Below are 55,316 nucleotides of genomic sequence, written 5' to 3'. Positions count from 1 at the left end.
TCGCAACGACGGCTTTGTGTGTGGCAACCGCCTGATCGCTGACACCATGGTTCATGAAGTAGGCTGTCAGTTTCGCGACACGATCCCGCGTGGCTTCCTCGAAGACCGAGACCGAGTTCGTCAGGATGTTCGAATGAAACTGCTCCCGCTTCGTCAGGAAGGTCTGCAGGCTTGCAATGCCGACAGCGCCGCCGAGATTGCGCATCATGTTGAACAGTGCGGACGCGGAACCCGCATTTTCCTGCTCGATACCCGCCGTTGCGATGGCCGAGAGCGGCACGAAGACAAGCGACTGTCCGATGGCGCGAATAACATTCGGCCAGAAGAGCTGATCGCTCCCATAGTCCCCGGTCATGTGGACGTTCATCAAGTTCGACGCTGCAAACAGAGCAAAACCGACGGCAATCAGCAACCGCACGTCAAAGCGCTTCATCAGGCGGGGCACCAGGGGAATCAACAGCAACTGCGGGATACCTGTCCATGCCAACACCATGCCAATCTGCTCCGAATTGTATCCTTGGATGCGCGACAGATAGATCGGCAAGACGAAAGCCGAGCCATAGAGCGCGATGCCGAGCAGGACATTCGCCACAATGCCGAAGCCGAAGTTGCGTCGCGCTAGCAGCCGGAGGTTCAATAGCGGATTCGCAGTTCTGAATTCGATGATGAGGAAGAGCGCCAACGAGACAGCAGCAACGACCGAGAGCCGGACGATGAAGTCCGATCCGAACCAATCCTCCTTGTTACCTTCCTCGAGAACGGTTTGAAGTGCGGCGAGGCCGATGGCCATCGTGATGATACCGGGCCAATCGCCCTTGGCGAGCAGGCCGAGTTTCATCGGAGCGCGATCGAGCGAGGCCCAAAGCAATCCCACCATCAACGCGCCGGGAACCAGGTTGACGTAGAAGATGAACTCCCAGCCGTAATTCTCAGTCAGGTATCCACCGATGGTCGGCCCGATCGCGGGAGCGAAAGTTGCCGAGAGTGCAAAGAGCGCCAGACCGATCGGCTGCTTGGGCTTGGGCAGCAACGTGATGATAATCGTAAACGCCATCGGGATCAGAACGCCGCCAGCAAAACCTTGGATAGCACGCAGCACGATCATCTGTTGCAGGTTTGTTGCAAGCGCGCAGGCGACCGAGAACAACAGAAACAGAATGGCATTGGTCAGAAGATACTTCCGAAGGGAAAAGACCTGGGCAAGCCAGCCGCTGAGCGGGATAACCACGATCTCCGCGATGAGGTAGGACGTCGAAATCCAGCCTCCATCGTCCTTGCCCGCGCCGATCGCGCCCTGAATATCCGCGAGCGAAGCGTTGACGATCTGGATATTGAGAACGGCCATGAACGCACCGAGCGTCGAGCCGACGACTGCGCTCCACATTCTCAATGTGCTCATTGCGGGCGCGGGATTCGAAACAGCAGCGGAGGGTGCGCTGTTGCTGGTGGCCTGAATAGTAGACATGACGCTTCTCCTTCCGGCTCTACGGAAGAGAATCTCGCGAACGAGATTCGACTGATAATTCGGAAACCGAGGCAGGACATCCAGTCAGCGTGGATAGTCCCTGACGCAGGCGACTTATTTGACAGCGGCTTTGGTGTCGATTTCCGGCTCCACGGACATTCCCGCACGCAGCAACCCGCTCATGCCCTCGTCGTCGATCACGATCTTGACCGGGATGCGCTGAACGATCTTGGTAAAGTTGCCGGTCGCATTGTCCGGAGGCAGGAGAGAAAATTCCAATCCGCTCGCCGGCGAGATGCTGTCAACATGGCCCTTGATTTCCTCGTCGGGAAAGCCGTCGACTTTGACCTCGACAGGCTGGCCGGCGCGGACATGGGTTAGTTGGGTTTCCTTGAAGTTCGCAACCACATAGACGGAATGCAGCGGCACAACCGCCATAAGCTGTGTGCCCGACGTCACGAACTGCCCGACCCGAATGGTGCGCGCGCCGACGGTGCCGTCAACGGGAGCGATGATCTGAGTGTAGGACAGGTTGAGCTCAGCCTGGTGCTGGGCGGCAGCAGCGCGATCGCGCTGAGCAGCGGCTTGGTCGCGCTGTGTCTCCAGCACGGGGACTTTCCTCTCCGCCGCGACCAATGCCGCCTGGTCTCGTTCGACCGCCGCTTGCGCCTGGTCATGAACCGCCCGACTCTGTTCCGCCCGCGATTGCGTGCCGGCGCCATTGGTGATCAACCGCTGCGAGCGAGCCGCGTCAGAACGGGCGAAATCCAGCGTTGCCTGCGATGCATCGATCGTGGCCTTCGCCTGGCCAATGATCGACTGCTGCAGTTCGATTTGCGCATCGAGATTGGTAATGGCTGCTGTGGCTGCCTTTACATCCGCCCTGGCTTGCGACAGCGCAGCCTGCTGATCGCGATCATCTATCTTGGCGAGAACCTGGCCAGCCTTCACCGTATCGTTGTCGTTGACGAGGACTTCGGCGACATACCCTGAGACCTTCGGCGCAACGGTCGTATAGTCGGCTTTCACATAGGCATCGTCGGTGGATTCGATGAAGCGACCGACGGTCCAATAGTGATGGCCGTAGTCAACCATCAGGGCGACGCCGGCCAGGAGCGCAGTGGCAATGATCGTCCGCTTGAATGCTTTGCGGCTTTTCTTGCCTGCAGGTGAGCCGGGGACGTCCGCCTTCGGGGCGAGTGGCGCTTCGGCGACCTTTGCGACGTCAGCGTCGCCGGTAACTTCGAACGCTACCTTGCGAGGTAATTCGACCATTGTCCTTCTCCAGTACTTTGCCTCGCTGGGCGAGGTTCAATTCGATGAGACGGATATGCGCTGTCGCGTGCGTTCTGATAATCTGCTTAAATCGGGAAGGATCATCAACTCAGAGCGGATAATCGGGGAGATGCAATGGACCGGCTGACAAGCCTTGCAGTGTTTGGTCGCGTGGTGGAATGCGGCGGCTTTTCCGCGGCGGCTCGTCGTCTCAATATGTCCGTCACTATGGTCGGGAATCACGTTCAGTCGCTGGAAGACAGGCTGGGTGTCAGGTTGCTGAATCGTACGACGCGCAAGGTCAGCCTCACGGAAACCGGCAAATATTACTATGAGCGCTCGGCCCAGATCCTCGCCGATCTCGAGGAAGCCGACGGCACCGCCGGTGCGATGAGTTCGACACCGCGCGGCACGCTCAAGGTCTATACCAGCGCCGCGATCGTCCGCTTTCTGCTGCCCGTTGTAAGCGAGTTTCTTGAGCTTTACCCTTCGGTCGCCCTCGACCTGAGTGTCGGGGAACGGATGATCGATATGGTCGAGGAAGGTTGCGATCTAGCGATCCGCACCGTGCCGCCGCCGGATTCGAGCCTCATTGTCAGGAAGCTGACACCGTGGAGGCACATCCTCGTATGCTCGCCAAGCTATCTTGAAAACCACCCGATGCCGCAGGTGCCGGCTGATTTGGCCAACCACAACTGCCTTCAGTATACCTACTACCCCTATGGAGACGAGTGGCGCTTTGAAGACACCGATGGCGCGCAGGTGAGCATGAGGATCGGCGGCAACATCGTATCGAACAGCGCCGAGACGCTTCGGCACCTCACGGCAACCGGCCAGGGCATTTTCCTGGCTCCGAGCTTCGTGGTGTTCGATGACATTGCCTCGGGAAGTTTCGTTCGAATGATGACCGACTATCGTGCCGTCGAATTCAGCATCAATGCCATCTATCCGAACCGCAATCACCTGCCAACGAAGGTCCGACTCTTCCTCGACCTGCTCGTTGAGCGTTTTGCAGAGCACCGGAAATGGATGACCTGAAGGGTTAGCTCAGTTCGTGTTTTGCGTCGGCGGTGGAGCAGCGCTGGGGCTGCTGGCTCCTGCCGGCGCTCTCGGCGCCGGGCTGGTGCCGCCGCCCGTCCAAACGCTGAATGCCACGACGATCACCGCGACCACGAAGACAACCGCGATTAGCAACGCCCAGGCAGAAAGACTGCGCCCTTCTCTCGACAGAGCCCTTTCCTGCGCTTCGTAGGCGGTGTGCCGTTCGGTGGAATGGTCGTCCGGCCTGTTGTCATTGGCGGTCATCGTCGCACCTCTGGCACCGAAACGCGGCCGGTGTTCGGCAAGTTCCCTGAGAGGTCAGATCAGATCAGGGGATCACGGCCCTCGGCTGCGCTGAGGTTCAGTTCACGGGCGATGTCCTCCGCATCCCTCTTGCTGAGGCCAACGAAGTCCCTGCCGTCCGTTGCCGCCGGCAAGGAGGTCAATGTGTCGACAATCGTCCACCCGCCACGTGGTTCCTGGCGAATCTCGTAGCGAGGCAGATCATCAGGGGCACAAGTTTCATCTGTCACGTTTCACCGCGGCCTCAGTGTTCTTCTCGATCATATCTGCCGCGACGAATGGCTTTTGCAAGGCGCGTTCGCCCTACCCTTTTATCTCAGGAACGTTGGCCTTCAATTCCTTCAGCCATATCCGTGCGTTGCCGTCGGACGGCGCGCGCCAATCGCCACGCGGCGACAGCGAACCGCCCGACGTCACTTTCGGGCCGTTTGGCGATGCCGACCGCTTGAACTGGCTGATCGTGAAGAACCGGAAAAGGAAAACCTCCATCCAGTGCTTGATGACAGGCAGATCAAAACTGCGGCGCTTGTCGGCGGGAAAGTGTGGCGGCCAGATTCCGGCCTCGGCATCGCGCCAGGCATTGTAGGCAAGGAAGGCGATCTTCGAAGGACGCAGGCCGAAACGCGTCGTGTAGTAAAGTGCAAAGTCATGCAGATCGTAGGGTCCGATTTTGTCCTCCGTGCTCTGCATGACGCCATTCTCATCGGCAGGGACCAGCTCCGGCGAAATCAGCGTGCCAAGGATGCTTTCCAATGTCGCGTTTGCTTCGGCGTCGAAATCTCCGGAGCGAATAACCCAGCGGATCAGATGCTGGATCAATGTCTTCGGCACCGATGCGTTGACGTTGTAATGGCTCATCTGGTCGCCAACGCCATAGGTGGACCAGCCGAGCCCGATTTCCGACAGGTCTCCGGTTCCGAGCACCAGTGCACTGCGCTGGTTCGCGGCACGGAACAGAAAGTCTGTCCGCAGACCAGCCTGAACGTTTTCGAACGTCGTATCGTAGACCGGCTTGCCGCCTGCAAACGGATGCTTCAGGTCCTTGAGCAATTGAAGGGCCAACGGCTTTATGTCCACTTCCTCCGCCGTGACGCCTATGCTGCGCATCAGCGCCCAGGCGTTCGACTTGGTGGCGTCACCTGTCGCAAATCCCGGCATGGTGAAGCAGAGAATGTCAGAGCGCGGCCAGCCAAGCTGATCGAAGGCACGGGCCGCCACGAGCAACGCATGCGTGGAATCGAGACCGCCCGAAATGCCGATGCAAAGCCGCTTGACGCCGGTAGAACGCAGCCGCTTCATCAGCCCCTGAACCTGGATGTTGAAGGTTTCATAGCAATCCTGGTCAAGACGGCTTTCATCCGCCGGCACGAACGGGAAGCGGGCAACGTCGCGCTTCAGGCCGATATCGCCCTTCGGCTTCTTGAACTGGAAAGCCACACGCCGGAACGCTCGTTCGGCGGTCAGATTGAGCGTCGCCGCATCATTGAAGGTCCCGGTCCGCAGCCGCTCCAGCCGCAATCTCTCGACATCGATATCCGCCACGCACATCTGCGATGACATCGGGAAACGATCGGTTTCAGCAAGCATAGTACCGAGTTCGTAGATGCAGGCCTGACCATCCCATGCGAGGTCCGTCGTCGATTCGCCGGGGCCCGCTGCCGAATAGACATAGGCAGACAGGCTGCGCGCCGACTGCGCCGAGCACAGGAGCTTACGTGTATCGGCCTTTCCCACGGTGATGTTGCTGGCCGAAAGGTTGGCGAGAATCGTCGCACCTGCCAGTGCGCCAAAATCGCTCGGAGGCGCCGGTGCCCAAAGATCTTCGCAGATCTCGATATGGAGAACGAAATCATCCATATCCTCGGCTGCAAAGATCAGATCGGTTCCGAAAGGTACAGTCTCGCCGGCGACGCGAATGCTGTCGCCGCGGACGCCCCGCCCGGACGCAAACCAGCGTTTTTCGTAGAACTCGCGATAGTTCGGCAGGTGCATTTTCGGGACGACGCCAAGAATACGACCGGCGTGAATGGCGACGGCGCAGTTGTAGAGCCGACCGCCAGTCTGCAGCGGAGCGCCAACGAGAAGAACAGGTGTAAGATCGCGGCTTGACCGGGCGATCTCGGCTATTGCCGCGTCCACGCCCTTGAGCAGGGCATCCTGCCCCAGCAGGTCATCGATCGAGTAGCTGGAGATTCCAAGTTCGGGAAACACCATGAGGCCAACGCCCGCGGCATGTCCCTGACGGGCCAGTTCCAATGTTGCTTGCGCGTTAAAGTCTGGATCGCCGATTTCGCAGTTCGGCGTGCAGGCGGCCACGCGGACAAAACCCTGATCATAAACCGAATAGAAATTCACCAATGCCTCCAGCATCCACGCGCCCAATGACTGACCATTACATCCAAATGCTTCCGGGCAAAACCTGCGCTCGCACCGCGAGCAACCTTATTCGAAGTTACTCATGCAAGCTGCACACAGTATGCAATAAAATGAAAGACTTATCAGTAGTTGCGCGCGGGGAAAAATGATCGAAACTGCCCAAAATAAAATTACGAAACTGTCATAAAACTATGGAATAGACAGACTATATCGCTCGCGCGCCCACAGTCCCTGTTTACCCTTCTTTCAGAGCGATGAATGTCTAAGCTTATCCGAGTCCGTGCCGGGTTGCTTCGGGAAACACATCCCGGTGAGCGCCGCGTTGCGTTGACGCCGGATGACGTTGGGCGCCTTTCCGAGCGCATATCATTTCGTTTCGAGCCCGGCTGCGGCGTTGGCGCCGGCCATTCAGACGACGGCTACATTGCTGCCGGCGCAGAGCCCGCCGATTTTGCCGAGATGGCGTCCTCTTCGGATCTATTCGTGAGCGTGCGGCAGCCAATCGCCGCGCGAGTTTTCCCAGCGGCAGCGGTTCTGCTTTTCCTTGGCTCGAAACCGGGCCAGGTCGCCGTCCCGCTAGCCAGGCAACAGCCGCTCCATCTCGACATCGCCCGGCTTTCCGGGATGTCGGGCCAGAAGGGTGCCGATATTTCTTCGAGGCAGGCCGCCATCACGGGCCACGCGGCTGTCCTGGAGGCGGCGAGGCAGTTCGGCATTTCGCATCCGATGCTGTTGGCTGACGGAAGCTTCGTGCGGCCGGTTAAAATGGCCGCCTTGGGCAGCGACCCAGCAAGCCTGCAGGCACTGGCGACTGCACGTCGCCTCGGCGCCCTAACCTATGGCTTTGGCCTCGCGAAGGATTCGCAGGCAAAGATCGAGCGGCTTGGCGCTAAATTTCTCGGCACCTCTTCAGAGCAAGAACTTGCGCGGCTTCGTCAAGACCTCTCCGGTGCCTTGTCGAAGATGCAACTGATCACCACCAACATAATGTATCCCGGTCGCTCTGCCCCCGTGCTGCTTAACGAAGAGATGCTCTCACAGTTGAGCCCTGGAACGGTCATTGTGGATCTCGCCGCCGAAATTGGCGGGAATTGCGCGCTGACCAGAGCCGACGAGACGACCGACATCTTCGGCATTCGAATCATAGGTTCCACGACGCTTGCGAGCCAGGAAGCTGCCGAGGCGAGCCGCCACTTCAGTGACGGGCTGAGCAATCTGCTGGAACACTTGATCGACGCGCACGGCGCGTTGAGGCTCGACGGCGGCGATTCCGTCACGGCCGCCCTTCTCGATGAGAGGAGTCCAGCGAGGCACGCTTCGTTGTGATTCGGGGAGGGTTGAAGAAAGGATGGACGCAATCCCGTGGCGAAATGCTGCGACGCAGCATTATTGCCCAGATAACATCCATTACAAAAACGTGTTGAGTAACAACTGGTTATAGCCTGCGGTAGTAAATATGCTTTTGCGCGAGAGCCGATCGTTGCGTTTGCGCAACACCCAATTTCCGCCTTGCAGCAAAACTCAATTTTGACTGTATCTATTATTGATACATTTAATCGGAAATGTAATTTGGCGCCGCGGACGTACCGCGTTTCCCGCGAGGGCTTGTACGAAACAATTTGGGGTAGGTAGAGGCCGGTTTTCGGCAGTGATGACCTGTGCCCAATCGACAGAAGATTGGACTGAGAATGAACATTAAGATGATCCTTATGAGCTCGGCGGCGGCTTTGGCTGCCTTCTCGAGCGCCCAGGCCGCTGACGCCATCGTTGCTGCCGAGCCGGAGCCGGTTGAATACGTTCGCGTGTGCGACGCTTACGGCAGCGGTTACTTCTACATCCCCGGCACCGAAACCTGCCTGAAGATCAGCGGTTACATCCGTTTCCAGGTTAACGCCGGCCCGGACGCCGTCAACGGCAGTGTAAGCGGCAACCGGGGCGGTACGTCCGACTGGGATGCAGTGACCCGCGGCCAGGTTCAGTTTACCGCCAAGAGCGACACTGAATACGGCCCGCTCACAGGCGTGATCGTTCTGCAGCACAATGCTGACAACGCTCGTGATCAGAACGCGATCCTGGACTCCGCTTACATCGACATCGCCGGCTTCCGCGCCGGTCTGTTCTACAGCTGGTGGGACGATGGTCTCTCGGGCGAAACGGACGACATCGGCAGCAAGGTTACGCTGCACAACTCGATCCGTTATCAGTATGAAGCCACGGATTTCTACGCCGGCATCAGCGTCGACGAGCTGGAAGACAGCCCGTTCTACAACGGCGAAGTTCCGAACAACGTCGGCGTAGCAATCGGCATCGGCGGCAAGGCAGGCATCTTCTCCTACCAGGTAACCGCTGGTTACGACACCGACAACGAAGCCGGCGCTGTCCGCGCCATGGGCACCGTTGCCGTTGGTCCGGGCACCCTCGGTCTCGCAGCCGTCTGGGCGTCCGCTCCGGGCGCGTATTACTCTGCTTCCGAGTGGGCGATTGCCGCAGAATACGCTATCAAGGCCACCGACAAGCTGAAGATCACCCCGGCCGCTCAGTATTACGGCAGCTACGGCGTAGTTAACGCCGCTACCGACGCTGACTTCTCGGACAACGACGCTTGGAAGGTCGGTCTGACGGTTGACTATCAGATCGTCGACAACTTCTACGCCAAGGCAACCGTCAACTACCTCGACGGCGACAACATCGACGACGTGACGACGGGCTTCTTCCGCCTCCAGCGCGCATTCTAATCAAAAGCGGCGCCGCGTTTCCGCCTCTCTCTGTGGTTAAGGTCACAGGGAGTGGCAGCGCGGCGCCGCGCTTGAAAGTTTCTGATCAGATTGACCTCCGATCAGTTAGGAGGGGTGGCTCGGGTTCCCTGCCCGGCCGCCCCTTTCACTCTGTGAAACTATTCGGCGGCGTGACGATCGGGGGCAAGGCTCGCATCCGCCGGCTGCTCGTGGTCGACAGATTTCTTCGCCTCGAGGCGACGCAGCTCCGCGACGCTATCATCGATGGTCACTGAACCCAGCATGTCGACGACGGCCTGTTCTGCCCGATCGCAAAGAAACTCCGAGAGGTCGCCGATATTCTCCCCTACGAGCCCCTCGTGCGGAATATCGTGGCGGGTTGCCCAGATTTTCTTGTCGCCGGTCACGGCAGCATAGATCTCGCTGAGCAATATCTGGTCGCGCGGTCGCGCTAGGTTGATACCGCCCTTGCCGCCTTGGGCAGTGGCGAGAATGCCGCTTTCATTGAGCGGCTGCAACAGCTTGCGGACGAAGCTCGCGCTTGTATCAAGGCCCTGCGCAAGTGATTGGCTTGTGGTCCGGAGGTTTGCCTCTTCGTTGACGGCCACACTGATGACAATCTGTAGAGCAGTCGAAAAGCGGGTGTCGATCATGCTGTGCTGAGGCCTTGCGTCTGAAGCCGGTCACCACAGATATTTGCCGGGCAAATCCATTGTCAAGAACGAGAAATTGAAATCACGGCGACTTGACTGAAACGAAAGGCTAGCTCGATCAGCGTTTCGTCGATTGTGTGCGGCTTTGCGCAGCGGCGAACGAGATTTCGCCTTTGATCTCGCGCATTGCCATTGACGTGATCGTGCGCCTCACTCCCGGCAGGCGGCTCAATTCTTCCCGAAGCATCCTGTCCAGGGCCGCCATGTCGACCGCGACGATATGCAGGAGATAGTCGGCTTCACCGGTCGTTGCGTGGCAACGCCAGATGAGCGGGTGCCGGCGGACCGCGGCCTCAAACTCCTCCGACACTTCGAAATCGATCGAGACCTGAATGAAGGCTTCGATGCCGAACCCAAGCTTTGCGGGATCAAGCCGGGCCGCATATCCGCGAATGATGCCCGCATCTTCCAACGCTTTCACACGTTTCCAGCAGGGCGTTTTGCTGAGACCGACATGATCCGCCAGCGCGGCAAAAGAAATCCTGGCATCGGCCTCCAGCGCACCGATGATCTTTCGATCAAGCGCATCGAGTGTCATTTGTTCCATGAATCGCCTTCTATGTTGGCAGTCGTTCTGCACATCTCTGCATTTTGATAACAGAAAGGACCAATGTTCAAGTCAAAGCGCCTAGACTGGATAGTTGTAGGCCAACGACACTCCGGAGCAGCATTCATGAACAAGGAAGATTACTACGCCCGCATCGAAGCGCCCGACATGCGCGACTACGGCGTCTACCTGCAGTGCGACAGGCTGCTCAGCTGTCAGAAGCCCCTGGCGGAGATGGCGAATGCGGATGAGCTGCAATTCCAGATTGTCCACCAGGTTGAAGAACTTTGGATGAAGCTGATTGCCTATTCACTGGTCGACGTCATCGATTATCTGGAGAAGGAAAACACGCATCGCGTCGTGACGCTGATGGGCCGCGTCCACCGCCTGATGCGGATGATGACGGCGCAACTCGACCTTCTCGAAACGATGTCGCCCAAGGAATACCAGCAAGTCCGGCTTCAGCTCGGCAACGGCAGCGGTCAGGAGTCGCCTGGCTTCAAGCTCCTGCTACGAATGCCACCCGATCTCTGGCGAGCTTTCCAGGCCGCCTATCTCGACGGCCGGAATCTGACGATCGACGATATCTATGATGGCAAATACGACCACGGGGACAGCTATGTCGTCGCGGAGGCCCTGGTTGAATTCGACGAGCTGTTCCAGAAATTCCGCGCAAACCACCTTTACCTGATCCACCGCTCGATCGGCCTTGGCTCCAAATCGCTCAAGGGTCGCCCCGTCGAAATGCTGGAAGGCGGCGCTCGGCACCGGTTCTTTCCCGAGCTATGGGATATCCGCTGCACGATGACCGATCGCTGGGGTAGCCAGTATGGTGTCGTTCGTGGCTCGATCAGCCACCCGGAAGAGGCCGCGGAATAGACTGCGCTGACAGTACCAAAACCAGCCCACCGCGCCTGCCCCTCCCCTTGACCCTACCAAGGGGGATCGCCCTATCACGCGATTTCGATTTTACGCCGAGGTTTACCTGCAATACCCTTCGTCCCGGTAGAAATTCAACCAGGGAGAGACGCCATGAAACGCAGGTTTGCCTATATCGCGGCCCTTTTGGCCCTTTCGGCCGGCGCAGTCTACGCTCAGGACAACGCCATGAGTTTCTTCGTGACCAGTGTAAATCCGGGCAAGGGCGGCGATCTCGGCGGCCTCGCCGGCGCGGACGCATATTGCAACACGCTTGCCACAGCCGCCGGTTCGACCGGCAAGACCTGGAAGGCCTATCTGTCTACCGACGCTGAAAACGCCAAGGATCGCATCGGTTCCGGGCCATGGTATAACGCCAAAGGCGAAAAAATCGCCGACGACGTGGCCTCCCTGCACAGCGACAAGAACAACCTGACCAAACAGACCGCGCTTAGCGAGAAAGGTGCGGTCATCAACGGCCGTGGGGACACGCCGAACCGCCACGACATGCTGACCGGTTCAAAGGCTGATGGTACTGCGGCGCCTGAGACCTGCGGAAATTGGACGATGGGCGGCGAAGACGGTGTCGCGATCGTGGGCCATAGCGACCGGACGGGACTGAACGACTCGGCGGAAGCCAAATCGTGGAACTCGTCGCATCCGACACGCGGCGGCTGCACGGTGAAAGCCTTCAACGGGACCGGAGGCGACGGCCTGTTCTACTGCTTTGCATCGAATTGATCGGCGCGGCATTGCGGGTGGCGCATGCTCACAACCCGCAATGCCATTCGCACCTGACGCGACCACTGCCTAAAGCCAACCGATCCGTCGAAGCACCCAAAGCGTTGCAATGGAGGTGATCGTCACAAACGCCACGATGATGACGAATGCCCAGGTGTCATTGACCCCCGGAATACCTCCGACATTCATCCCGAACAGGCCGGCGACGACGCTAGGCGGCAGCAGCAGGGCGGCCAGCGCCGCCAGCCGATTGGAATTTCGCGCGATACGCTCACTGATCACTGTCGAGAGGTCGTCGTGGAGGATCCCCGTGCGGTCCCGGATCGCATCGAGGTACTCAATGAACCGCATCAGCTTGTCGATCACCTCACGCATCCGCAGCTTGTCACGCTCGAGCAGCCACGGCGCGTCGTCGTGTTCGATGCGGTTTAGTGCGTCGCGCTGCGGTGCCAGATAGCGGCGCAGCTGCACGGAACGCCGGCGCAGTAGCTTGAGACGCTCGCGCACCTCGCCAGCCTCACCGTGAAAGATCATGTCGTCGAGCTCATCCACTTCCTCGTCCATCGAGTCGAGCACCGGCTCCAAGTCACGGACAAGCTTGTCGCCGATCAGCGCCAACAGGTCTCCGGTGCGCTGTGGACCCTTGCCCTTCTCGAGGGCGAGGCGGATGTCGCGAAGTGCCGTGATATAATGTCCGCTGTCTCGAAGTGAGATGACCTTGTTGACGTCGACCCACAGGTGAAGCGGCACGAGATCGATGTCGGTCCTCTCCTCCGGTTCCTCGTCGGGGGCGGTCGCACATACGCCCCGAAGGATGATCAACAGGCCGTCATCGACAGGCTCGACACGCGGTCGCGTCTCCTCTTCGAGCAGGGCTTCCGTCACGAAGCTATCGAGGCCGCTTTCCTTCTTGACCCAATCGGCAGCTGCCGCATGGTCACGCTCGAGATGCAGCCAGATGATCCCGTCTTCCGGTTTCCATCGCCGCGCCTCAGCAATGTCCAACTGCGTGCAACCGCCACAGCCGTTCAAAAGCAGGGCGAAACGCAATCCGGGTTCCGCGCCGTAGCTCAGTTTTGGGATAACTGGCGTTTCCATCGCGCGCCCTACATGGCCAGAGGGAACAAAAAATGCAGCCAACACAAAAGCTTGCCGCAACAGATTCTAGCAGGTCGCAATCAAGGCGCAAGACCGCCGGAATTGGCGTCGCGACCGGTCTCGGCACTGGCTTTGGCGCTTAAAATAGATCGCCTTTGGGCGCCAAGACGATTTCAACACCGATCAGATTGGCGTATTGTTCCAGGGGTAGATTTTTCAGGCCGATCCACGAAGGAGGGCCACAGTGATCACGACAACGACCGACGGCAACTGGTCAAAAGGCTTCAACCCGCCTGATCCAGCCGCCGTGCCGCGCAACGTTCGTGATCTCACCGAACATGCCGATATCGTTGTGCTATTGCCCGATCCCGCCTCGGCACAGTCCTGCCTCGATCTGGCCGACGATGCGGCTGATGCGGTGCAGGACAGCATCGCCGCCGTCCATATCGGCGCCGATCCGCTGGCGATGCTGGTCTCAGCCGAGGAAATCGAATTGCAGATGCTGCGGGACCTGGACGAAGGCTCGCCGCACGAGCGGTTCGAGCGCGTCAAACAGCTGTTCGACGAATGGAAACTGAGCGCGCCGCACCGGCAAAGCCTGGTGCTTGGCGACTACCAGGGCGACCTCCGCCGCTGCGTGGGCAGCGTCTGCCGGAACGCATCACTTGTCGTCACTCCCTATCGGGGCAATCTCGATGCCCGTGATGTTTTCCATAACGTCCTCTTCCATGAGGGTAAGCTCGTGCTCATCCCGCCGGCCAATGGTTATCGCGGACGTCTGCTTGACCACGTGCTGATCGGCTGGAAGCCGCACGACCACGCACGGCGCACGATCGTCGCCGCCAGGCGCTGGCTTGCCGCTGCCGACCGCATTACGGTGCTCTGCGTCGACGACAAGCCGAACAGGCACTACGAAACCACCGCCAGGGAAATCTGCCGCCAGATGGGGCTCGATGCGGAGATCGTCGTGACCTCCTCAACAGGCCGCTCGGTCGGCAACACCATCCTCGACTTTGGTGCATCGGTGAATGCCACCTGCATTCTGACCGGAGCCTTCAAGCACGGCTATCTGCTCGAACTGCTTCTCGGCCGCGTCACCTATCGGCTGCTCTCCCACGCTACAGTTCCCCTGCTGATGAGCCACTAGCGCCAGCGTCGTGCCGTCCGCGATCGCTCCTCCGCCCTCGCGGCTGAAGTCAAGCTCCTTGTGAAAGCAAGACAATAGGCGCAAATAATCGCCGGACCGGCAGCCTGCGGCATTCCTCAGGCCTGTCCGGACAGCATAACCTGCCAAACCGACGAATTCCCCAGTGCTGGACAAGGAGATCGGACGTGCCAACAGAAGTCGACAGCGAACCCCTTCGCCAGCTCGGATTGAAATATCCCCTTATTGTCGCGCCAATGGCTGGCGGCCCCTCAACGCCGGAACTGGTGGTAGCAGCATCGGTTGCCGGCGCGCTGGGCTCCGTCGGCGCCGCCTACTCCAATCCCGCCACGATCGTCGAATTTGCCGACAAGGTCCGACAGCGCACAAACAAGCCCTTCGCGATCAACCTCTTCATTCCCCACCCCGCTCCAACGGTCGATCCGGCTGCGGTGAAGCGAGCGATTGCCGCCACTGCCGGCTATCGCTCAGAACTCGGGCTAGCGTCCCCACAGTTCTCCGCACCGTTCGAGGAGGATTTCGACGCCCAGTTCGAAGCCGTCCTAAAGATCCGGCCAGCTGTATTCAGCTTCGTCTTCGGCGTATTGGCAGCCGAACATACGAAAGCCGCACGAGAAGCCGGCATTCTGCTGATCGGGACCGCGACCTCACTCCAGGAAGCGCGGGCCCTCGAAGACAGCAATGTTGACGCGATCACGTTGCAAGGCTTCGAGGCCGGCGGCCATCGCGGCATCTTCGAGCCCGACGCCGCCGATCCGGAAGTCCGACTTCACGACCTTCTCGCTCAATGTAGGGGAAAGGTGCACGTGCCGTTGATTGCAGCAGGCGGCATCATGACCGCTGCGGACGTTCGCGCCGCCCTCGTCGCAGGCGCTCAGGCGGTTCAGATGGGAACGGCTTTTCTGGCAGCGCACGAGGCGGGAACGTCGGCCCCTTACAGGTCGGCACTCAGTGCGCCAAAGCGACAGACCCGAACGACGCGTGTCTTCTCCGGTCGATTCGCTCGAGGCATCGAGAACCGTTTCATGGAGGAGATGACGCCGAAGATGGACGCTGTCATGCCGTTTCCCGCCCAGAACAAGTTTACGCGCGACCTGCGTGGCGCGTCAGCAGCAAGGGGCTCGGCAGATTTCCTGTCGCTGTGGGCAGGAACCGGAGAAGGCGAGCTTTGGCAAGGCTCGACCACCGAACTGATCGACAGCCTGTTTGCCAAGTAGCTGCCAGCCAAGCATATCAGCAATGGCGACGTGAGCGATTTCCATTACTTACCAGGCGAAATGAACGTGCGGACATCGTATCAAAATGTATCTCAAGGTTGGCTGGATACAGCGCCATGCAAGCCATGAGGCGATAAACACACGGCGGACACATCAACGGCGTCACTAGCAGAAAAATCACGGAGATCGCGCGATGGAGCACATCGACCACATCCTGATCGTCGATGACGATCGCGAAATAAGGGAGCTCGTATCGAGCTACCTGAAGAAGAATGGCCTGCGCGTAACCGCAGTCGCTGACGGGCGGCACATGCGCTCCTTTCTCGAAGCAAACTCCGTCGATCTGATCATCCTCGATGTCATGATGCCGGGCGACGACGGCCTCGTGCTTAGCCGCGAGTTGCGTGCCGGACGACACAAGGCTGTTCCCATCGTCATGCTGACAGCACGCACAGACGAGATGGACCGCATCATCGGTCTGGAGATGGGTGCGGACGACTACCTCGCCAAGCCGTTCTCGGCGCGGGAGTTGTTGGCCCGCGTCAAGGCTGTCCTTCGACGCACGCGCATGCTACCGCCGAACCTGCAGGTGTCGGAAGCCGGCCAACTGCTGAGTTTCGGCCAATGGAAGCTCGACACGACGGCACGCCACCTCATCGATTCAGACGGGACGGTGATCGGCCTCAGCGGTGCCGAATACCGGCTGCTTCGCGTCTTCATCGACCACCCCCAGCGCGTGCTCAACCGCGATCAGCTGCTTAACCTGACACAGGGCCGCGACGCCGAGCTCTTTGACCGTTCGATCGATCTTCTCGTCAGCCGCGTCCGCCAGCGTCTTGGCGACGATGCCCGGGAACCGACCTATATCAAGACTGTCCGCAGCGAAGGCTATGTCTTCTCCATGCCGATCGAGATCACCGAGGCCCGCTGATGGCGACACACGCCTTTCTGAATGGATTTCGCCTATGGCCGCGCACCTTGGGGGCGCGGCTATTTCTTATCCTGCTTGCCGGGGTAGCGATCGCGCATACCATGTCGTTCACGGTGCTGTTTTATGAACGATACGCGGCCGCCAAGTCCGTCATGTTCAACACGCTCGAAAACGACGTTGCAACGTCGATCGCCATTCTCGATCGGCTGCCGGCCGACGAACGAGCCGATTGGCTCGATCGTCTTGATCGAGGCAGTTATAGTTTCGTGCTGGGAGCGGGCCTGCCCGGCAATCCGGCGCTCGACGCACGCACCACCGAGATCGCTTCCATGGTTCGGGCGGCGATCGGTGCAAAATATCCCATCGAGGTGGAGACCGTTCCCGGCAACACCCTGAGGCTCCAGGCACATCTGACCCTGAGCGATGGCGCGCCGTTGACGATAGACATCAACCCGCATGGCGTCATGCCGTTGGCCGATTGGCTGCCCTACGTGTTGGCCGCGCAGTTGGCTTTGCTGGTGCTTTGCAGCTGGTTTGCGGTCCATCAGGCAATTCGTCCTCTCGTCAACCTCGCAAAAGCAGCCGATACGCTCGATCCGAATGTGAAAGCCCCTCGCCTCAGCGAAACGGGACCGAGGGAAGTCGCCTATGCCGCAACCGCCTTCAACGCAATGCGCGAGCGCATTGCCCAATATCTGGAGGAACGTGTGCAGATCCTCGCGGCAATATCGCACGATCTGCAAACGCCGATCACGCGCATGAAGCTGAGGGCGGAGATGGCCGAGGATTTCGGCGACAGGGACAAGCTGATGCAGGATCTCAGCGAGATCGAACGTCTCGTCAAGGAAGGCGTCGCCTATGCTCGCAGCGCCCATGGCAATGTCGAAAAAGCCTCGCGCATTGACCTTTCTTCGTTCATCGAGAGCCTCGTCTACGATTACCAGGATACCGGCAAGGACGTGACGATCACAGAGATGAGCGGCGGCGCGATCATGACCCGACCGCACGCCTTGAGACGAGTTCTGACCAATCTCATCGACAACGCGCTTAAGTTTGGTGGCAGCGCCGAGATCGAGGTACTGCGCCGTACCGATAGCGACGTGGTCGTTAGAGTGCTCGATCGCGGTCCCGGCATCCCCGAAGATCAATTGGAAGCTGTCCTCAAGCCCTTCTTCCGTCTCGAGCAATCGCGCAACCGCGACACTGGCGGGACTGGCCTCGGCCTCGCCATTGCCGTCCAACTGGTCACAGCGATCGGCGGATCGCTGACGTTGCGTAATCGCGACGGCGGCGGCCTCGTCGCCGAAATCGCCATCGGCTGAACGGCGGTTGAACCGCCTCGCACATCGGTGACATGCTGCTCGACCAGAAAAAAGCGGCAGCCCTTTGCGGCTGCCGCTTCTCAACATCACGTCCCGCCTGACGGGGGCATCGTTTTTCTTATCTCGTCAGACGAGGTTTATGGTGACGTTGATATTGCCGCGCGTGGCCTTGGAATACGGGCAGGTTTGATGCGCCGCATCGACAATCGCGCGAGCAGTTTCGTGATCGACGCCGGGCAGGCTGACGTTTAGGCGCGCCTGAAGTGCGTAACCGCCTGTATTGCTGCAGAGATCAACTTCGGTGTCGACCGCGAGATCGGTCGGAAGCGCAACGGCAAGGCTCTTCGCAGCAAAGCCCATCGCGCCGATGAAGCAGGCGGACCAACCGGCGGCGAACAGTTGCTCGGGGTTCGTTCCTTGTCCCGCGCTACCTGGTGAGGAAAGCTTGACATCGAGGCGGCCGTCGGAGCTACGCGATGCGCCATCGCGGCCGCCGGTCGTATGCGTCTTTCCGGTGTAGAGTACTTTCTGATTGTCGCTCATGATATTCTTCCTTTCGATAGAATGAACGGCTCGCTGCCGAGACGCAGATGGCGTCCCGCACGTGTCTGGAATGTTTCGTCGCGGTGCTAAAATGTAGCCAACTGCCGCGGAAACCTGATCCCGATACAATGTGATACGAACGGCCCGGCCGCTTCTTGGCGAGGCAATGGGCGCTCGAAACCAGACCTGGCGAAAGTGCATTGAAACGCCAACGCCGAGTGCAATGTCTGGAATGGAGGGATGTGGGGAGCCGCTTGCCGCGACCACCCCAAGGTGACCGGTTAGAGCCGGTCGACGTCGACCACGGCCTGTGCAAAGGCCTGCGGCGCTTCCTGTGGCAGATTGTGACCAATGCCGCCGGTAATCAGCCGATGCTCGTACTTGCCGGAGAACTTCTTGGCATAGGCAGCCGGCTCGGGATGGGGGGCACCGTTGGCATCGCCCTCCAGCGTAATAGTCGGTACGCCGATGACAGGGAACTTCGCGAGCCGCGCTTCGAGCTCATCGTACTTCTTCTCACCCTCGGCCGCGCTGATGCGCCAACGGTAGTTGTGAATGGTAATGTCGACGTGATCGGGGTTTTCGAATGCGGCAGCGCTGCGATTGAAGGTCGCATCATCGAAGTTCCATTTCGGCGATGCAAGCTGCCAGATCAACTTGGCGAACTCGCTGCGGTACTTCTCATAGCCCGCGCGGCCACGATCCGTGGCGAAGTAGAATTGATACCACCAGGCAAGCTCCGCCTTCGGCGGCAAGGGTGCCTTGTTTGCTTCCTGGCTACCGATGAGATAGCCGCTGACGGAAACCAGGGCCTTGCAGCGCTCGGGCCAGAGGGCGGCGATAATGCAGGCCGTGCGGGCTCCCCAATCGCAACCGGCAATCAGCGCCTTTTCGATCTTCAGCGCATCCATGAGCGCAACGATATCGGCGGCAATCGCCGACTGCTGGCCGTTGCGCATCGTCTTGTCCGAGAGGAACCGTGTTGCGCCGTAGCCGCGCAGATAAGGCACGATGACGCGATAGCCTGCGGCGGCAATCAGCGGTGCAACATCGACATAGGTATGGATATCGTAGGGCCAACCATGCAGGAGAATGACAGGAGGCGCGTCGCTCGCGCCCAGCTCGGCGTAGCCGACATTGAGCAGACCTGCGTCGATCTGCTTGATCGAGCCAAATGAGGTATTGGTGCCTGGCGCGATGGTGGGGATTCGAGCAGCCGCCGGCGCCGCGGCCTGAGCAACGCTCGTGCCGATTGCGCCAAATTGCGCGGCGGCAACGGTCAGCGCTGCCACGCCCACGAACCGCCGTCTTTGTTGATTGATTTCCTCTGCCATCACTGCTCTCCGATCTGTGTTAAAGACATCTGCATAAATCACTACCTGTGTGTATCAAATGTGTGTCCTATACCTGGAATTGAAAGCCAATGTAGGTATCGGTCTAGCGATACATTGGTATACATTCGCGCACTTTCGTGAGCAGTTCGCGACAACCCAGGCTTGCTGAAACAAGATTGGCCGGGCCAACGACATGACCCGACCTCAAATATCGCTGCGACCGGCATTGCCGGCGCATTTTGTCAGCGGATGACTTCAGGCACTGGCGGACGGAATGTTGTAAACACCCCGCGCGAACGCGCCGATACCCTTGGCGTCCAGCAAGTTGAGCGGTGCCCGGAACGTCACCCTGGCCACGCCGGGGTGACGGCCGATTTCGATGGCGCCGGCCAATGTGGCACGGTTCATCACTTCGGGGACGGTGATCCCCAGGAGTTCGGCGGCCCGTTCAAGGCCATTCGTGGTGGCATCGTTCAGGTTTGGACCGGTGCCGATGAAGCAGACGGGCGCATCGTCCTCGACCTTTCGCACCCCGTGCTTGCGGGCAAGCGCCTGGACCCTTGTCCGCTCGGCTTCGTCGAGCGGGCGCGCCAGAAACGGCACGTCATCGAGAACCGGAAAAAGGATGGGCCCATCGATGTCGAGCCCCTTGATGACATGCACCTCAAGGGTGACCGTTCCAGCCACGTCACACGTATGACCAGCGATCTCGCCGTCTCCCTGCAGCGCGTGCATATCGCCCAGATAGATGCCACCACCGGGAACCTTGACCGGGCAGATCAGAACGGCTCCTTCGCGGACCGTGTTCACGTCGAGGTGGCCGTCCGTCTTGTGCTCGGCGATCTCCTCTGCGGTCAGCGCGTAGATGTGGGGCGCATGATCCAGGAACGCGCCGAAATCGCCGGCATTGTGCGAGTCCGGCATGGCCTTCGACGGCGTGGTCCCCAACTGCCCGAGAAAAGGCCGCAAGCGCGTGGCGATACCAATGAGATCAGCCGGCGCGAAAGTCAGGATAGGATGCTGGATGGACGCATCCGGTAGCGCCATCAGGCGATCGGCATCTTCCGCGAAGGCTTCCGCCTCGGCCTTGCCCACCGTCAGACCGACCTGTCGCTCGTCGTCGAACGCGATCGTATAGCCATTGGTAAAGGTAAACGGTGACGCATCCGCCCCACATGCTTCGCAACGGATCGCCGTCGGCCCGATGCCTTCGACACGCGTGCGCGGCCACTCCACTCCGCAACCGGGGCACACGGCCGCACAGAACGGATCGCCGTTGAACCGGCCCACCATTGGCTCGTCGTTGCCGGATGCCGTGGCCGACGAGGTCACGACAATCGAGCGGATGCGGATGGCAATCGCGTCACCTACCTCCGCACCTGCCACCGCGACCGGGCGCGTCACCTCATGTCCTCCGCGAATTTCCGGCGTGATCATCGGACCCCAGCACCCGGGAGCGGTGTTGGCAATGATCGTGCCGCCATCGGCGACCGGCCCGAGCATCGGTGCCGCTGGGTCCAGAATGCCGTTGGTCAACTCGTTGACGAAAATCGTCTGCGATCCGATTTTTGGATACTGTTTTGCTTTATCAAGCATTTAGATTCCTCCTGTTGAATCTATCAGTGAGCGACTTGCGAGGGACGTTTAAATTCGGCGAATGCTCATGTTCGCGGCACGGGGCCGTTGTCGACAAAGGCCGGGATCTCGCGAAGGCTGGCGACAATAGTCGCTATGCGCGGCCATTGATCGAGGGAGAGGCTGTTCCTCTCAGCGTTCACGGCTTGCGGGAACAGGCAGATATCGGCCACCGTTGGAATATCGCCAACCGCGTATTTGCCGGTTGGTCTCCGCCGAAGAAGTTCTTCGACCGCCGTCAAGCCGACGCCGATCCAGTGGCGGCTCCAGTCCGCGACATCCGCCGACCCAACGCCAATCGCACTCAAGTGCGCGGTCACCCGGGGCGGAAGAAGTGGATGGATGTCGGCGGCGATCGCCAAGGCGACGGCCCGCGCAAAGGCGCGATCCTCAAGCCTGCCCGGCAGCAGCGGTGGCTCTGGGTAGCGTTCGTCCAGATATTCGATGATTGCCAGGGACTGTGTCAGCAGCACGCCCTCGTCGGTCAGCAGGGCGGGAACGAGTCCCTGCGGATTGACCTGCAGATATTCGGGCTTCCGATTGACGGCATCGGCACCAAGGATGCCGATTGTCTCGCGCTCAACGTCGAGCCCCTTCACCGCCAGCGCGATCCTGACGCGCGACGCCGCCGACGAGATCTTGTCCTCGAACAATTTCATTGCCGATCTCCTCGGTCGTTCAAGCTTTCGGGCGTCGCCTTGGCCAAGACAGTATCCGCGCTCTGCGCGAATTGCTTTGCGCCCGCATCGGCTGAAGGCGACAGTAGCGAGAAGAGCGCTGCAATCGGAGGCGGCTCGCCTGGAGCGCTGTCCCAGGCGCATGGTACGGCTGCCAGCGCAAGCATGGCGAAGGAAGTGACTAGAAGGCGCATTGCTTTCTCCTCAATTGCTTGACCCATCTGGGCCAACTCCCGGAAAATTCTGATCTTCCGGCGAGAACTCGAGCGTGACGACCGCGCGTATCCCGCATGTGTTCGAATCCCCGAAGAACTGTATCGTTGTGTAGGTGCGGCCTGGTCGCGGCCGGTCCAGGCCGCAATGTCGCGGGAGAAATATCCCGCGACATTGCCGCGGCAAAATCAGCCCGCCTGTTCTGCGGCAAGAACGGGACGCTCCCGATACTCTTCCGGGAAAAGCCGCTTCAGCGCCTCAATCTTTGGCTGCTCATAGACGTACACATAGGGCTGGTTGGGATTGTTGTAGACATAGTCCTGATGATAGGCCTCGGCACGATAGAACGTCTTCCCGACCTCGATCGAGGTCGCGATCGGGCGAACAAAAGCACCCTCGCCGCGGAGCTGAGCGATGTAGTCGGAGGCGACCTTCTCCTGTTCGTCGTTCAGCGGAAAGATTGCCGAGCGGTACTGCTTTCCGGCGTCGGGACCTTGCTGGTCGACCTGTGTCGGATCGTGAACCACGGAGAAGAAGATCTGCAGCAACTGACCGTAGCTGACCTGCTGCGGATTGAAGACGATCTCCACTGCTTCCGCATGACCGGTCTGCCCGGTCTCGGTCATCTCGTAGGTGGCTGTCGCGGCACTCCCGCCTGCGTAGCCTGCCGTCGCGCTGACAACCCCGGCGACATGTTGGAAAGCGCCTTGGACACCCCAGAAGCACCCGCCGGCAAGGACCAGCGATTGTGTAGCTGGGGTCGCGGCGACATCGTGGAGGACCGGAGGAACGCGCCTGGCCTCTTCCGCTGCCGCTCCGCCACTTAGCTTGAGCACAAGACCGCCGCCTCCGATCACGGCAAGGGTCACAATGCCTAGCTTTCCGATGGAGCCAAGCAACGACGAACGAGTTTTTTCTCGATGTTTCATGATCTTATCCTTTCATCCGAAGGTGAATACGAAGGCTTCGACACCGGGATCGAGGAAATGGATCTCGAACGTCCGCTCCCGCACCTCTCCCGACTGGCGCACCAGCTGGTAGAGCCGCGTTTCGGAAACCGTGCCATTGCCGTCTGCATCGATATCCGAGCCATGATCGGCTCCCGGTGCGGCCCCATCGACCTTCACCTGAAAGCGGACCTTCTTGCCGTCCGCCCCGGGTCCGAGGACCAGATGGAGATCTCGGGCACTGAACCGATATGTGATGCCGCCGCCAGCCTGATCGAGTGAGGCCTGCTCTCCGCCGACGGTCCACTTTCCGGTAAGCCCCCATTCGTTGAGGCCCGGCTCACCGACGGTGTAGTCGCGAGCGGCATCTGCCTTGACTCCTTCCGGCGAGATGAAGTTGGCAGCTCGGAGATAGCCGATGTAGGATTCTCCCGACTGCAGTCGGGCAAGGTCGGGCGCCGCCTCGGCACCCTTGGCGTCAGGCGCGACGGTGGCCGCATCTGCCTTCTTGCTACCTGCTGCTTCGGCCAGCAGATCCTGGATGACCCGTTCGGACTGCTCGTAGTCTCCTTCACCGAACTGGGTGTGCCTGATCTGGCCCTTCGCGTCGATGAAGTAGTGGGCCGGCCAGTAGTTGTTGGCGAACGACCTCCAGATCTTGAAGTTGTTGTCGATCGCGACAGGGTAGCCGATCTGGAACTTGTCGATTGCCTGACGGACATTGTCGATCCGCTTCTCGAAGGCGAACTCGGGCGAATGGACCCCGATCACGACCAGTCCCTGGTCCCGATACTTCTCCGCCCAGGCCCGAACGTAGGGGATTGTCCGAATGCAGTTGATGCAGGAGTAGGTCCAGAAGTCGACGAGAACGACCTTGCCGCGCAATTCTTCCGCGGTGAGCGGCTTGGAATTCAACCATTCTACGGCACCGTCGAGCGACTGCAGGCGTCCGAGGACGGGCAAATCGCTCTGGTATCCCTTCCGCGCATCGTTCGCGGCAAGTTGCATGGCATTGCCGCCCGGCTCTGCAACACCGCTCGAACCATGCAGTTTGTCCAGCAGCGACTGTTCGATGCCGGCACTGCTGGCATAGGAGAGACGCGACAGCAGTCCGGTATCAAGCCCAAGGGCAATGGCGGTAACGCCGGCCAGCACGGCTATACCAAGACCCTGGCGCAGACGCTCGCCAACGCCGAGCGATCGCTTCATCGCCGCAAACACCTTCTCCCCGGCAAGAACAGCCATCGCCAGCGAGGTCGCGGCACCTGCCGCGTAAGCGGTCAGCAAGAGCGTTGTCTGAACGTTCGCCCCCTGGAGGGCGGCACCGGTCAGGACCAGTCCAAGGATCGGGCCGGCGCAGGGCGCCCAGAGAAGGCCCGTTGCAACGCCGAGAAGGAAGGAGGTGCTGACGCCACCCTTGCCGCTCGCCTGCTGCGACAGGCGGCTGCCAAGGGCGACGGCTGGCCGCGTCACGACTGCCGCGATGCGCGGCGAGAGCAGCGTCACGCCGAAGCCGGCGATCAGCGCGATGGCGGCATATCGACCGATTTCGTTGGCGTGCACCGCCCAGCTGCCGCCGACGGCAGCAAGCGTTGCCACGCCCGCGAAAGTCACGATCATGCCGACCAGCATCGGCAGGATGCTTCTCGCAAAGGGCTGGCCTGCCCGCGACAGAACGAAGGGTAGGACCGGAAGGATGCAGGGGCTGACGATCGTCAGGGCCCCTGCAAGGTAGGCAATAAGGAACAGCAGCATAGTCATCCCCTGCAGTTGACCGATGCTTACGCATTGGTCGTTGATGGTGGCTGCAAGGGACCAGCCCGAAGTATCTCCGTTGTGTCGCTTTCCGCCCGATTTGTATCAGAATGCAAGCGGCCGGGCGGTTCAGGAGTTCAGGAGCTTCAGCAGTTTCTTCGCGGCCGAGCCTGATGAAGCCGGGTTCTGCCCCGTGATCAGCCGCCCATCGACAATCGTAAAATCGACCCAATCGGCGGCCTTCTCGTAATGCCCGCCCAGACGCTTCAATTCATCTTCGACGAGAAAGGGCACGACTTCGGTGAGATGGACAGCCTCTTCCTCGCTGTTTGCAAAACCGGTGACACGCTTGCCCTTGACCAACGGCTGCCCCTGGTAGGTTACCTTTTTCAGAACCCCGGGTGCGTGGCAGACCAAGGCGATCGGCTTGCCTGCAGTGTAGAAGCTTTCGATAAGGGCAATCGAGTCCTCGTCATTGGCGAGATCCCACATCGGGCCGTGTCCGCCGGGATAGAAGACTGTATCGAAACCATCTGTCTTGACCCCGCTGAGCCGCACCGTGTTTGCAAGCGCCCTTTGCGCCGCTGGATCGCCCTTGAAGCGCGCCATCGCCTCTGTCTGATTGGCTGGTTCGTCACTCTTCGGATCGATGGGAGGCTGCCCGCCTTTCGGAGATGCAAGGGTTACCTCGGCGCCGGCATCCTTGAACACGTAGTAGGGTGCGGCAAATTCCTCCAGCCAGAAGCCGGTCGGCTTGCCGGTGTTTCCGAGCTTATCATGCGAAGTCAAAACCATCAGGATCTTCATCGTCAGTTTCCCTTTGTTGAGCAACCATAAGACGTGGCTGGCATCTCACTTTGCCCGAACGTGAGCATGGCGCGTTGCAAGGCTTTGCCCCCTGAAAACCCGATCCTTCGAACCACCGCCGGGCCCATCCACAGATAGCGCACTGGCTCAGGCTTTCCTGGTTTCATCCCCGATATTTACTTCCGTCCAATTTCGGGTGAATACTCGCCGCCGGGCAATCACTATTCCGCGAGGCGGCACAATGGATCGCATCGACGCAATGAAGGTGTTTGTGACGGCAATTGACGAGGGCAGCCTCGCCGGCGCCGCCCGCAATCTGAAGCGATCGCCAACAGCGGTCAGCCGGGCGCTAAGCTTTTTGGAGGCGCATGTTGGTGTCGAGTTGCTGCATCGGACCACTCGAACGCTGAAGCTGAGCGAGGCGGGCCAACGCTATGCAGCAGCCTGCCGGCGCGTACTGGTCGATCTTGAAGAAGCCGACATGCTGGCGGGCGGCGAGCGCGCGGCTCCGCGCGGAACTCTGACCATCTCCGCACCACCGATCCTCGGCGAAGAGGTCCTGCGCCCTATACTGGACGACTTCCTCAACCTTCACCCGACCGTCTCTGTCCGCTTTCTCATGCTGGATCGCTTCGTCAACCTGGTCGATGAGGGCGTCGACCTCGCGGTGCGTATCGGCCACCTGTCGGACTCTTCGCACGTCTCCACCCGTCTCGGTGGCGATGTGCGACGCGTCGTGGTCGCCTCCCCCCGCTATCTGGCAGCTCATCCGCGCATCGACGAGCCGGGCGACGTGGCAAAACATCAGATCATCGCGTTCAGCAACTTCGGGCTGGATTCCTGGAGTTTCATACCGGCGAAGGGGACCACCATCCCCAGGGTCGTGCATTTCACGCCGCGCTGTATCTTCAACAGCGTTCGCGCTGCCGCGGCATCGGCGGCTGCAGGCGGCGGCCTGACGAGACTCTATTCCTACCATGTCGCATCCTACGTGCGCGACGGTCAGCTGAAGATCGTGCTCGCGGACGCGGAACACCCGCCCTTGCCTGTGCATCTGCTCGCACCACAAGGCCGCATGTCCGTGCCCAAGGTCCGCGCCTTTGTGGACTTCGCAACGCCGCGGCTGCGTTCCGAGTTCGCGCGCATGGCAACAGCGGCTGGTATGCTCGCCTGATTGTGCCGAAATACGGTTGATTGTTGATCAATCAACGTCAATTCTCTCAATGATCGGATGGATCTAAATCAAATGCACCAACGCCGAGGGCGTAGGGCGGCCAGCAACTGAAAGGCCGCTGCACTTGAAAGGATCCCATCATGAGCACGGAACAGAAGGTCGCCATTATCACCGGCGCATCACAAGGCATCGGCGCAGCATTGGTTCGAGCCTACCGCGACCGCAACTACCGCGTCGTCGCCACCTCACGCTCGATCGAGCCTAGCTCCGACACCGGCATCATCGCCGTACCCGGGGATATCAGCAAACCGGAAACTGCCGAACGCGTCGTCCGCGAAGCACGCGAGCGTTTCGGTCGCATCGACACATTGGTGAACAATGCCGGTGTCTTTCTTGCCAAGCCGTTCACTGAATTCACCGAAGACGACTACAACCACAACATGGGCGTCAACGTCGCCGGTTTCTTCCACATCACGCAGCGCGCGGCGACCGAAATGCTGAAGCAGGGCTCCGGTCATATCGTCAGCATCACGACGAGCCTAGTGAACCAGCCTATCGCAGGGGTCCCGGCCGCCCTCGCCTCTCTGACGAAGGGAGGGTTGAACGCCGTTACCCAGTCGCTGGCTATCGAATACGCAAAGAGCGGCGTTCGCGTTAACGCAGTCTCGCCGGGCATCATCAAGACGCCGATGCATCCGCAGGAAACGCATGCAGCACTCTCCACGCTGCATCCGGTAGGCCGGATGGGCGAGATTCGCGATATCGTCGATGCCGTCCTTTATCTCGAGGGTGCGAGCTTCGTTACTGGCGAGATCCTCCACGTCGATGGCGGCCAGAACGCCGGTCGCTGGTAGACCGGGCGGCCCGGCTCGACCGGACCAATTTTATCCCGCGACTGCGAGCCCGGACGGCCGCAGTCGCCGTCGAGACAAAGCTCAATAGGTGAAAAATGAAACTGGTGTTGGTCGCCGATCCAATGTGCTCTTGGTGCTACGGCTTCGGAAAGGAAATGACGGCCCTGCAGGAGCGTCATCCCGACATGTCGCTTGAGATCGTCGTCGGAGGCTTGCGCGCCGGTGCGACCGACGTGCTTGATGATGCCGGCAAGCGTTTTCGCTTGGAACACTGGGCAAGGGTGGAACAGGCGAGCGGCCTGCCGTTCAATCGGGACGGATTGATGGCCCGTCAGGGCTTCGTCTATGACACCGAGCCCGTTTGCCGGGCGGTCGTGGCGGCGCGTATTCTCAAGCCGGAAGCCGATCTATTGCCGGTCTTCCGCGCCATCCAGCGCGCATTCTACGTCGATGCCCTCGATACGACCGATGGTGCGGTCCTCGCGCAAGTCGGTGCCGAGGCTCTGAGCGCTGCCGGTTATCCCATCACACAGGACGAGTTCCTCACGGTGTGGCAAGCCAAGAGCACGATCGATGCTACTGCTTCCGATTTCGTCAGGGCACGATCTATGGGAGTATCGAGTTTTCCGACTTTGTTTCTTTCTGACCAAGGCAAACTGCACCGGATTGGCAACGGATATGCCCATGTCGACACATTGGAGCAGGAGATCGGCGCCCTGCTCGCAGCATAGCCACCCTCAAGTTCAACCTCCAGAAAGGAGACTGCAATGCCCATTGTTACCGTACAAGTGACCCGCGAAGGAACGACGCCCGACCGCACTTCGGTCACCGCCGAGGAAAAGGCCGCGATCATCAAGGGCGTCAGCCAGGTATTGCTCGACGTCCTCAACAAGCCTCTTGAATCGACCTATGTAGTCATCGAGGAAGTCGATCTCGACAATTGGGGCTGGGGTGGACTGCCGACCGCGCAGTATCGAAAACAGCGAGCTGCAAAGTCTTGAAAAGCGAGACCCGCTGTCGGATACCGGCGGCGGGTTCGTTTGGCCTCCTCCTTCGACCACCGCAAAATCTTGCAGCTTGACGTTTGCCCGCACCGGTAGGCCCTCTCAGTCAACGCGCCGGCTGACTCTGCTGAAGATCTTGAAATCCGACCTCGGGGCACCCGCGCACATTGGCGAAAGTGATCTCGCGGCGATCACCCCACCCTGTCAGCCCTCGCAGCGTCAGAACATTCTCGTCGCGATAGACGAGATCCGTGCGGTAGATGCCGGCGCGTCGGGCCCTGTTGGTCGCTTGACTGACGTTACAGGTGCCCTCTGATGGCTCCACGTGCCAAGTGCTCGTACCCCTGCCATCGGGATTCCAGCCGTCCGCGGCACCTGCCACAACCGGTAGCAAGGCTGCGAAAGTCAACAAGGTTACACGGAACGCGGCTTTCATGATCCCTACCCGGTTGCGCTACACTGGAACGCTCCGCGCCAAGATAGACGGACTGTGGCGCAGCGCAATCGCGTCGGGGCGACCCACACGCCATCTACAGACAAAAGGTACCGGACTCGTGCGGCAGCGTTGATGATCGGTTAACGTCGCCGCACAGTCGTCTGGCTGATCACCTCATCGCTTCGCCCGAGCAAGCACGAAGTCGTGCTTCACCTCCCAGAAGTCGCCGGCAAACTGATACTGTTTCGAGCGTTCGGCATCGGTTGTTCGGCGAAATTCGGCGAGCAGGCTTTCCTTAACGCCAAACACCGCATCGGAGTCGATGTAGGGATCGTCGGGATCGAAGATGTGCGTGATCAGTGTTTCGAAGCCGTCTGCCTTGATGATGTAGTGCAGATGCGCGGGTCGATTGGGGTGGCGCCCTAGCGCCTTCAGCATCTGCCCCACCGGACCATCGTAGGGGATCGGATAGTATTTTGGCTTCACCGCCCGGAACCAATAGTGCCCGTCCGGCCCGGTCCGGAACACGCCGCGCAGATTGAAATCCGGCTGAATGCCCTTCTGCTGGACATCGTAGAAGCCCTCGTCGTTGGCCTGCCATACATCAAGGACCGCGTTGGCGATCGGCCGTCCATCGGTATCCAGTATCCTGCCTTCGATGACCATGTCCTCGCCCTTCTGGTCGAGGCAGATGTTCGCACCCATCGGCAGTTCCGGTGCGTCGGCAACATGAAACGGGCCGAGTACCGTGCTTTCCGAGGCACCCGACGGTTTGCGGTTGTTGATCGCATCGACCAGCATCGACACCCCGAGCGTGTCGGAAAGCAGGATGAATTCCTGCCGCCACTCGTTGCACATCTGCCCGGTGCGCGTGAGGAAGAGAATGGCTTGCATCCACTCGTCCTGCGTCGGCTCGATCTCCTTCACTGCTTCGTGGAGTTTTCGGGTGATGACCTCCATCACCTGTTTCAGGCGTTCGTCCTTGGCGTTCTTGTTGCGGCCGGTCACGACGGCGACCGAATCTTCTTCCGTGAAGAAGCCCTTTTCATGCGCTTCCATGTTGCTCTCACTTATCAAGAATGGATTTCAGGACGCGGCGCAATTCGGCTTCCGGATTGGAAACCATCTCGTCCGCGCGCCAGGCGACGTGGTGGTCGGGACGTACCAGAATGGCGCCGGAATCTCGCACCTCTCGCGCGTTGGCCCAATCGCCAACAAGGTCCTGCCATTGCTGGCGCGGCCCGATGACGTGCGTGGTGATCCGGATGTTGAACTCCTTCGCGAGCGCCTTAGCGGCCGCAGCCCAGCCGTCGCCGCCAATGCCGGTCAGAATGGTGAAGGTGCCATGGCCGGCCAGATCGAGGGTCGAAGCTTTCTCGCCGCTCTGATTGAACAACCAGGCGTGCGGCAATCGAGCGCCGGGCCATGTTGTTGGCTGATAGTGCAGCTCCGGATCCTTCGCAAAGGCGGGTTCGGGTCGGCCGTCCGCTACAATGCCGGCCGACTTGTAGCGCTGGTTCATCTCGACGCCATGCGCATCGAATTCATAGACCTTGTAGGCAATCGCATCGCGGATCGCCTTACGCTGCTTTTCCGCGTCTGGCGTGTCCTGGCAGCGCGCATCCATATTCTCTTGCATCTTAACGGGATCGACCGAGTCCAATAGGCCAAGCGCCTTGAAGATTGGGCCGAACTCTTCAATCGACTTGTTCGCCCGCGTCACGATCTGCTTGGCGACAGGCGCACGTTCGGCATTGTAGCTATCAAGCAGTCCCGACCCGGCCTGTCCCTTCAGGACCATCGACAGCTTCCATGCGAGGTTGAAGGCATCCTGAATTGACGTATTGGAGCCCAGCCCGTTCGACGGGGGGTGGCGATGCGTCGCGTCGCCCATGCAGAAAACGCGTCCGTTCGACATCGTCGTCGCGTACATGTTGTTGACGGTCCAGGTCGACACCGACTTGATCTTTGGCTGAAGCTCCTGATCGCCGACGAGTTCGCGCACAACCTTGATGGCGAAATCCTCGGTCACCTCAGGCGCCGGCTGGTTGATGTCGTAACCCCAGACAATCAGCCATTCGTTCCACGGCCGCACCATGCGCACGAGCCCCATGCCGATGCCGCCGACATCAGCGCCCGGCTGCAGCACCCAATAGAGCACGGAGGGCCGATGCGCGACATGGCGCGACAGATCAGCCTCGAACAATATGTTCATCGAGCCGCCGACGCCCATCTTGCCTTCGAAGGCAAGGCCCGCATGTTCCGCCACCTTCGAATTGCCGCCATCGGCGCCAACCAGGAACTTGGATCGGACGGTAAATTCCTTACCGGTCAGCCGATCAAGACAGGTGGTCGTGACACCATCGGCATCCTGCTCATGGCTGATATATTCGCACGACATGCGCGCCTGCGTGCCGCGCGAGCAGGCGGTCTTGAAGAGCAGCGGCTCCATGAAGGTTTGCGGCAGATCGTTCATCAGGCTCGGCGAAGAGAGCTGATGCTCGGCACGAGACAGCGGATGCTTACCCCAGCTCTTCATGCGGCCGATTTCCTCACCGGTCAGCGAGGTGCAGAAGACGTTCTCGCCCATCAGGTCCTGCTCTGCGGCAAACATGTAGGCTTCATCCTCGACGTCCCGACCGAGGTCGCGCAGAACCTCCATCGTACGCTGATTGGTGATGTGGGCGCGCGGCGTGGTCGCAAGCCAGCGATAGCGATTGATCACCATGTTCTCGACGCCGTAGGTCGACAGCAGCGCCGCGGTTGCCGAGCCTGCCGGGCCCGTTCCGATGATGAGTACGTCCGTTGTGATATCAGCCATTTGGCCCTCCTATCTTCTTGTGTCCGAGAGGTCCGCCTTTGAGGATGCGGCGAACCGGAAACAGCTGGATGCCGGTGCGATCGGAGAACAGCCCCCACAACCCGCGCGGGGCGAGCAGCATCGTGACGATCGCAACCAGGCCGAGGATCAGGAGATACCAGGAGCCATAGCCGGCAAGCAGGTTTTGCAGCAGGAAAAAGACGATGACGCCGACGATCGGGCCTTCGACTGTGCCGATGCCGCCGATGACGACGATAAAGATCACGTAGGCGGTCCAGTCGATCACCGAGAAGGCGGCGTCCGGGGAGATGCGCTGCTTCTGGACATAGATCAGCGCTCCACAGCAGCCGGTCAGAAATGCCGCCGTCAGGTAAACCATGGTCTTCATCCGACGGGCATCGACGCCAACGGCTCGGGCCGCTTGCTCATTGTCGCGAACTGCGGCAAGGCCCAGCCCATGTCGTGAGCGCAGCAGCCAGTAGATGGCTCCAATCGTCAGCAACGCGAGCACCAGCGCAAGCCAGTAGGTCAGCGCATCGCCGGCCTCCGCCGACTTCATGCGGAACAAGGATTTCAACAAATCGATGCCGATCATCTCGCGCGTCGCATCACGGGGGAGCGAGGTGCCGGTGCCGCCGCCAAGCGCCTTCCATTGCGCAAAGAGCAGACGCCCCACCTCGGCGATGACCCATGTGCCAATGGCAAAATAGGGACCGTAGAGGCGAAAGGTGAAGAAGGCCGTCGGTGCCGCAACGATTGCCGCGAAGAACCCGGCGACGATGACCGCCGCCACCGGGTCGAGCCCGAGCAGGCTGACCAGCGCAAACATCGCGTAAGCGCCGCATCCGACGAAGAGCTGCTGGCCGACCGAAATCAGACCAGCATATCCGGCAAGCAGATTCCAGCATTGTGCCAACACGAGCATCGTAAGGATGAAGAACAGATCCTGAACAGCGCCCCGCGACACCAGCAGTGGCGCAAGAAAGGCGAGGATCACGACCACTGTGGCGATAACCGCGAATGCCACCGAGGCGCCGGTGCGGGTCTCGACTTTGAAGGTTGGTGCGAGCAACTGTTCCATGACGCTCAATCCACTGCGCGCGGGAAGAGGCCGCGCGGCTTGAAGAGGAGGACGAGAAGAAAGGCGAGATGCCCGGCGAGAATCTGCCATTCCGGATTGACGGCAGCACCGATCGTCTGCGCGACACCAAGGATGATACCGCCGGCGAGCGTCCCCCAGAGGGAACCCAAGCCACCGATGATCACGGCCTCGAAGGCGTAGATCAGCCGCGCCGGTCCGGACGTGGGATCAAAATTGGCGCGCGTTCCCAGGAAGAGTGCAGCAATCGTCACCACCACCATGGCAAGACCGGTCGCCATGGCGAAAATCCGTTGCGGCCGGATGCCCATCAGGCCCGCCGTGGTGACGTCGTCGGATGTGGCACGAAAGGCCCGGCCGACGGAGGTCCGGTAGATCAGTTGGTTCAGCGCAACGATGGCGAGGACCGCCGAGCCAAAGGTGAGCAGCGGCATGACACCGACATTGATCGGCCCTAGTGAAACGGAGGCAGTCTCGAGCGTGCCGGCCGAAATCCGCCGGCTGTCAGCCGTAAATCCTTCCAACAAGCCGTTCTGGATCACGATGGAAAGACCGAACGTCACCAGCAGCGGCGGCAGGATATCCTTTCCGAGCGTGCGGTTGAGCAGGTGGTATTGCAGCACCCAACCGGCCGCGAACATGAGAGGCACCGCAACCAGCGCGGCAACAAAAGGATGAAGCCCCAGCAGGGAAACAAGCAGCAGGATCAGAAAGGCCGCGAAGACAATCAGGTCGCCATGAGCCAGATTGACCAGCCGCATGATGCCGAAGACGAGGCTGAGCCCCGCCGCAAAAAGCGCATAGAGCCCACCGAGCAGGATGCCCTGTGCTATCGTATCAAGCCAGTTCATGACCATCCGCTCCGAAGTAAGCCTTGTGAATAGCCTCTTGATCGAGGTCGCATGGCTTGCCGGAGAGCGTGATGCGACCCTCCATCATGCAATAGACCCGATTGGACACCTTGAGCGCCTGGGCGATATCCTGCTCGACGATGATGATGGCCGCGCCGGTTTCGCGGATCCGTGGAAAGGCGGCGTAGATGTCGCGCACCACGACCGGCGCCAATCCGAGGCTGATCTCATCGCAAAGCAGTACATCCGGATTGGACATCAATGCCCTGCCGATCGCCACCATCTGCTGCTGGCCGCCGGAGAGCGCGGTTGCGGGGCTGCGCCGTCGCTCCTTGAGGATCGGGAACAGTGCATAAATGCTGTCGAGCGTCCAGGGACCTGAGGTCTTGCGGCCGTAGGTCCCGACCAGCAGGTTCTCCTCGACGGTCAAGGACGGAAACAAACGCCGGCCTTCGGGTACCATGGCGATCCCGCGTGCCATAACGTCGGGAGCTCCGAGGGCGCCGATCGCTTCTCCGCGATAACGGATGGAGTCCGGCTCGTTCTTCAGGACGCCGGAAAGCGAGCGCATGAGCGTAGTCTTGCCGGCGCCGTTTGCGCCGATGATTGCCAGCGTTTCGCCCTCATCAAGGCCGATTTCGACGCCGAACAGCGCCTGGAAATCGCCGTAGGAAGCCGTCAGGGCGTGGGTTTCAAGCAGAGCCATCAGACCTCGATCCCTAGGTAGATTTCACGCACTTCCATCGAATTCATGATCTCGTCTGGTTTTCCGATGCCGATCACTCGGCCGAAATGCAACACGAGCAGGCGTCCGACCACGGCGTTCAGCGCATGCAGGACATGCTCGATCCAGATCACCGCAATGCCTTTGTTATGCAGGCCACGGATGGTGGCGACCAGCGCCCGGCATTCGCCCTCCGTCAGTCCGCCAGCGATCTCGTCGAGCAGCAAGAGTTTCGGATTGGTTGCCATCGCGCGGGCGAGTTCCAGCCGCTTACGCTGCAGCAGCGTCAGGCTTCCAGCCGTGGCATTGGCCTTGTCGATCAGGCCAGTGTCGATGAGGATTTCCGCGCAGCGATCCGTGACCTCCCCTTCCCGTTTTTGCGCGCCGAAGGACCCTGCCACCAGCAGATTCTCGAACACGGTCAGCTGATCGAAGGGTTGCGGGATCTGGAACGTGCGGCCCATACCCGCAAAGCACCGTGCCATCGGCGGGGTCTTGGTTACGTCGGAGCCTATGAAACGGATTGTCCCTTTGTCTGCCGCAATATTCCCGGTGATCAGGTTGAAGAGGGTCGACTTTCCGGCGCCGTTGGGGCCGATGATTCCAAGCGCCTCCCCTTCCTCCACGGCAAAGGAAATCTGCTCGGCGACCGTCAACGCGCCAAACTTCTTCGAGACACCTTCCAGTTCCAGTATTGGCATCCATCTCTCTCCCATTAGGGAGCCGCCTCCACGGCTCCCTCGATCCGCAAGCGCCGATGCGCTCAGGCGATCGGCTCCATCTTTCCGCCAGTCGGAATGTTCGGGGCGGTAGCGTTCTCGACAATGATCAGATCATAACCCTTGCCACCCTGCTTCAGTCGCCACTGGCCTCCGACGAGCGGTGTCTTCGCAACGTTCTTCTGGGCGAACGGCGGCAGCTTGTCGTTGCCCCAGGCGACCGGCCCAACGAGCGTATCGAGCTTCGTTTCGCCGATGACCTTGGCAACCGCCTCGCCGTCGCCGGGTTCGTCGGCGCGCTTCATGACATCGACCGCGAGCTCGAACAGGGCGTGGGCAAAGCCGATCGGCTGCGTCCAGGGACGGCCCGTCGCCTTGGTGAAGGCGTCGGCGACCTGCGCTGCGGTCTCGCCCGTCAACGACGACTTGAAGGGATGGCTTGGCGTCCACCACACTTCGGTCGAAAGATTGTGGCCGGCATCGCCGAGCGATTCCACTGTTTGCGGGAAAAGCAGTGCCTTGCCGACCGAGGCGACCTTCGGCTTGAAGCCCTGCTGCTTCGCCTGGTTCCAGAAGGTTGTAAGGTCTGGCGGGATGACGACGCCGGTAACGATCTCGGCGTTCGCCTGCTTGAAGGCGTTGATCTGCGCGGAAAAATCGTCCGAAAGGTTCTGGAAACGGCCGGGATCGGTCAGCGTATAGCCAAGCTTTTCGAGTACCGGCGGGAAGCCGACGACCTTGTCCCCCCAGGCATTGCCATCGCCATCGTTGGGGAAGAGCCCACCGACCTTCTTGTTGGTCTCGACCTGGCCCCACATGCCGGTGAAGACGGCAATGATATCCTCGAGTCCCCAGAAGAAGTGATAGGCGAAGTTGAACGGTTTCCAGGAATTCGGGTCGCCGGGATTGGCCTGCTGGCCAATGAACCATGGCTGCCACGGTGCCACCGTCGAAATGCACGGCATTTCTTCCGCTTCACAGGTGGTCGACACCGGATTGGTCGTCTCCGGCGTCGAGGAAACGAGCACCAGGTTCACCTCGTCGGTGACGATCAGCTCCTTGGTCACCTCGGCGGCGCGATTGGGATTGGACTGGCTATCCTTGACGACAACCTGATAGTCGAGACCCATCTTCTTTGTCGTCGCGAGAAAGTTCTCGATGACGAACTTGTCGGCCTCGCCGAACGCGGCGAGCGGCCCCGTTTGCGGGCTGACGTAGCCGAGCTTGATGGAGCTCTTCTGCGCAAGCGCAGGCAAGGCCAGCCCGGACGTGGCGGCGAGTACGCCGGTGGCCGCCGTCTGTTTCAGGAAATCGCGTCTGGTTGTCATTTCATTCTCCTCCCATTCCCCCTTGTGTAATGTCAGTTCTCCGGCCTGCGGCCCTCCCAGGCCTGCTGCAGCAGCGCGCGGATCGACGACCGATCAATCGGTCGCGGATTCCAATAAGGATTCTCGACAGCGATCTGGCTTGCCTTGTCGAGATCGGCCTCGGTCAGGCCGAGATCACGGAGAGCCAGCGGCGCGCCGATCGACTTTGCGAAATCCCAGAGCCCCCCACCGACCGAGCCGCCGAAAATCTCCGCGACAGGCTGAAGAAGCTCCGGCAGTGCAACGCCATTGAAGCCCGCGGTATGCGGCAGCATGATCGCATGCGTTTCCGCATGCGGCGTGTCGAAGGTGCCGCCAAGCGTGTGGCAAATCTTGTGGTGCAGCGCCATGCCGACCGTGCCGAGGACCGTGCCGCAAAGCCAGGCGCCATAGAGCCCCTCCGCGCGTGCCTCGATATCGTTTGGCACCGTCGCGATCTTCGGAAGTGCTGACCGGAAGGCACGCAAGCCTTCGACGGCCATGAGCGTCGAGATCGGGTTGCGGTCCTGCGCGTAGAGCGCTTCGACGGCATGGGCCATGGCGTTCAGACCGGAGGTCATCGACATACCGACCGGTAGGCCGGTTGTCAGCGTGGCATCGTAGATCACCACCTCAGGCAGGATCTTCGCCCCCTTCACTGTCGTCTTGCGACCGCCCTCGGTCTGACCAAGGATCGGGGTGACCTCTGACCCTGCGTAGGTCGTTGGAATGACAACCTGCGGCAGGTCGGTGCGGTAGGCGATGGCCTTTCCCAGGCCTGTCGTCGAGCCGCCGCCGAGCGACACGACGCAGTCGGCGCGGCTTTCCTCAACCACTCTCATGGCCGTTTCGGTTACATCGACAGGCGTATGCATCACCGCACCGCTGAACACGCCGACGGCCAGCGGCCCGATCCTTGCGGCCAGCGCCTCGGCATCGCCCTTCTGTTGCGGCGTGGAGAGGACTAGTGCCCTCCGGCAGCCAATCTTCTCGATCCAGCTTCCCACCTCTTGGCTCGCGCCTTCGCCGAAGACGATGTGGGCCGGGCTGCCAGCATAGTGGAATGACAGGCTCATCGTGTTTTCTCCGGTCTTGCGCGCACCATCACGAAGGTGAAATCGACCTGCTTCATCTGCGACACATCTCCGTTGGCCGGGCGAAAGTCGCGGACGAGCTCAGGCTTGACGCCAAACAGCGCATCCTCATGGAGATGCGGATCATTGCGATCGTAGACATGCGTGGTGATCGTCTCGAACCCTGCCGCCCGCACGACAAAATGAAGGTGCGCTGGCCGATGCAGGGGATAGCCCGCCGCCGCCAACAAATGCCCGACAGGGCCATCGTCCGGAACGCTGTACCCCTTCGGCATGACCGTCCGGTAGTTGACGCATCCATTGGCATCGGCACGGAAAAGGCCACGCAGGTTATGCTCAGGCTGCAGGTCCGGCTGCTGGTTCTCGTAGAGACCCTGGGCATTGGCCTGCCAGGTAATAAGTTCGACCGAGGGAACGGGCTGTCCATCGAGATCGACGATCCGGGCAGAGATGCAAAGCGGCTCTCCCACCCCATCGAGCGAAATCGAACTCCCCAGCGGGCGCTCCGGCACATCGCTACGAAAGAACGGGCCTCGGATCGTGTTGGGCGTGGCGCCCTTCGGTCGTCTCGAATTGATCTCCTCCACGAGAGCGGAGGCTCCGATCAGATCGGCGAGCAGCACCCATTCCTGACGGCGTTCATCGGAGGCATGCCCGACTTCCGTCAGAAACGCGATGACGTTGCGCCACTCGTCCTGGGTGGGTCGGAATTCCTTGATCAGTTCATGAGCGTGCTTGACGATCGCAGCCATGAGACGTGGCAGCTGGCCACCTTTTCCCGAAGGCATGCGCTCGGCAAACACGTCCGAAGACGTCGCCTCACTGAAAATAAGCGCATCGGCTGCCGTCGGCATGCGTCTCTCCCAAAACCGCATCGTTGGTGAGAATAAGCTAGCAGTCCTGCAGCGGCCGATTGATGATTTGATTCAGCTTTAATATAACGGATCGTTATGAAGATAGACGAACGACACTTGATCCAGCTTGCCGCCGTGGTCAAGACCGGTGGCGTGACCGAGGGAGCAGCCCTTCTCGGGCTCGCGCAACCGGCTGTATCACGCACGCTGTCGATGCTTGAAATGCGTCTCGGCGAACCACTGTTCATCAAAGGCCGCAGGCCGCTGCAGCCGACACCCCTTTGCCTCTCGCTGTCGGAGCAAGGGCTGGTAATGCTGGCGGCGTCTCGCAAGGCGTCCGACCTCGTGGAAAGCTTTCGCGTCGGCAAAAGCGGCGTCGTGCGCGTCGGAGGCACGCCCTTCTTCATGGATGCGCTGATCGCCGGGCTCTGCGCCGAGTTTCAGGTTACTCGCCCTGATGTTCGGATCGATCAAACCTACGGCTACTTTCCGGATCTCCGTGCCGCACTGAAGGCCGACCAGATCGATCTTGCCATCTGCCCGATCGACATTCTCGACGAAGGATCCGGCCTGGAGTTCCAACAGATCCTGCCGGGGCGCAATGTGATCGCCTGCCGCGTCACACATCCCCTCTTGCTCAAGCGCCGCCTGCAACCCAGTCAGCTTCTCGATTATCCCTGGGTCGCTCCGCCGCCCGGCAGCCCCCTCCTGGCCGATCTCAGAGCCCTGCTGCTTTCCTTTGGGGGAACCGAGATCAAGGTCCGCTATTCCGGCGGTTCATTGATGAGTGTGCTCAACTATCTCAAGGCGGCGGACGCGCTCACTGTGATGCCACACAGCGTCGTCTTCGCATTGCGCAAGGAAAAATCCATCACCGCCCTACCGTTGACGATCCCGCATCCGGAGAGGGCGCTGGCAATCCTCACGCGTGCGGATTCGGTGCGGTCACCAGCAGTCGACCAATTCGTGCAACATATCCGCTCAGGCTTCGAAAGCCTGCGCCACCTCATCAAACGGCATGAGGAAGCGGTGGTCTGGGGGCGGTAGCGGCTTACCGCTACCGCCGTGGTGGCAATCAACTACCGCGCAGGTTTGCCTTCTGGACCGCCGCGGCCAAGCTTGTCAGGAAGCGGCTCGCCCTTCGGTGTGAATTCGAGCGATCCTGAATTGATGCAGAAACGCTCGCCCGTCGGAGGCGGGCCATCCGGGAAGACGTGCCCCTGATGCGCACCGCACCGTGCGCAAACGATCTCGGTCCTGACGATGCCGTAGCGCGTGTCGCGAATACGCCGCAGATGATCGCTTTCGACAGGGGCGGTGAAACTCGGCCAGCCGGTGCCACTCTCGAATTTCTCGACGGCCTTGAACAGGGGAAGGCCGCAAAGGCGACACGTATAAAGCCCTTCGCGGTGCTCATGCAGAAACACCCCACAGAACGGCGCCTCCTCCCCATGCTCGAGCAGCAAATGGCGGTCCTCCTCGCTGAGCTCCGCCACAAGCTCCTGCATCTGGTCTCGCGTTGGAGGAGTAAGATCGAATCCAAAATCGACGACATCACGCATCTTGGTCTCCTGGGTGTTCCGGCGATTTCCGGAACACAGTTTAATGTTACGAGAGGACGGATGACGCCATCCGGGTGTGGCTATGACCGCAACGTCCGGAAGGCGGTCCTAACCTCCTCGGAGAAGGCCTCTGGCTGTTCCCAGGCGGCAAAATGACCGCCCTTGTCGAGCTTGTTGAAGTGGATGAGCTTGGGATAGGCCCGCTCCACCCAGCTGCGCGGAGCCGCATAGATCTCGTCCGGGAAGACGCTGACAGCGACCGGTATCTGGAGATTCTTGACTGCGAAGAAGGCGAGCTTGTTTTCCCAATAGAGTCGCGCCGACGAGACGGCGGTATTCGTCAACCAGTAGAGCGTGACGTTGTCGAGGATGTCGTCTCGCGTCAGGCCTTCCGCTTTCCCGTCGAAGACACGGGCGATCATTTCGTAACTGCGGATATCGTGATCGAGCATCCATGCGGCGAGACCAACAGGCGAATCCGCGATTCCATAAAGCGTCTGCGGGCGGTTCGCCATTTCGAGCGCATAGCCAAGGCCATGCTTGTAGAAATCGTCGAGCTGCGCGTAGGCGTGCTGTTCATCCGCCGAGAGACCTGCCGGCGGTTTGCCGCCGAGCTGCAATGCCGCGGCAACGTCATCGGGAACGGTGGCCGGCATATTCACGTGAATGCCGATCAATTGCGGCGGTGCAATCACCGCCATCTGTTCCGAAACGGCATCGCCCCAATCACCGCCCTGGGCGACATAGCGCGTGTATCCAAGCCGATCCATCAGCTCGATCCAGGCATGCGCAATGCGAATGGGGTCCCAACCCGTCTTCGTCGGCTTGCCCGAGAAGCCGTGACCGGGCAGCGACGGGATGACCAAGTGGAACGCGTCCGAGGCCTGGCCGCCGTGCGCCGTCGGGTCGGTTAGCGGTTCGATGATCTTCAACTGCTCGATGATCGAGCCGGGCCAGCCATGTGTGACGATCAGGGGCAAAGCGTCTTCGTGCTTGGAGCGAACATGGATGAAGTGAATATCCAGCCCGTCGATCGTGGTCATGAACTGCGGCAGGGCGTTCAGCCGGGCCTCGACCTTGCGCCAGTCGTAGTCGTTTGCCCAGTATTCCGCCAGCTTTCGCGTCGTTGCGTACTGGACGCCCTGTGAACTGTCGTTGACGGTTTCCTGTTCCGGCCATCGGGTGGCGTTGATGCGCTGGCGCAGGTCTGCGAGCTGCGCGTCGGTTGCCTTGAACTGGAAGGGCCGGATTGCGTTGCCGTTGCCGGCCGCAGCAACGAACGAAGCCGGCAAGAGACTGACTGCACCCGCAACCGCCGCAGAAGCGAGCAGGCTCCGTCGAGTGACCGATGATAATAGAGCTGACATGACGTCCTCCTAAGTGTTCAGGTTCATTCGGGTGCCTGGCGCATTCTTCGCAAAGGCCGGGCGCTTCCATGCACGATGGTTAAGATCGGCGATGCCTTGATATCGGCGTCGCTACGAGCCTCGCTCAGACGAGGGTCAGCGACACGTCGATGTTGCCGCGGGTTGCCTTGGAGTACGGGCAGATCTCGTGCGCTGCATGCATCAGCTCCTCTGCGACACCGCGCTCGATGCCTGGCACGCTCACATTGAGGCGCGCCCGCAGAAAGAAGGAACCTCCGTCGACGTTCAGATCGATTTCCGTATCGATCTCAGGATCGACGGGCAGCTTGATCTTCCTCTGTGACGCCGCGAGCTCGATCGCGCCAATGAAGCAGGCCGACCATGCTGCACCAAAGAGATGCTCGGCGGCCGGATGCGGCTGCGAAAGCTGAAGATTCAGCTCGCCATCGCCGCTGCGGGTGAAACCGTCGCGACCGCCCTTGTTGTGAGTCTTGCCGGAAAAAAGAAGCTTCTCAGTCATCACAAAATCCTTCGCTTTACTCTTTTGATCGCATCCGCCTAGATCGGATGCGATTGAAATAGTTAAGCAGAAAGTCGATATCAATAGCATTGCGATTTAATCGGATGCGATTTATATATAGAACAAACAATCGAACAGGATATCCTTATGTCCACGTCCAAAACCGCAAAAACCCTAGAGACTGGGATGCCCTCCTCCGGCGAGACCGAGAGCAACGACAAGAAGCTCTCGAACTTCCTTTGCTTCGCCGTGTATTCGGCAAACCTTGCCTTCGGGCGCGCCTACAAGCCGATTCTGGATAAGCTGAATCTGACCTATACGCAGTACATCGCGATGGTGGCGCTTTCCGAGCAGGACGACCAGACCGTGGGAGCGCTCGGCGAAAAGCTGTTCCTGGAGTCAAACACGCTGACCCCGATGCTGAAGAAACTTGAAACTCTCGGCTATATCCAGCGCAAACGTGATTCCGCTGACGAGCGGCAAGTGCGCCTGAGCCTGACGCCGGCTGGACGCGATCTCGTCGCGGCTGATCCCGGCGCACCACTCGTCGAAGCCACGGGCCTCGGGGAGGATTTTCCCGTCGTTCAGAAATCCGTCGTGCGTCTACGCAACAACCTGCTGAAGAGAACGCAGGACAACGCCACGAAGCGCTGATTTCAATGCAATTGAGCGCCTGTTTCGGCGCTCAACTCCCCTTTGCGCAAATGTTCGCGCGATAAAAAGCGCCGGCCTTTGGACCGACGCCCGTTGCGACAGGAGCCCTCGTCCTACCGCGATGACACCAAGGGAAGCAGTTCTGCCTCCATCATCTCGGCTGCCTTGGCATACCCGCCGCCCATGCCATCCAGGAAGTGCAAGTGCGACTCGGGGCGCCCGGAAGGCACGAAGCAGGTCATCAACGCGTGAGACTGGCGGTGCAGTCCGAAGTTAATCTCGCCACGCGCCTTTGCGGCAACGAGCATGGCTTCGACAGTTTCGATCTGCTCCGGCGTGCAGTCGAGCGTAAGACGCAGGCCATCGTCGTACTTGCGAAAGTCCGAGTTTGAAGCAACCGCTGACCAGCCTTCGATATCCAAAGACCTAGTACCGTCCCTGGGAACGGCTGTATCCCGGGACAAAGGTTGGGCGTGCTGCGCGCCGGCCTCCAGAACGGAAAGCACGCAACCGGCCAGCGACGCAAAGGCCTCAGGACTGGTATGTTCATATGGTTCGACCAACAGCGACAGGATCTCGCCTCGCTGGCTGGGAAACGGCTTCCAATCACAGGTCAGCCCGGTCAGATCAGGCTCCGTCGTGTAGCTGCCCGGCTTCACCAGGTACCGCCCCCTCTTGATTTGCCGCTCGGCCCACTTGAGACCACCGCCGGCAAACATCGCGTAAGTTGCACTTTCAGAGGCGGCATACCGTGCGATGCGCACATCATGCCCGTTCGAACGGATTTCGCCGACAGTCAGCAAACCGACGCGAAGGGCAAGGTCAAGACTGCTCCTTGCGAAGTTTGCGACCTGCCGCATTGCCGAAATCGCGGTCATGATCCCATGCGGCGGTAGCGCGAACGCAGCCCCGTCGCCGCGAAACACAAAGGGAAAATCGAAGTCGCCCCAGGCATTTCCGACTGCGGCGATCACCGACGCACCAGCGTAGTTGACGTCTTCGTACCGCCCCGACTTGATCGCCGACGTCGAACTGACCACATCGGTGATGCCGATCAGCCAATCATCGGGCAACGCTTCGTAGACGGAGGGATCGAGCATCTTCGTGAACTCGCCATAGGCCGGGGACGCGTTCGGATGATTGCCGGCCGTCAGGGCATCTGCTTGCGCGATTGTAGTGCCCGATTCCATCGAGGGCATGAACCTGTTCCCGTGCCACATAGACAAATCCCTTCGCTGAATTCAATTCGCGCACCAGTAACTCGTATGCGCCGTAAATAAACGGAAGGGGCAACAATGTCAATATGCGATTTAATCGGATACGATCGTAATGCGTGGGCGAATCACTGCTGGGACACCGGCAGCGCGATAGAGACATCATCCGAAATAGGGTCGGTACGAGCCACGTTTTCGTGATTCAAACCCACGATACCACCGAAAGGCTCATATGCACCGCCCCCGTGCCCCCAAAGTACATGTGGATTACCGTATCTGGTAAATTCCATGTTCCGTCACTTCGAGTAGCATGTGCTTGGATGATTACATTTCCTAGTCATCAAGAGGTCACTGCAAAACTCACATCGTCTGTTTTGCGGTGACCTCGCCAAAACCCTCGACACGACCGGCACCTAAACGGCGCTTCGAACGGAAGCCTTGCAACGCGCGTTCCGTGTTCCCATCTTAGGTCGGTCACCCAAAACTCTAACTGACATGGTCGACGCGACAGCGTCGCATTTTGCTGTGTTTCCTCCGTTCGCGTGATGGAAGCCGAGGGCGCCATGTCGAAATGCCGCCTACGCGGCAAAGGACTTTAATTGAACAAACCAAACACGCCTGCTGCTCCGGCAGCGTGTCCGCGCGAGCGCGATGACGCTGCTCGCCACCCGGACGAGAACTGGAAACCTTACCCCTGCCTACTCACGCGTCGTGAATTGCAGGAATTGATTGCCGAACAGCTTGGCTGAGAGGCATGCCGACCCTCAAGAACAAGGAGAAAAACATGCAGGTCATCGTCAGAGATAACAACGTCGAACAGGCCATGCGCGCATTGAAGAAAAAGATGCAGCGCGGGGGGCTCTTCCGCGAAATGAAGGCACGCAAAGCCTACGAGAAACCATCGGAGCGCCGCGTACGCGAACGGGCGCAGGCTATCGCCAGACAGCGCAAAGCCGCCCGGAAGAGATTGCAGCGGGAGGGCCTCCTGGCCTCGCCCAAACGGCGCCCGTCGGCCCGATAATTTGTCACGATGCTGTCGCCGACGTCGTCGGTGACAGCCCCAACCCGAGAAGGGTCAATGATGGAAGAACTGCATAGCCTGACTGTTTCGGATGAACGGCTGGAAGATTGCCGCGATGTGATCGAACCGGATCTCCAGGATCTGATCCGAACGACAATTGCCTCCGGCTTTACCGCCGAAGAGGTACTGATCGCAATAAGCGAGCTCGTGGCCGAGGACTACGCGGTCTTAGCCAAGCTGCCGAGTGTCCACTGATTAGTCCGCGCCGACTGGTCGACGGTTGCCTCGGCCAGTATGTGCATGAGGAACAAGATACTCCGACATGACGGGTGTTGATCGGTTGCGACGAATACCTACATCCCCGGTATCGCTTGTTGGCAACGAGGAGGTTCATCATGAACACTATCAGCCACGCAACCGAACCAAGATGGGCCGCGCCGGTGGCTATCCGGATTGGCGCGCGCCCCTCCGAGCATATCCATGGTCCGGCAGAAGCGGTTGACTATCTGGAACACAGGTGGCCGATCGAAAACAGCATGCATCTGGAAGCGGCGAAGCGCAGATGTGTGGAAGCCATGAACTATCTCGCGCACCTGGAAGCCTCCAGAGACGCTTTCGTTGCAGCCGCAGTGGAGGCCAAGGTGCTGGCGTAGCCCCGCTTTGGGCGAGGGTGGCTGAGATGATTTGGCCACCTTCCGCAGATCACGCGCAAATCCCATCACACGCCCCGGCGGCGCACGTCATATGGCACGGATACATCCTCCTACAGCGACCAACGCTGCGGGGTATGATCTAGTGTGTCGTCACGGACTTCGGAGACCGAGCGCGACGAGGCTTGTCCCCCGGAGCCGCGGTTATTGCGATGGCAGCCACCTTTGTCTTCTTTCCTGGCTGCTTTTCGGCCGCGGATTTCGCCGGTGCGCGCGGCTTGGCGGATTTAGCCTTGGCAGTCAACTTTGTCGAAACGCGAGCGGCCGCGGCATCGACCTGCTCGCCGAATTCCTTGAAAGCCTGCAGCCAATGCTTCATGTCCTGGCCGTGGGGGCGGCCTTCCTGCTCCCAGATCTCGTAGGCGCGGTGACGGATTTTCTCTTCACGCTCGTTCATCACAGGGATCCTGCTCTTCGTTGCAACCCGATCTTAACTGGCGCAAGCAGCCCATTAGGCAATGGAGGCCCGGCATCGATTGATCGAAAGAAGCCGGCGTGGGCAGCCGGTTAAAGCAGCGATTGTCTTTTCCGAAATGCCCCTATCTACCAATGCGCGTGCGACCTCAATCAGAAGGAAAACGACATGAAACGTCTATCGATTTTGCTGCTTCTGGCAGGAGTGACGCTTGCCGGATGCACCCCGACTGAGCAGGGCTTAGGCATTGGTGCCGCCTCGGGCGCAGTCATCGGCGGCGTGGCGACCGGAAATGTCCGCGGTGCCGCAGTGGGCGCCGCAATCGGTGGCGCCGCTGGCGCCGTCATCGGCAACGTCGCCGGGCAGCCTGGCCAGTGCTACTATCGGGATCGCTATGGCCGTCGATATGTCGCCTCCTGCCCGCGCTGAGGACAATGCAGCATAGCATCTATACGTCAAGGCGCCGACTTCGCGCGTGCCCTCCAATCCGATCGCCTCGGATCGCGACCGTGGTTCTAGCAACCTGACCTTGGTCGCGATAACTGCGCGATGCTTGGTGGGCGCGGGAGGTGCACGAGTGCAAATCAAGTCCCAACCAACACGCTCGCCTGCACCGGCAGTTCTATGCCCTTCAGGGTGAGCGGACGGACGTGCGCCCCGCCCGCCAGCGGCCCGGCCTGAACGACCGTTTCCGGCGACATGACGATCTCGCCTGCGCCCGCCTGAGATTCCAATCTGGCCGCCAGATTGACAGCGCCGCCGATCGCCGTGAAATCGCTCCGGAAGCTCGAAAACTCACCGATTTCAACCTCGCCGCTGTGGATCCCAACTCCCACACCCACGTGGTGATCCACATCCAAAGCTTCGAGGGCCGTCTTGCAGCGCCGTTGTATATCCATCGCAGCCATGACAGCGGCAGCCGCGTGATCCTTTCTCAATATGGGAAAATTGAAGATCGCCATCAATCCGTCGCCCATCGGCTTGTTGACGATCCCGTCATGAGCCCAGACCGCCTGCGCGCATCGATCCTGAAACAAGCTGACGATGTCACTCAATCTGACCGGTTCGATCTGCTCGGAAAGAGCCGTGAACCCTCTGATGTCGGCGAACAGAATGGTGACCGTGGCGGCGATATGGCGCTGTTTCTTGACATAGCGAAACGAGCGCTCGCAAATCGTGCAGATGTTCGGGTTCATCTTGCTGCGGGTAACACCAAACATGCGGAACGGCAGCGCGAGCGCACCCCGGATCGGGATCGGCACGCGCATTTGATCCCAGCACCCACGGCAGATTTGCGCGTCGCGGTGATTGGTCGGATCTGTGGAATCGGAGGCTGTTGTCATGGTCTAGGCTGCCCCGGCAGACGTCCGCTGTTCCCTTGCATGCGCAAACTTCTGACATTTGAGCGTGTTTGGCAACTTAGGGAGGAAACGGCTACCACGACAGCGCAAGGGACGCCGCGGCGACGCCGGGGCAACGCTCGCCGGGTTTATCGAGGCAATGGTTCTCGGACGGAAGAGGGCGCCGCTTCGCGCCCTCCCACTGAAATCCTGTGCCGTTCCGCTAAGGCATCGACACGACCATCTTGCAGAGTTTCGTGAGGCTCGCCTCATATCCGCCCGAGCGTAGCACGTCCTTGCAACGGAGCTTTGCTTTCGCCCGATCCATGGCCGACATGTCGTTGATAGCTGTCAACGCCGGCTTGGTAGGCGATGAACCGCCTAAACCGCTCGCTCCATTCGCGCCAACGGAACCGCCAGGACCGCCGGACCCGCCTGAATTGGGATCATTTACCGAAGGCACCCCAAGCCTGGCATCGAGCAGCGTATTTCCGCCCGCCCCTACCGTCGCGTTGGCGGTCGCAAGCCTGGAGCCCCCGACATTAGCGTTGACATCAGCATTGATGCCGCCGGAGCCGCCAACACTGGCCGTCGTACTGACACCGATCCTGCTGCTGCTCCCGCCGACAGATGTATTGCTATTGATGCCCCTGGCCCCGCCCACCGAAGCATCGACGCCAAGTCCACCGCTGGATCTGCCGCCGATGTTGGCGTTGATGCCACTTGCACCCCCGACGGACACGCCGAGGCCTCCATTGCTATTGCTGCCGATACTGACCCCATTGTTGCCGCCGATATCCAAGGCGTCTGCCTGCATCGGAACGATAATGGTCGCGCAGCCAAGCGCCACCGCGGCAACGGCCGATTTATAGCACTGCATTGTCATCCTCCATTGTCTCCAGCCGAGGCCCAATGCTTCGGCAAAGAAAAATGAAGCGCGCACTTCATGCTCGTCGGTTGAGCAACCAAGAGTGGGTGTCCATCTGCCGATCTACACCTATAAAAACATTCGAACCCCCTAATGTTCCGTCAAATTCGCGTATAGGTTAATTATTTCTCTGCACACGCCTCTAAACCCCTCCTTTGGATTGAGTCGATATCGTTTCCGCTGCGAATACCTCGCTGCGCCCTATCCGTGCGACACCCCTCCTAGCCAACCGATCGGCAATCGCTGAAGTCGGCGTCTCGGGGCTTTTCCATATCCTGTTCCTTCTGGTTTCGAAACTGCGAGCAGATGCGCTCCGTCGGACAACCGTTGCAAACAGCCACCCATTGTGTTAATGACTGTCCAGTCAGTCATATTGAAGGCTAAGAATGAATGCCAGAGAAAAAACGCGAGAGACGAGACCCTGAGCTACGTCGGGCCGAGATCCTGAAGGCTGCCCTTGCCTGTTTTGCAGAACGCGGGTTCGCAGCAACACGCATGGAGGATGTCGCTGCGCGGGCCGGCATCGCCAAGGGTACGGTCTACCTGCACTTCCCCGACAAGGAGCGGCTGTTTATCGAGCTTGTGTCCGGCATCGCCTCACCAATCCTTGGCGAGGTCGGCGGCATGATCCAGAACGAGACGATCCCGGCGCGCACCGTGGTCTCCATGTTCTATTCCCTCTTCAAGCGCGAAGTCCTCGAGACCGAGCGTCGCCACATGCTGCGGCTGATCCTCGCCGAAGGCCCGATGTTTCCTGTTGTAACCGAGTTCTACCATCGCGAAATCATCACCAAGGGTCTCGCGATCCTGCGCGTCGTGCTTGGACGCGCTGCAGCTCGCGGTGAATTGCGCAATCCTGCAGTCGCAGAAGTGCCGCAACTGGTCATGGCTCCCGCCTTGATGACGGTCGTTTGGGCAACGCTTTTTGAGGGGTACGAGCACCTCGACGCGCAGAAACTTCTCGACACGTTCCTCAACACGATCTTCGTGCCGGAAGGAGGCGCGAAATGAAACGGCTCCTTATTGTCGCGATCGTGGCCGCTGCGGCGCTCGCCACCCTGCCTCTTCTGTTCTCCGACAAGTCGCAGCGCGCCTACCAGGGCTGGGTCGAGGCCGACACGCTGTTCATTGGCGCCGACACGAGCGGTCGCGTGGTCAAGCTCGATGTCGCCGAAGGCCAGGCAATTGCTCCCGGCGAACCGCTCTTCAGCCTGGATTCTCAAACCGAGGAGGCCGCTGTTGGCTCGGCACGCGCGTCGCTTGCCCGGCTGCAGGCCGAACTCGAACTCGCCGAGGCGGCCCAGAAGCGCCCGGAGGAGATGGACATGCTGCGCGCCAGCGAACGCGAGGCAGTCGCACGGCTGGCGCTTGCGTCGCAGGACCTCGACCGCACCCGCGTTCTGGTCGAACGTGGTACGGCGACACAGGCCCGTCTCGATACCGCAACGGCCACCGAGGCTGCCAACCGTGCCGCTCTCGATAATGTCCGCAGCCAAATCACGCTTGGCAACATGCCTGCCCGCGTCGAGATGCTGCGCCAAGCGCGGCAGGCCGTTGCCGCGGCGAAAGCGGACCTCGCGTCAGCAGAAGCCGCGCTCGCCCGCCGTTTCGTCTCGGCTCCAGCAGTCGGCAGTATCGAGACCATCTATTACCGCGCCGGCGAGGTTGTCCCTGCCGGCCGGCCGATCGTCGCGCTCCTGCCGCCCGAGAACGTCCGTATTCGCTTCTTCGTGCCCGAGACCGAGATCGCGCTGTTCTCGCTGGATCAATCGATCCGCGTCGCCTGCAATGCCTGCCAGCCAACCGATGCGAAGATCAGCTTCATCTCAAAGACTGTCGAATATACGCCGCCGGTCATCTATAGTCTCGAGGAGCGCGCCAAACTCGTCTACCGCGTCGAGGCGATCCCCGCCGATGCAAAGGCACTGCGCCCCGGCCAGCCGGTGGATGTCACTGCGGGAGCCCGCCCATGAGCGACACGGCACCGGCCGTCGACAGTCCTGAGACTGTGATCGATGTCCATCATCTCACCAAGACTTTCGGCAGCCGCAAGGTCGTCGACGACGTATCGATGTCGGTAAAAAAGGGCCGGATTCACGGCTTTCTCGGACCGAACGGTTCCGGCAAGACGACGACGATCCGCATGCTTTGCGGCCTGCTGACGCCAGACAGCGGTGACGGCACTTGCCTTGGCTTCGACATCCTCACCGAGAGCGACCGCATCCGTCGCCGCGTCGGCTACATGACGCAGAAATTTTCGCTCTACCAGGATCTCTCGATCCGGGAGAACCTTGAGTTCGTCGCCCGCGTCTACGGCCTTGCCGATGCTCGCGGCAAAGCCACTGCTGCGATTGAACGTTTGGGCCTGAAGGGCCGCGAGGGGCAGCTTGCTGGAGAGCTCTCCGGTGGCTGGAAGCAGCGGCTCGCGCTGGGCGCCTGCATCCTACCTGAACCGGCATTGCTTCTCCTCGACGAGCCTACGGCAGGCGTCGATCCCAAGGCGCGCCGTGACTTCTGGAATGAGATTCACGCGCTTGCCGCCGAAGGCCTCTCCGTCCTGGTGTCCACCCACTACATGGACGAGGCAGAGCGTTGCCATGAGATCGCCTATATCGCCTATGGCAAATTGCTTGCGCAGGGAACGGTGGACGAGGTGATCGCCGGCACCGGGCTCGTCACCTGGACTGTTTCGGGAACGGACGTGCACCGCCTTCAATCAGAACTCGAGAACCAGCCAGGCGTCGACATGATCGCCCCGTTCGGGACGAGCTTGCATGTTGCCGGCCGGGACCCACAGGCGCTCGAAAATGCAATCGCGCCCTATCGGGAACGGCCCGATCTCAAGTGGCAAAAGGGCGAAGCGACGCTGGAGGATGCCTTCATCGACCTGATGCGCCGCTCCGAGGACAATTTCCAATGACAACGACGAACGGCCACGGCATCTCATTCGGGCGCTTCTGGGCGATGACCATCAAGGAATTCATCCAGATGACCCGCGACCGCATAACGCTGGCAACGATGGTTGCCTTGCCGATCATGCAGCTGTTCCTATTTGGCTTTGCCATCAACACGACGCCGCACAACCTGCCGACCGCAGTGCTGATGCGCGAAAACACCGATGTCGGCCGGTCGATTTTGGCGGCCCTTGCGAACACCGATTTCTTCGAGATCCGTTCCGTCGTAACCCGAGCCGAAGACATGGATTCGCTTCTGGAATCCGGCAAGGTGCTGTTCGTCGTGGAGATTCCCGAGGGATTCGAACGCTCACTTCGCCGCGGTGATACGCCTTCACTGCTGGTCGCCGCCGATGCGACCGATCCCGTCGCGTCAAGCTCGGCTTTGGGTGCGCTTTCAGGCATCGTGACGTCGGCGCTTGTGAACGACCGGCAGGTCGAGTTCACCGAGCCGACCAAGCCCGCGTTTTCCATCGTCCAGCACCGTCGCTACAATCCAGCCGGTTCATCCACCCTGAACATCGTGCCTGGCCTGCTTGGTACCATCCTAACCATGACATTGCTGATTTTCACGGCCCTCTCGGTTACCCGGGAAGTGGAACGCGGCACGATGGAGAACCTGCTTTCGATGCCGATCAAGCCGCTCGAAATCATGCTGGGCAAGATCACGCCCTATGTGCTGATCGGCCTTGTCCAGTCGCTGCTGATCATCACCGCCGGTCTGCTCGTTTTCGGAGTGCCAATTCTCGGCAATCCTGCTTCGCTGGCAGCCGCGACCACGCTTTTCGTCATCACCAATCTCTCGATCGGCTACACCTTCTCGACGATCGCGGCCAATCAGCTGCAGGCCATGCAGATGGCGATGATGTTCTTCCTGCCGAATATTCTGTTGTCTGGCTTCATGTTCCCGTTCGCCGGGATGCCGAAATGGGCGCAATGGATCGGTGAGGCCCTGCCCCTCACCCACTACATCCGCATCGTCAGGGCGATCATGCTGAAGGGCGCCAGTATCGAAACGCTTGCTTATGACACCATCGCCCTCGCCTGCCTGATGGGTGTGGCCATGCTCATCGCCGTCCGCCGCTTCCGCCGGACCTTGGACTAGGAGTCGAGTGAAGTCCCGACCAACCAGGCGCGATCTACACCAATTACCGGGGCCGGCGAACGGCCCGGACTTTGCCGCTGTTACCACCGCCGCAAAACAGGCGATCACCGCCATCGGATTCCAGCCCAGACACCGTAAGGCCGGGCGGCATATCGAGGCGTTCCAGCACGCGCCCGCTCTTGGGTTCAAGGCGCCTGATATCGCTCTCATCGCCTTCCCAAGTGGCGTGCCAGAGTTCGCCATCCACCCAGGTCACGCCGGTCACGAACCGGTTGGACTCGATGCTGCGAAGAACCGCACCGGTCTCCGGATCGACCTGATGGATCTTTCGGCCGCGGTAGTCTCCAACCCAGAGCGTTCCTTCGGCCCAGGCGAGCCCGGAATCACCGCCGTTCGCCGGTGCCGGGATCGTGGTGAGCACCGCGCCGGTTTTCGGATCGATCTTCTGGATGCGATCCTCGGCAATCTGAAACAGGTAGCGTCCATCAAAGGCAGTCCCTGCATGAGCCGCCACGTCGATCGTTTGCACCAGCTCACCGGCATCGGGGTCGAAGGCATTGAGCCTGTCGCCGGACGCAAACCACACATGTCGCCCGTCATAGGTGACGCCGCCCACCTGGTTCACATCCGCAAAGGGACCATATTCGCGAAGGATTTCAGCTTTGGAGTGTTTCATGGGCCTATCCTAGTCGTTGGGCAGTGGACCTGGGAGTAACAAAGTTGACGGGAATCCAGGCAGGGACGGGATCGTCCATCGACGTGCCGGTCCGCGTCCGAAGGATTGTACCTTGCCTTTTTCCGACAAGGTATCGAGTGCCCGCTGCACGGTGCGAGGGCTGGCACCAATGGCAATCGCCAGTGCCGAACTCGACCAGGCCTCGCCATCGGCCAGAAATGCGAGAATCTCACCGTGCTGCTCCTCGACGGGCGGCGCCAGAATAAGCACGTCTTCGCTGTGACGCGGTACAAATGTAAAGCCATCCCTCGTTGCATTGACATCCGCGATGCGATGAAGCTCACCACGCAACCGTCCGATTTCGACGCGCAGCCTGGCGCGATGCGATTCATCGGCTTCCTTTGCCCCGAAGGCTCGAGCAACAAGGGCGTTTCGCGATACGTCTCCCGGCCAACGCTCCGCCAACGCACGCGCCAGTGCGAACAAGACCGGACGCGTCGTCAGCGAAACGAGCGAGTCCCCTTTGCGCACGACGTACCGGCATGCGTCGATCACGAGTGCGTCTGACGTTAGAACCGCCTCCACCTCCTCCAGCAGCAGGAGCCGCTCCTCACCTCGCCCGATCAAACGTGCTGCGGGCGTTTTCAGAACTTGCGATACGCTGTCGACTTCGGCGTGGAGAGCAGGAATTCCCGCCTCGCGCGCAGCATTTTCCGCACGCTGCAGGGCCGCGCGCGCCGCGCCGGTGCGAAGGCGGCGAATGGCAATCCCTCCAACGACCAGTTCGTGGGTGGTCCGCAACGGAGGTGGAAACGGTGTCGGATCGACGCCCGCAAGCAGGTGTTCGGCCTCGTCCAGATGCCCGACCAGGAGCAGTCGCCTTGCTTCGAGATGTCGTGCATGTGCGGCGTTCAATCGGTCGCCATGCGCTTCGAGCACCTCGCGCGCAGCGGTGAGCGTTTTGGCCGGCCAGGTGAGATCACGCGAGACCAGGGCAATTTCCGCCTCGGCGACGACACAGCGCGCTCGCGGAATCGGTTCCCTTGATCCGAACGAACGCGCCGCCGCCTTCAGCAGAATTTTCGCCCTCGCGAGATCGCCGAGCTGTGCCATTGCGATGCCACGAAGCGCGAGCGCCGGCGCATCGTTGCGCAGCGCAACCCTTTTCAAGGCGCCGAGAAGATCGCCGGTCGCGAGCAGCCTCGCCGCAGCGACGATCATCGAGTCCATTGAAATCCCGTCAAACTTGTAACTCCCACCTTCTCCCGCTCCGGCCCTAGTCTGTTCCCGACCAGCAAAGCAGCCGCTCGCGGCGGCGATGCTACGCAACAGACAGCAAAAGGAGAAGTAGGATGACAATGCATAAAACAGGCTCACGCGAAGAATGGCTTGCGGCCCGGCTCGACCTGCTGGGTGAAGAAAAAGAGCTGACGCGACGCAGCGACATGCTGGCACAACGCCGCCAGGAGCTGCCATGGGTACGGATCGACAAGGAATACCGGTTCGAGACCGCCAACGGCAGCGCTTCGCTGGTTGACCTCTTCAAGGGTCGTTCGCAGCTGCTGATCTATCACTTCATGTTCGGCCCCGACTACACCGCCGGATGCCCGTCCTGCTCTTCGATCGCAGATGGCTACAACGGCGTCGTCGTCCATCTCGAAAACCATGACGTGGCCTTCACCGCCGTCTCCCGCGCGCCCTTCCCGAAGCTGCAGGCTTTCAAGCAGCGGATGGGATGGACATTCGACTGGGCTTCCTCGTTCGGCAGCGATTTCAACCTCGACTTCAGCGTCTTGTTCAGCGAACAGCAGCAGCGCGAAGGCGGGATCGAGTATAACTACCGCCGTGAACCACCTGCCCGGGTGCCACTCGAAGGTCAAACCGTGCAGGAATGGAAACTGCGCGGCGCCGAGAGCCCCGTCGCCCAGATCGCCTCGATGACGGGAACCGACGTTGCCACCTACACGCGCGACCGACCCGGCCTCAGTGCTTTCGTTCTTGAGGATGGCGTTGTCTACCACACCTACTCCAGCTACGCGCGCGGGTTGGACGGCATTTGGGGTGTCTATCAGTTGCTCGACCGGGCACCCAGGGGCCGCAATGAGGATGGCATCTG

At 60.4% G+C, this 55,316-nt stretch carries 59 protein-coding genes (2 of these 59 running past the window's edge); 24 read left to right on the top strand and 35 right to left on the bottom strand.

Going from position 1 to position 55,316, the window contains the following annotated elements; all coding sequences use genetic code 11:
- Together FHT76_RS18370 and FHT76_RS18365 are read right to left on the bottom strand one after the other, a co-directional pair.
- Positions 1-1,465, bottom strand: the 5' portion of a protein-coding gene (locus FHT76_RS18370) for an MDR family MFS transporter (RefSeq protein ID WP_183861632.1). It extends 143 nt beyond the left edge of the window; 1,465 of the gene's 1,608 nt are visible here — the first part of the coding sequence; its start codon is at positions 1,463-1,465; its stop codon lies beyond the left edge, outside the window.
- A 114-nt stretch (positions 1,466-1,579) separates the two neighbouring features.
- Positions 1,580-2,740, bottom strand: a complete 1,161-nt coding sequence (locus FHT76_RS18365; protein ID WP_183861634.1) for an HlyD family secretion protein — start codon at positions 2,738-2,740, stop codon at positions 1,580-1,582.
- A 135-nt stretch (positions 2,741-2,875) separates the two neighbouring features.
- On the opposite strand from FHT76_RS18365, the gene FHT76_RS18360 reads away from it, so the two are divergent.
- Entirely contained in the window at positions 2,876-3,778 is a 903-nt protein-coding gene (locus tag FHT76_RS18360) for a LysR family transcriptional regulator (protein WP_183755541.1), read from the top strand.
- A 9-nt stretch (positions 3,779-3,787) separates the two neighbouring features.
- Here FHT76_RS18360 and FHT76_RS18355 read toward each other — a convergent pair whose 3' ends face one another.
- The 3 genes from FHT76_RS18355 to FHT76_RS18345 form a co-directional block, all read right to left on the bottom strand.
- Entirely contained in the window at positions 3,788-4,045 is a 258-nt protein-coding gene (locus FHT76_RS18355) for a hypothetical protein (RefSeq protein ID WP_183755540.1), read from the bottom strand.
- A gap of 59 nt (positions 4,046-4,104) precedes the next feature.
- Positions 4,105-4,314 carry a hypothetical protein gene (locus FHT76_RS18350; RefSeq protein ID WP_183861636.1) on the bottom strand — a complete coding sequence of 70 codons (210 nt, stop codon included), beginning with the start codon at positions 4,312-4,314 and terminating at the stop codon, positions 4,105-4,107.
- 73 nt (positions 4,315-4,387) lie between these two features.
- Positions 4,388-6,439 (bottom strand): NAD(+) synthase, encoded by a 2,052-nt coding sequence (locus tag FHT76_RS18345; protein ID WP_183861638.1) that lies wholly within the window; start codon positions 6,437-6,439, stop codon positions 4,388-4,390.
- 279 nt (positions 6,440-6,718) lie between these two features.
- Here FHT76_RS18345 and FHT76_RS18340 point away from each other — a divergent pair, with 279 nt between their 5' ends.
- On the top strand, positions 6,719-7,786 hold the full coding sequence (locus tag FHT76_RS18340) for an NAD/NADP transhydrogenase subunit alpha (protein ID WP_183861640.1): 1,068 nt from the start codon (positions 6,719-6,721) through the stop codon (positions 7,784-7,786).
- Between the two features lie 362 nt (positions 7,787-8,148).
- Positions 8,149-9,195, top strand: coding sequence for a porin (locus tag FHT76_RS18335; RefSeq protein ID WP_259127275.1), 1,047 nt, complete (start codon positions 8,149-8,151; stop codon positions 9,193-9,195).
- A 158-nt stretch (positions 9,196-9,353) separates the two neighbouring features.
- Here the strand turns inward: FHT76_RS18335 and FHT76_RS18330 are convergent, their stop codons facing one another.
- Together FHT76_RS18330 and FHT76_RS18325 are read right to left on the bottom strand one after the other, a co-directional pair.
- A complete protein-coding gene (locus FHT76_RS18330; RefSeq protein WP_183861644.1) occupies positions 9,354-9,848 on the bottom strand; it encodes an Rrf2 family transcriptional regulator in 495 nt (164 codons plus the stop codon).
- Positions 9,849-9,966: 118 nt separating this feature from the next.
- Positions 9,967-10,455, bottom strand: coding sequence for an Lrp/AsnC family transcriptional regulator (locus FHT76_RS18325; RefSeq protein ID WP_246712589.1), 489 nt, complete (start codon positions 10,453-10,455; stop codon positions 9,967-9,969).
- Between the two features lie 126 nt (positions 10,456-10,581).
- Here FHT76_RS18325 and FHT76_RS18320 point away from each other — a divergent pair, with 126 nt between their 5' ends.
- Positions 10,582-11,334, top strand: coding sequence for a tryptophan 2,3-dioxygenase family protein (locus FHT76_RS18320; RefSeq protein ID WP_183861646.1), 753 nt, complete (start codon positions 10,582-10,584; stop codon positions 11,332-11,334).
- Positions 11,335-11,487: 153 nt separating this feature from the next.
- Entirely contained in the window at positions 11,488-12,114 is a 627-nt protein-coding gene (locus tag FHT76_RS18315) for a hypothetical protein (RefSeq protein WP_183755533.1), read from the top strand.
- Positions 12,115-12,183: 69 nt separating this feature from the next.
- Here FHT76_RS18315 and FHT76_RS18310 read toward each other — a convergent pair whose 3' ends face one another.
- The gene (locus FHT76_RS18310) at positions 12,184-13,212 is read right to left on the bottom strand and encodes a CorA family divalent cation transporter (protein WP_183755532.1); all 1,029 of its coding nucleotides are present in this window, start codon (positions 13,210-13,212) and stop codon (positions 12,184-12,186) included.
- A 244-nt stretch (positions 13,213-13,456) separates the two neighbouring features.
- Here FHT76_RS18310 and FHT76_RS18305 point away from each other — a divergent pair, with 244 nt between their 5' ends.
- From FHT76_RS18305 to FHT76_RS18290, 4 genes are all read left to right on the top strand, one after another.
- Positions 13,457-14,359, top strand: coding sequence for a universal stress protein (locus FHT76_RS18305; RefSeq protein ID WP_183861648.1), 903 nt, complete (start codon positions 13,457-13,459; stop codon positions 14,357-14,359).
- A gap of 185 nt (positions 14,360-14,544) precedes the next feature.
- On the top strand, positions 14,545-15,594 hold the full coding sequence (locus FHT76_RS18300; protein ID WP_183861650.1) for a nitronate monooxygenase family protein: 1,050 nt from the start codon (positions 14,545-14,547) through the stop codon (positions 15,592-15,594).
- A 193-nt stretch (positions 15,595-15,787) separates the two neighbouring features.
- The gene (locus tag FHT76_RS18295; protein ID WP_183861652.1) at positions 15,788-16,525 is read left to right on the top strand and encodes a response regulator; all 738 of its coding nucleotides are present in this window, start codon (positions 15,788-15,790) and stop codon (positions 16,523-16,525) included.
- The gene (locus tag FHT76_RS18290; RefSeq protein WP_259127301.1) at positions 16,525-17,847 is read left to right on the top strand and encodes an ATP-binding protein; all 1,323 of its coding nucleotides are present in this window, start codon (positions 16,525-16,527) and stop codon (positions 17,845-17,847) included. The genes FHT76_RS18295 and FHT76_RS18290 overlap by 1 nt, the downstream gene beginning before the upstream one ends.
- Positions 17,848-17,973: 126 nt before the next feature.
- Here the strand turns inward: FHT76_RS18290 and FHT76_RS18285 are convergent, their stop codons facing one another.
- The 8 genes from FHT76_RS18285 to FHT76_RS18250 form a co-directional block, all read right to left on the bottom strand.
- A complete protein-coding gene (locus tag FHT76_RS18285; protein WP_183861655.1) occupies positions 17,974-18,390 on the bottom strand; it encodes an organic hydroperoxide resistance protein in 417 nt (138 codons plus the stop codon).
- A 281-nt stretch (positions 18,391-18,671) separates the two neighbouring features.
- Positions 18,672-19,724 carry an alpha/beta fold hydrolase gene (locus FHT76_RS18280; RefSeq protein ID WP_183755526.1) on the bottom strand — a complete coding sequence of 351 codons (1,053 nt, stop codon included), beginning with the start codon at positions 19,722-19,724 and terminating at the stop codon, positions 18,672-18,674.
- Between the two features lie 255 nt (positions 19,725-19,979).
- Positions 19,980-21,320, bottom strand: a complete 1,341-nt coding sequence (locus FHT76_RS18275) for an acetamidase/formamidase family protein (RefSeq protein WP_183861657.1) — start codon at positions 21,318-21,320, stop codon at positions 19,980-19,982.
- Between the two features lie 65 nt (positions 21,321-21,385).
- A complete protein-coding gene (maiA, locus tag FHT76_RS18270) occupies positions 21,386-22,018 on the bottom strand; it encodes a maleylacetoacetate isomerase (protein ID WP_183861659.1) in 633 nt (210 codons plus the stop codon).
- On the bottom strand, positions 22,015-22,230 hold the full coding sequence (locus FHT76_RS18265; protein WP_183861661.1) for a hypothetical protein: 216 nt from the start codon (positions 22,228-22,230) through the stop codon (positions 22,015-22,017). Before FHT76_RS18265 ends, maiA begins: the two co-directional genes overlap by 4 nt.
- A gap of 207 nt (positions 22,231-22,437) precedes the next feature.
- Entirely contained in the window at positions 22,438-23,178 is a 741-nt protein-coding gene (msrA, locus tag FHT76_RS18260; protein ID WP_183861663.1) for a peptide-methionine (S)-S-oxide reductase MsrA, read from the bottom strand.
- 12 nt (positions 23,179-23,190) lie between these two features.
- Positions 23,191-24,951, bottom strand: coding sequence for a cytochrome c biogenesis protein DipZ (locus FHT76_RS18255; protein ID WP_183861665.1), 1,761 nt, complete (start codon positions 24,949-24,951; stop codon positions 23,191-23,193).
- Between the two features lie 129 nt (positions 24,952-25,080).
- Positions 25,081-25,758 (bottom strand): type 1 glutamine amidotransferase domain-containing protein, encoded by a 678-nt coding sequence (locus FHT76_RS18250; protein ID WP_183861667.1) that lies wholly within the window; start codon positions 25,756-25,758, stop codon positions 25,081-25,083.
- A 241-nt stretch (positions 25,759-25,999) separates the two neighbouring features.
- On the opposite strand from FHT76_RS18250, the gene FHT76_RS18245 reads away from it, so the two are divergent.
- The 4 genes from FHT76_RS18245 (at position 26,000) to FHT76_RS18230 (ending at position 28,787) form a co-directional block, all read left to right on the top strand.
- Positions 26,000-26,932 carry a LysR family transcriptional regulator gene (locus tag FHT76_RS18245; RefSeq protein WP_183755519.1) on the top strand — a complete coding sequence of 311 codons (933 nt, stop codon included), beginning with the start codon at positions 26,000-26,002 and terminating at the stop codon, positions 26,930-26,932.
- 140 nt (positions 26,933-27,072) lie between these two features.
- Complete coding sequence (locus tag FHT76_RS18240; RefSeq protein WP_259127307.1) at positions 27,073-27,786, top strand: SDR family NAD(P)-dependent oxidoreductase; 714 nt, start codon at positions 27,073-27,075, stop codon at positions 27,784-27,786.
- A 95-nt stretch (positions 27,787-27,881) separates the two neighbouring features.
- The gene (locus FHT76_RS18235) at positions 27,882-28,517 is read left to right on the top strand and encodes a DsbA family protein (protein WP_183861671.1); all 636 of its coding nucleotides are present in this window, start codon (positions 27,882-27,884) and stop codon (positions 28,515-28,517) included.
- 36 nt (positions 28,518-28,553) lie between these two features.
- Entirely contained in the window at positions 28,554-28,787 is a 234-nt protein-coding gene (locus FHT76_RS18230; RefSeq protein ID WP_183755517.1) for a 4-oxalocrotonate tautomerase family protein, read from the top strand.
- A gap of 109 nt (positions 28,788-28,896) precedes the next feature.
- Here the strand turns inward: FHT76_RS18230 and FHT76_RS18225 are convergent, their stop codons facing one another.
- The 10 genes from FHT76_RS18225 to FHT76_RS18180 form a co-directional block, all read right to left on the bottom strand.
- A complete protein-coding gene (locus FHT76_RS18225; protein ID WP_183861673.1) occupies positions 28,897-29,226 on the bottom strand; it encodes a hypothetical protein in 330 nt (109 codons plus the stop codon).
- Between the two features lie 174 nt (positions 29,227-29,400).
- On the bottom strand, positions 29,401-30,285 hold the full coding sequence (locus FHT76_RS18220; RefSeq protein ID WP_114713614.1) for an intradiol ring-cleavage dioxygenase: 885 nt from the start codon (positions 30,283-30,285) through the stop codon (positions 29,401-29,403).
- A 7-nt stretch (positions 30,286-30,292) separates the two neighbouring features.
- Positions 30,293-32,047 carry an FAD-dependent monooxygenase gene (locus FHT76_RS18215; protein WP_183861676.1) on the bottom strand — a complete coding sequence of 585 codons (1,755 nt, stop codon included), beginning with the start codon at positions 32,045-32,047 and terminating at the stop codon, positions 30,293-30,295.
- A complete protein-coding gene (locus FHT76_RS18210; protein WP_183861678.1) occupies positions 32,040-33,128 on the bottom strand; it encodes a branched-chain amino acid ABC transporter permease in 1,089 nt (362 codons plus the stop codon). Before FHT76_RS18210 ends, FHT76_RS18215 begins: the two co-directional genes overlap by 8 nt.
- Before the next feature lie 5 nt (positions 33,129-33,133).
- Entirely contained in the window at positions 33,134-33,997 is an 864-nt protein-coding gene (locus FHT76_RS18205) for a branched-chain amino acid ABC transporter permease (RefSeq protein ID WP_183861680.1), read from the bottom strand.
- Entirely contained in the window at positions 33,984-34,703 is a 720-nt protein-coding gene (locus FHT76_RS18200) for an ABC transporter ATP-binding protein (RefSeq protein WP_183861681.1), read from the bottom strand. The genes FHT76_RS18205 and FHT76_RS18200 overlap by 14 nt, the downstream gene beginning before the upstream one ends.
- Positions 34,703-35,422, bottom strand: a complete 720-nt coding sequence (locus tag FHT76_RS18195) for an ABC transporter ATP-binding protein (protein ID WP_183861683.1) — start codon at positions 35,420-35,422, stop codon at positions 34,703-34,705. The genes FHT76_RS18200 and FHT76_RS18195 overlap by 1 nt, the downstream gene beginning before the upstream one ends.
- A 62-nt stretch (positions 35,423-35,484) precedes the next feature.
- On the bottom strand, positions 35,485-36,768 hold the full coding sequence (locus FHT76_RS18190) for an ABC transporter substrate-binding protein (RefSeq protein WP_259127326.1): 1,284 nt from the start codon (positions 36,766-36,768) through the stop codon (positions 35,485-35,487).
- A 32-nt stretch (positions 36,769-36,800) separates the two neighbouring features.
- Positions 36,801-37,862 carry a maleylacetate reductase gene (locus FHT76_RS18185; RefSeq protein WP_259127329.1) on the bottom strand — a complete coding sequence of 354 codons (1,062 nt, stop codon included), beginning with the start codon at positions 37,860-37,862 and terminating at the stop codon, positions 36,801-36,803.
- Positions 37,859-38,734, bottom strand: a complete 876-nt coding sequence (locus FHT76_RS18180) for a dioxygenase (RefSeq protein ID WP_183861690.1) — start codon at positions 38,732-38,734, stop codon at positions 37,859-37,861. Before FHT76_RS18180 ends, FHT76_RS18185 begins: the two co-directional genes overlap by 4 nt.
- 96 nt (positions 38,735-38,830) lie before the next feature.
- Between FHT76_RS18180 and FHT76_RS18175 the strand changes: the two genes are divergently transcribed.
- A complete protein-coding gene (locus tag FHT76_RS18175) occupies positions 38,831-39,781 on the top strand; it encodes a LysR family transcriptional regulator (RefSeq protein ID WP_183861692.1) in 951 nt (316 codons plus the stop codon).
- 32 nt (positions 39,782-39,813) lie between these two features.
- On the opposite strand, the gene msrB is transcribed toward FHT76_RS18175, so the two are convergent.
- From msrB to FHT76_RS18160, 3 genes are all read right to left on the bottom strand, one after another.
- Entirely contained in the window at positions 39,814-40,296 is a 483-nt protein-coding gene (gene msrB / locus FHT76_RS18170) for a peptide-methionine (R)-S-oxide reductase MsrB (protein ID WP_183861694.1), read from the bottom strand.
- 80 nt (positions 40,297-40,376) lie between these two features.
- Positions 40,377-41,663, bottom strand: a complete 1,287-nt coding sequence (locus FHT76_RS18165; protein WP_183861696.1) for an epoxide hydrolase family protein — start codon at positions 41,661-41,663, stop codon at positions 40,377-40,379.
- A 124-nt stretch (positions 41,664-41,787) separates the two neighbouring features.
- Positions 41,788-42,183 carry an Ohr family peroxiredoxin gene (locus FHT76_RS18160; protein ID WP_183861698.1) on the bottom strand — a complete coding sequence of 132 codons (396 nt, stop codon included), beginning with the start codon at positions 42,181-42,183 and terminating at the stop codon, positions 41,788-41,790.
- 147 nt (positions 42,184-42,330) lie between these two features.
- Here FHT76_RS18160 and FHT76_RS18155 point away from each other — a divergent pair, with 147 nt between their 5' ends.
- On the top strand, positions 42,331-42,837 hold the full coding sequence (locus tag FHT76_RS18155) for a MarR family winged helix-turn-helix transcriptional regulator (RefSeq protein ID WP_183861700.1): 507 nt from the start codon (positions 42,331-42,333) through the stop codon (positions 42,835-42,837).
- Between the two features lie 113 nt (positions 42,838-42,950).
- On the opposite strand, the gene FHT76_RS18150 is transcribed toward FHT76_RS18155, so the two are convergent.
- The gene (locus FHT76_RS18150; protein WP_183861702.1) at positions 42,951-44,036 is read right to left on the bottom strand and encodes a DUF3095 family protein; all 1,086 of its coding nucleotides are present in this window, start codon (positions 44,034-44,036) and stop codon (positions 42,951-42,953) included.
- 799 nt (positions 44,037-44,835) lie between these two features.
- Between FHT76_RS18150 and rpsU the strand changes: the two genes are divergently transcribed.
- From rpsU to FHT76_RS18135, 3 genes are all read left to right on the top strand, one after another.
- Complete coding sequence (gene rpsU, locus FHT76_RS18145; protein ID WP_259185759.1) at positions 44,836-45,072, top strand: 30S ribosomal protein S21; 237 nt, start codon at positions 44,836-44,838, stop codon at positions 45,070-45,072.
- A gap of 60 nt (positions 45,073-45,132) precedes the next feature.
- Entirely contained in the window at positions 45,133-45,327 is a 195-nt protein-coding gene (locus FHT76_RS18140; protein ID WP_183862015.1) for a hypothetical protein, read from the top strand.
- A 140-nt stretch (positions 45,328-45,467) separates the two neighbouring features.
- Positions 45,468-45,725 (top strand): DUF982 domain-containing protein, encoded by a 258-nt coding sequence (locus tag FHT76_RS18135; RefSeq protein WP_183755500.1) that lies wholly within the window; start codon positions 45,468-45,470, stop codon positions 45,723-45,725.
- A 139-nt stretch (positions 45,726-45,864) separates the two neighbouring features.
- Here the strand turns inward: FHT76_RS18135 and FHT76_RS18130 are convergent, their stop codons facing one another.
- Positions 45,865-46,179 (bottom strand): DUF2934 domain-containing protein, encoded by a 315-nt coding sequence (locus FHT76_RS18130; protein ID WP_183861704.1) that lies wholly within the window; start codon positions 46,177-46,179, stop codon positions 45,865-45,867.
- A gap of 186 nt (positions 46,180-46,365) precedes the next feature.
- Here FHT76_RS18130 and FHT76_RS18125 point away from each other — a divergent pair, with 186 nt between their 5' ends.
- The gene (locus FHT76_RS18125) at positions 46,366-46,626 is read left to right on the top strand and encodes a YMGG-like glycine zipper-containing protein (RefSeq protein ID WP_016555051.1); all 261 of its coding nucleotides are present in this window, start codon (positions 46,366-46,368) and stop codon (positions 46,624-46,626) included.
- 155 nt (positions 46,627-46,781) lie between these two features.
- Here the strand turns inward: FHT76_RS18125 and FHT76_RS18120 are convergent, their stop codons facing one another.
- Together FHT76_RS18120 and FHT76_RS18115 are read right to left on the bottom strand one after the other, a co-directional pair.
- Positions 46,782-47,540 carry an adenylate/guanylate cyclase domain-containing protein gene (locus tag FHT76_RS18120; RefSeq protein ID WP_259127347.1) on the bottom strand — a complete coding sequence of 253 codons (759 nt, stop codon included), beginning with the start codon at positions 47,538-47,540 and terminating at the stop codon, positions 46,782-46,784.
- Between the two features lie 220 nt (positions 47,541-47,760).
- Positions 47,761-48,417, bottom strand: coding sequence for a hypothetical protein (locus FHT76_RS18115; protein WP_183861708.1), 657 nt, complete (start codon positions 48,415-48,417; stop codon positions 47,761-47,763).
- A gap of 438 nt (positions 48,418-48,855) precedes the next feature.
- Between FHT76_RS18115 and FHT76_RS18110 the strand changes: the two genes are divergently transcribed.
- The 4 genes from FHT76_RS18110 to FHT76_RS18095 are packed head-to-tail and all read left to right on the top strand — an operon-like array spanning position 48,856 to position 52,524.
- Complete coding sequence (locus FHT76_RS18110; protein ID WP_183861710.1) at positions 48,856-49,476, top strand: TetR/AcrR family transcriptional regulator; 621 nt, start codon at positions 48,856-48,858, stop codon at positions 49,474-49,476.
- A complete protein-coding gene (locus tag FHT76_RS18105) occupies positions 49,473-50,438 on the top strand; it encodes an HlyD family secretion protein (protein ID WP_183861712.1) in 966 nt (321 codons plus the stop codon). Before FHT76_RS18110 ends, FHT76_RS18105 begins: the two co-directional genes overlap by 4 nt.
- Complete coding sequence (locus FHT76_RS18100) at positions 50,435-51,385, top strand: ABC transporter ATP-binding protein (RefSeq protein ID WP_183861714.1); 951 nt, start codon at positions 50,435-50,437, stop codon at positions 51,383-51,385. The genes FHT76_RS18105 and FHT76_RS18100 overlap by 4 nt, the downstream gene beginning before the upstream one ends.
- Positions 51,382-52,524: an ABC transporter permease gene (locus FHT76_RS18095; RefSeq protein ID WP_183861717.1), complete on the top strand. Its 1,143-nt coding sequence runs from the start codon at positions 51,382-51,384 to the stop codon at positions 52,522-52,524. The genes FHT76_RS18100 and FHT76_RS18095 overlap by 4 nt, the downstream gene beginning before the upstream one ends.
- Positions 52,525-52,567: 43 nt before the next feature.
- Here FHT76_RS18095 and FHT76_RS18090 read toward each other — a convergent pair whose 3' ends face one another.
- Both FHT76_RS18090 and FHT76_RS18085 read right to left on the bottom strand, forming a co-directional pair.
- Entirely contained in the window at positions 52,568-53,200 is a 633-nt protein-coding gene (locus FHT76_RS18090; protein WP_183861719.1) for a PQQ-binding-like beta-propeller repeat protein, read from the bottom strand.
- Between the two features lie 9 nt (positions 53,201-53,209).
- Positions 53,210-54,430: a helix-turn-helix domain-containing protein gene (locus FHT76_RS18085; protein WP_183861721.1), complete on the bottom strand. Its 1,221-nt coding sequence runs from the start codon at positions 54,428-54,430 to the stop codon at positions 53,210-53,212.
- 122 nt (positions 54,431-54,552) lie between these two features.
- On the opposite strand from FHT76_RS18085, the gene FHT76_RS18080 reads away from it, so the two are divergent.
- On the top strand, positions 54,553-55,316 hold the 5' portion of the coding sequence (locus tag FHT76_RS18080) for a thioredoxin family protein (protein WP_183861722.1). It continues 34 nt past the right edge of the window; only the first 764 of its 798 coding nucleotides appear in the window; it begins with the start codon at positions 54,553-54,555; its stop codon lies off the right edge, out of view.

It is taken from the genome of Rhizobium sp. BK176 (assembly GCF_024808055.1).
Note: the sequence above shows the minus strand (reverse complement) of the source record. Positions and strands in the feature narration are given on the sequence as shown.

Bases quoted from the DNA above. Each gene is read 5' to 3' on its own strand.
- FHT76_RS18100 (WP_183861714.1), top strand. From the start codon at position 50,435: ATGAGCGACACGGCACCGGCCGTCGACAGTCCTGAGACTGTGATCGAT.
- FHT76_RS18215 (WP_183861676.1), bottom strand. From the start codon at position 32,047: ATGGCTGATATCACAACGGACGTACTCATCATCGGAACGGGCCCGGCA.
- FHT76_RS18330 (WP_183861644.1), bottom strand. From the start codon at position 9,848: ATGATCGACACCCGCTTTTCGACTGCTCTACAGATTGTCATCAGTGTG.
- FHT76_RS18285 (WP_183861655.1), bottom strand. From the start codon at position 18,390: ATGAGCGACAATCAGAAAGTACTCTACACCGGAAAGACGCATACGACC.
- FHT76_RS18235 (WP_183861671.1), top strand. From the start codon at position 27,882: ATGAAACTGGTGTTGGTCGCCGATCCAATGTGCTCTTGGTGCTACGGC.
- FHT76_RS18140 (WP_183862015.1), top strand. From the start codon at position 45,133: ATGGAAGAACTGCATAGCCTGACTGTTTCGGATGAACGGCTGGAAGAT.
- FHT76_RS18325 (WP_246712589.1), bottom strand. From the start codon at position 10,455: ATGGAACAAATGACACTCGATGCGCTTGATCGAAAGATCATCGGTGCG.
- FHT76_RS18355 (WP_183755540.1), bottom strand. From the start codon at position 4,045: ATGACCGCCAATGACAACAGGCCGGACGACCATTCCACCGAACGGCAC.
- FHT76_RS18095 (WP_183861717.1), top strand. From the start codon at position 51,382: ATGACAACGACGAACGGCCACGGCATCTCATTCGGGCGCTTCTGGGCG.
- FHT76_RS18125 (WP_016555051.1), top strand. From the start codon at position 46,366: ATGAAACGTCTATCGATTTTGCTGCTTCTGGCAGGAGTGACGCTTGCC.
- FHT76_RS18090 (WP_183861719.1), bottom strand. From the start codon at position 53,200: ATGAAACACTCCAAAGCTGAAATCCTTCGCGAATATGGTCCCTTTGCG.
- msrB (WP_183861694.1), bottom strand. From the start codon at position 40,296: ATGCGTGATGTCGTCGATTTTGGATTCGATCTTACTCCTCCAACGCGA.
- FHT76_RS18245 (WP_183755519.1), top strand. From the start codon at position 26,000: ATGGATCGCATCGACGCAATGAAGGTGTTTGTGACGGCAATTGACGAG.
- FHT76_RS18265 (WP_183861661.1), bottom strand. From the start codon at position 22,230: ATGCGCCTTCTAGTCACTTCCTTCGCCATGCTTGCGCTGGCAGCCGTA.
- FHT76_RS18160 (WP_183861698.1), bottom strand. From the start codon at position 42,183: ATGACTGAGAAGCTTCTTTTTTCCGGCAAGACTCACAACAAGGGCGGT.
- msrA (WP_183861663.1), bottom strand. From the start codon at position 23,178: ATGAAACATCGAGAAAAAACTCGTTCGTCGTTGCTTGGCTCCATCGGA.
- FHT76_RS18230 (WP_183755517.1), top strand. From the start codon at position 28,554: ATGCCCATTGTTACCGTACAAGTGACCCGCGAAGGAACGACGCCCGAC.
- rpsU (WP_259185759.1), top strand. From the start codon at position 44,836: ATGCAGGTCATCGTCAGAGATAACAACGTCGAACAGGCCATGCGCGCA.
- FHT76_RS18105 (WP_183861712.1), top strand. From the start codon at position 49,473: ATGAAACGGCTCCTTATTGTCGCGATCGTGGCCGCTGCGGCGCTCGCC.
- FHT76_RS18115 (WP_183861708.1), bottom strand. From the start codon at position 48,417: ATGCAGTGCTATAAATCGGCCGTTGCCGCGGTGGCGCTTGGCTGCGCG.
- FHT76_RS18120 (WP_259127347.1), bottom strand. From the start codon at position 47,540: ATGACAACAGCCTCCGATTCCACAGATCCGACCAATCACCGCGACGCG.
- FHT76_RS18250 (WP_183861667.1), bottom strand. From the start codon at position 25,758: ATGAAGATCCTGATGGTTTTGACTTCGCATGATAAGCTCGGAAACACC.
- FHT76_RS18110 (WP_183861710.1), top strand. From the start codon at position 48,856: ATGCCAGAGAAAAAACGCGAGAGACGAGACCCTGAGCTACGTCGGGCC.
- FHT76_RS18225 (WP_183861673.1), bottom strand. From the start codon at position 29,226: ATGAAAGCCGCGTTCCGTGTAACCTTGTTGACTTTCGCAGCCTTGCTA.
- FHT76_RS18185 (WP_259127329.1), bottom strand. From the start codon at position 37,862: ATGAGCCTGTCATTCCACTATGCTGGCAGCCCGGCCCACATCGTCTTC.
- FHT76_RS18295 (WP_183861652.1), top strand. From the start codon at position 15,788: ATGGAGCACATCGACCACATCCTGATCGTCGATGACGATCGCGAAATA.
- FHT76_RS18340 (WP_183861640.1), top strand. From the start codon at position 6,719: ATGTCTAAGCTTATCCGAGTCCGTGCCGGGTTGCTTCGGGAAACACAT.
- FHT76_RS18130 (WP_183861704.1), bottom strand. From the start codon at position 46,179: ATGAACGAGCGTGAAGAGAAAATCCGTCACCGCGCCTACGAGATCTGG.
- FHT76_RS18365 (WP_183861634.1), bottom strand. From the start codon at position 2,740: ATGGTCGAATTACCTCGCAAGGTAGCGTTCGAAGTTACCGGCGACGCT.
- FHT76_RS18290 (WP_259127301.1), top strand. From the start codon at position 16,525: ATGGCGACACACGCCTTTCTGAATGGATTTCGCCTATGGCCGCGCACC.
- FHT76_RS18240 (WP_259127307.1), top strand. From the start codon at position 27,073: ATGAGCACGGAACAGAAGGTCGCCATTATCACCGGCGCATCACAAGGC.
- FHT76_RS18335 (WP_259127275.1), top strand. From the start codon at position 8,149: ATGAACATTAAGATGATCCTTATGAGCTCGGCGGCGGCTTTGGCTGCC.
- FHT76_RS18190 (WP_259127326.1), bottom strand. From the start codon at position 36,768: ATGACAACCAGACGCGATTTCCTGAAACAGACGGCGGCCACCGGCGTA.
- FHT76_RS18180 (WP_183861690.1), bottom strand. From the start codon at position 38,734: ATGCCGACGGCAGCCGATGCGCTTATTTTCAGTGAGGCGACGTCTTCG.
- FHT76_RS18275 (WP_183861657.1), bottom strand. From the start codon at position 21,320: ATGCTTGATAAAGCAAAACAGTATCCAAAAATCGGATCGCAGACGATT.
- FHT76_RS18205 (WP_183861680.1), bottom strand. From the start codon at position 33,997: ATGAACTGGCTTGATACGATAGCACAGGGCATCCTGCTCGGTGGGCTC.
- maiA (WP_183861659.1), bottom strand. From the start codon at position 22,018: ATGAAATTGTTCGAGGACAAGATCTCGTCGGCGGCGTCGCGCGTCAGG.
- FHT76_RS18195 (WP_183861683.1), bottom strand. From the start codon at position 35,422: ATGCCAATACTGGAACTGGAAGGTGTCTCGAAGAAGTTTGGCGCGTTG.
- FHT76_RS18150 (WP_183861702.1), bottom strand. From the start codon at position 44,036: ATGCCCTCGATGGAATCGGGCACTACAATCGCGCAAGCAGATGCCCTG.
- FHT76_RS18200 (WP_183861681.1), bottom strand. From the start codon at position 34,703: ATGGCTCTGCTTGAAACCCACGCCCTGACGGCTTCCTACGGCGATTTC.
- FHT76_RS18280 (WP_183755526.1), bottom strand. From the start codon at position 19,724: ATGGCAGAGGAAATCAATCAACAAAGACGGCGGTTCGTGGGCGTGGCA.
- FHT76_RS18310 (WP_183755532.1), bottom strand. From the start codon at position 13,212: ATGGAAACGCCAGTTATCCCAAAACTGAGCTACGGCGCGGAACCCGGA.
- FHT76_RS18155 (WP_183861700.1), top strand. From the start codon at position 42,331: ATGTCCACGTCCAAAACCGCAAAAACCCTAGAGACTGGGATGCCCTCC.
- FHT76_RS18360 (WP_183755541.1), top strand. From the start codon at position 2,876: ATGGACCGGCTGACAAGCCTTGCAGTGTTTGGTCGCGTGGTGGAATGC.
- FHT76_RS18255 (WP_183861665.1), bottom strand. From the start codon at position 24,951: ATGCTGCTGTTCCTTATTGCCTACCTTGCAGGGGCCCTGACGATCGTC.
- FHT76_RS18165 (WP_183861696.1), bottom strand. From the start codon at position 41,663: ATGTCAGCTCTATTATCATCGGTCACTCGACGGAGCCTGCTCGCTTCT.
- FHT76_RS18320 (WP_183861646.1), top strand. From the start codon at position 10,582: ATGAACAAGGAAGATTACTACGCCCGCATCGAAGCGCCCGACATGCGC.
- FHT76_RS18210 (WP_183861678.1), bottom strand. From the start codon at position 33,128: ATGGAACAGTTGCTCGCACCAACCTTCAAAGTCGAGACCCGCACCGGC.
- FHT76_RS18175 (WP_183861692.1), top strand. From the start codon at position 38,831: ATGAAGATAGACGAACGACACTTGATCCAGCTTGCCGCCGTGGTCAAG.
- FHT76_RS18315 (WP_183755533.1), top strand. From the start codon at position 11,488: ATGAAACGCAGGTTTGCCTATATCGCGGCCCTTTTGGCCCTTTCGGCC.
- FHT76_RS18085 (WP_183861721.1), bottom strand. From the start codon at position 54,430: ATGGACTCGATGATCGTCGCTGCGGCGAGGCTGCTCGCGACCGGCGAT.
- FHT76_RS18135 (WP_183755500.1), top strand. From the start codon at position 45,468: ATGAACACTATCAGCCACGCAACCGAACCAAGATGGGCCGCGCCGGTG.
- FHT76_RS18220 (WP_114713614.1), bottom strand. From the start codon at position 30,285: ATGGAAGCGCATGAAAAGGGCTTCTTCACGGAAGAAGATTCGGTCGCC.